Origin of the sequence: Pseudoalteromonas fenneropenaei (genome assembly GCF_042643375.1) — a bacterium.
GTDB lineage: Bacteria > Pseudomonadota > Gammaproteobacteria > Enterobacterales > Alteromonadaceae > Pseudoalteromonas > Pseudoalteromonas fenneropenaei.
The window spans coordinates 1-41,327 of sequence record NZ_JBHRSD010000038.1; the positions used below are offsets into that span (position 1 = coordinate 1).

Consider the following 41,327-nt stretch of genomic DNA (forward strand, 5'->3'; position numbering starts at 1 on the left):
GAAAAAACGACCTAACTATCGAAAAAATAAACCCCGCTTAAAAAAGCAGGGTTTATCATCAATCTGAAAGGCCACCGAAGTGGCCTTATCTCTTACATCAACATCAAGGAATCGTCTAGAAGTAGCCGCGTAGGCCTAATTTGATATTACGTCCCGGTAAAGGCGCTTTGTCTTTGATAAATGAGCTGTGAACAAAGCCCAATTCATCAGTTAGGTTATCGATGTTAAAGTAAGCAACAAAGTCTTTGTTTTGCCATGCAAAATCGTACTGAACGCTGGTATCAAGCAAGGTATAGCTGTCAGTTTTAGTTTCATAACTAGCAAAGCGTGATTGCGTTAAGTAATGGGTTGCAGTAACAGATGCGGTCCAGCCGTTATTTTGGAATTCATAATTAACGCCTAGCTTATTACTTGGAATGCGTGGCAAATATCCGTTGCTATCAAGTTTTGCAGTGGTGCTATCGCCAAACGCTTTTACTCGTGATTGTTCATTAATGCGGTAATGAGCGTCAAATTCAAAGCCATAAAGTTTGGCGTCAGCACTTTCAAACTTAAATACTGGCAAGCTGTCTTCGTGCTCATGTTCATCGCCTTCAGCCTCATGCTCTGCCAGTTCTAAGCCGTGTTCAGCGCTGTATACTAAGTCTGTTTTACGTTGATAGTAAAAATTCTGAATATCATTGTAAAATATGTTAAATGTGTAGCCAAAATCACCGATGTAGCGGCGAATGCTGAAGTCAATATTATTGGCAACTTCTTGTTTTATGTCTTCGGGTTCAAAATGAACTTGGTCGCCGTCTTCAATTTGATAGGCTAAACCGAGTTCGTATGTGCCTGTTGCGATATGAATACCGTTTGACAACAATTCTGCTGTTAAAGGGGCACGTTCAGAGCGAGAGAGGCTAAGCGCTATATTGTGGCCTTCAGCAAATTGATAAACACCGCCTACTGAAACACTCACATTAGTAAAGTCCAAAGAGTAATGCTCGCTCGCTTCGTCATGGTGATCATGCTCAGACTCATCAGCCTCGCTGTGATCGTGATCATGGTCATGTGCTGCGTAGATGTCGCTGCTTAAGTTGAAGTCTTCAATTCGAGCACCTAATTCCAGCGTAAAATGACCGAATTGACGCTCTTCTAGCGCATAGATAGCTTGAGTACGAGTTTTCGTTGCAGGAGTAAAGGCCTCATCACCTTCAGCAGCGTACTCGCTATTGGCGTAGTGGTAGCCAAAAGTACCATGCCACTCACCAATGCGGTGTTCAAAGTTGCTGCGGAATTCTTTACTGGTGTTAGTGAAAGTTGTGCCAATCAGTCCGTCTTCAATTTCGCTGTGTTTGTAGTCAGTGTAACCGGCGCGTACTTGAATCGCTTCTAACCAAGAATTATGGAACGCATAAGTAGCCAATGCTTGCCAACGGTCTTGCTTAAGGCGCGCAAAAACCGACTCTTGTTCCTCGCCATGGGCTTCGTCTTCCTGGTGTTCTTCTTCAGCATGTTCTTCATGCTCATGCTCATGCTCATGCTCATGCTCATGCTCGTGACCAAAGTGAGCGTGGGCCGGAATGCCATAATCAGTATCAATTCGACCAAATGATAAGCCTAGCGTTAAATGATCTGCGACGAAACTCGTACCGACGTTAAATTGTTCGCTGTCAATAAAGGTATTGCTGACAGTATCAAAAATCTCTTCTTCACCATCATGTTCATCGTGGACGGCAAATTTAGGAGTGTCGTAGTCTTTTCCGTTACGTTTAACACCATCAAAGTGGAAGTTAAAGCCATTGTTGCCCGCTTCCAATAACGCTGCAACGGTATTGGTATTTGAGTTTGTATCGTGGCTGTATTCAGCAGCGCCAGATAATTCAGCAAGCTTGTCTTGTGGAATGCGATTGTCAACGACATTCACCACACCGCCGATAGCACCTGAACCATATAATAACGTAGCAGGTCCGCGTAACACTTCAATTTGTGTTGCAGACAAAGAATCATTACTGTTAGCGTGATCAGGACCTACGCGCGAGGCATCGCCGCTATCCATACCATTTTGCGTGATTTTTACACGTGGACCGTCAAGGCCACGGATCACAGGGCTTGAAGAGACTGGGCCAAAGTAGGAAGCGTTGATCCCTGGTTGACCTTTCAGTGTTTCACCAAGCGTTGGTTTGGCTTTGGTTTTAAGCTCATCACCTGACAAAACAGAGACTGGCGAGGCCATTTCCATATTATTTTTATGTAGGGCTGAAGCGAACACCACTATGCTCTCAACCGCAGCAGGTTTGAGTGTCACGGTAACAAAATCAGAAGTTGGAGTGATATCTAAACGCGCATCAATATAGTTATTTTTGCTAATATGAACTTGACCTGCAACATCAACCTCAATTGTGAAGTTACCGTTACTATCCGTGTTTACAGCGTAGCTTTTACCGTGTAAATGAATTTTGGCATTGCTGATTGGGTGCTGATTATTATCGACCACCTTGCCTTTAACGGTGGCAGCAAAAGCTGCAGGAGACACTAAAAGGCTAGCTAGCGTAGTCGCAAGGAGTGTGCGCGTTGTATTCATTATTCCTACTACCAAAGAAGATTTTGCGATAATATAACACCACAGTTTTGCTTTGACAATAATGTTATACCATAACTATTGAGTTGCACTTATAAGCCTTGTTTCTATAGTTAAAGTCGGGAGCATCACTTATGACACAGCCATTTGTTTGTAAAGCTAGGATCAATGTCGCGGATTTATTTCACCAAGTGTACCACTTGGAATCATTTACCACCGCGGTAGGTCGTCATGAATCACTGCAACATTTTGTGTTGAAGTTGCTTGGCTTTTGCGCCTTATCCTATGCACCATTCACGCATTGGCAAAAAGACCCTGACCATGGGGTGATGGATGTTTGGACTGAAGATGAACATGGGGAAGTGCAAGTTGCGCTGTTTGCCGGTTCGATATCTCTGGTAGAGATAGCACGGCACGTACGTTTTTATCCTAAAGTAGCCGTCTTAGTCGTCGAAGATGAAAAGTGGTTTGCCGAATTAGCACCGCATTTGATCGCATTTAATAATGTCACTATTTTTGCAGTCCAAGCGGACTTTATTGAGCATATAGTTGAAAATTTAACGGCGAGTTTACATTGGGATATGGTAATAGATAACGGCCAAGTTGCCGTTACGGACAAAAACAGTTACTTTGAGTCAACCTTAACTAAGTTACTTTAGCTGGATGCCAAGCGGGAAGGGCGAGCGTAGTTGGTGTAATTTAGGGTAACTCAATGGTAATATCAGAGAGTGGTTTACAACAACAACTCAGTACTTCTCCCTCGCGCACAAATGCCAACGGCTCGACATTATAAGCGACTTGTCCGGCAACCAATTTTACCCGACACGCACCGCAAAACCCTTCACGGCATTGGTAGTTTACGTCCACTTTGGCCTGTTCTAACGCATCAAGTAACGAAGGGCACTGAGCCGCAAATGTTAGCGGCTCAGTCAGGTTTACTAAGTGAATTTTAGCGAGAGGCTTTTCAACCATTAGAGGTCGAAGTCACCAAAATCAGAGGCATCAACTTCTGAGTCAATTTGACCGACCAGATACGAGCTGATCTCCGCTTCCTGCGGCGCAACTTGTACGTTGTCTGACACCAACCAAGCATTGATCCAAGGAATAGGGTTGCTCTTATTGGCAAATTGAATTGGTAAACCTACCGCAGCCATACGCACGTTAGTAATATATTCAACGTACTGGCACAGAATGTCTTTATTCAAGCCAATCATAGAACCGTCTTTAAATAGATACTCTGCCCATTCCTTCTCTTGCTGCGCAGCTTCAACAAACATTTGAATTGCTTGCTCTTTACATTGCGCAGCAACAATTGCCATTTCTGGGTCGTCTTTGCCTTCTTGTAGAATATTGAGCATGTGCTGTGTGCCAGATAAATGTAGTGCTTCATCTCGGGCGATAAGCTTGATGATCTTCGCATTACCTTCCATTAGCTCACGCTCAGCAAACGCAAATGAGCAAGCGAAGCTAACATAAAAGCGGATCGCTTCTAGAATATTGACCGACATAATGCATAGATAAAGCAGCTTTTTCAGTTCAAACATGTTAATGACCACGGATTGACCGTTGATCTCATGTTTACCTTCGCCATAAAGGTTATATATTGCTACTTTCTCTATTAACTCATCGTAATACTTAGTGACGGCTTCAGCTCGTTGACTGATTTTGTCGTTGGTCACGATATCGTCAAAAATGATTTCAGGTGACTGAGTGACGTTACGAATAATATGGGTATAAGAGCGGCTGTGAATCGTTTCACTGAATGCCCAAGTTTCAATCCAAGTTTCTAACTCAGGTAGCGACACAATTGGCAATAACGCCACGTTAGGCGAACGACCTTGCACGCTATCCAGTAGCGTTTGGTACTTGAGATTACTCAAGAAGATATGCTTTTCATGGTCCGGTAACGCTTGAAAGTCGATGCGGTCTTTACTGACATCTACTTCTTCTGGTCGCCAGAAGAACGACAGTTGCTTTTCGATAAGTTTTTCGAAAATTGGATATTTTTGCTGGTCGTAGCGAGACACGTTTACCGATTGGCCAAAGAACATTGGCTCTTTCATTTGATCGTTATGGATCCGGCTAAAAGTAGTATATGACATATAAAAACACTCAATACCTGAAAAAGCGGGTTCAGGACCCGCTATTATTATTGTACTAATCTAAACGCTGCATGCAGGCTTTAGATCTTACACGCACCGCCTTCACAGCCTTCATCTTCAGGCTGAGCTTTCAGCTCGTCTTGTGCATCCGAAGCGCCATCACGGGTATTGTGATAGTACATAGTTTTAACGCCCAGCTTGTATGCGGTCAGTAAGTCTTTCAACAACAGTTTCATAGGCACTTTGCCGCCTTCAAACTTGCTTGGATCATAGTTAGTGTTAGCAGAGATAGTTTGGTCAACAAACTTCTGCATTATACCAACTAATTGCAGATAACCATCGTTAGACGGGATATCCCAAAGCAATTCATAGTTGTCTTTCAAGCGTTCGTACTCAGGCACGACTTGCTTAAGAATACCGTCTTTACTCGCTTTAACACTGATGTGGCCACGTGGCGGTTCAATGCCGTTCGTCGCATTCGAAATCTGCGAAGAGGTTTCAGATGGCATCAAGGCAGATAAAGTTGAGTTACGCATACCGTGTTTCACGATACTTTCACGTAGCGCATTCCAATCTAAATGCAGTGGCTCAGCACAGATTGCATCCAAATCTTTCTTATAGGTATCAATTGGCATTATGCCTTTTGAGTAAGTCGTTTCGTCAAACTTAGGACACGCGCCTTTCTCTTTAGCAAGCTCATTAGACGCTTTCATCAAGTAGTATTGAATTGCTTCAAATGTTCTATGTGTAAGACCATTTGCACTGCCGTCTGAGTACTTCACGCCATTTTTCGCTAGGTAGTAAGCGTAGTTGATAACACCAATACCAAGCGTACGGCGACCCATAGTCGCATTTAGCGCCGCAGGAACAGGGTAGTCTTGATAATCCAGCAGGTTATCAAGCGCACGTACCGCAAGTTCAGCTAGCTCTTCAAGCTCAGTCAGTGACTCAATGGCCCCTAAGTTGAACGCTGATAGGGTACATAGCGCAATTTCACCATCAGGATCGTTAACGTTATTCAACGGCTTAGTTGGTAATGCAATTTCCAAACACAGGTTCGATTGACGAATTGGTGCAACTTTCGGATCAAACGGGCTATGGGTATTACAGTGATCCACGTTTTGTAGATAAATACGGCCCGTATTCGCACGCTCTTGCGCAAACATTGAGAATAATTCAATCGCTTTAATACGCTTTTTACGAATGCTGTCGTTTTGCTCATATTGCGTATATAAACGCTCGAACTCGTCTTGGTCTTGGAAAAACGCATCGTATAAACCAGGCACATCTGACGGGCTAAACAAAGTGATATAATCATCTTTGATTAGGCGTGAATACATGGTTTTGTTAAATTGCACACCGTAGTCTAAGTGACGTACACGGTTTTCTTCGACACCACGGTTGTTCTTAAGCACTAGTAGGTTTTCTACTTCCAAGTGCCAAAGTGGGTAGAAGAGGGTCGCTGCGCCACCACGCACACCACCTTGCGAACAGCTTTTAACCGCAGTTTGGAAATGTTTGTAAAATGGAATACAGCCGGTGTGGTATGCTTCACCATTACGGATTGGGCTACCTAAAGCACGTAAGCGACCCGCATTGATACCAATCCCCGCACGTTGGCTGACGTATTTTACGATAGCCGATGAAGTCGCGTTGATAGAATCTAAGCTGTCGTCACACTCAATCAGTACGCATGAACTGAACTGGCGAGTTGGTGTACGCACCCCCGCCATAATTGGCGTAGGCAATGAAATTTTAAAGGTAGATACAGCATCATAAAAACGGCGGATATAATCTAGGCGCGTCGCTTTTGGATAGCTTGAGAATAAACTGGCAGCAACCAAAATATAAAGGAACTGTGCACTTTCGTAGATCTGACCGGTCACACGGTTTTGTACCAAGTATTTGCCTTCAAGCTGTTTAACCGCAGCATAGCTGAAGTTTAGATCACGAGTGTGGTCAATAAAGCTGTCCAACTGATGGATTTCATCTTCGCTGTAGTCAATCAGCAAATGTTGGTCGTAACGTTTGTCTTCCACCATTTTAACGACGTGATCGTATAAGCGTGGTGGTTCAAACTGGCCATAAGCCTTTTTACGTAAATGAAATACCGCTAGGCGAGCAGCTAGGTACTGGTAGTCCGGCGTGTCTTTGGAAATGAGATCTGCGGCCGCTTTGATGATAGTTTCATGAATATCTTCAGTGCGGATACCATCATAGAATTGGATGTGAGACTTTAACTCCACTTGAGACACTGAAACATTGTCCAGGCCTTCAGCTGCCCACTCTATGACGCGGTGGATCTTATCCAGATCCAACGGCTCTTTGCGGCCGTTTCTTTTAGTGACTGATAGCTTTTGATTCATCGTTATGCCTGTATCCCTTTAGGAATGACTGTACTTATGGATTTGCGCACGGCGAGCTAAATTGCTTAGCAATTCACCACTATATATGGTGCCCCACAAACCGAGGATCACAAGATAGTGTGGTTGATCTGAATTTGCAAGGGACAGATCCGCGCCAGATTGTGGATAACATTGGGATAATCCGTAAATGTTAGCACGCACTAACCTATGAACTAAAGTTCAAAGTCAAATTCTTAAAAATCAACTCGCGAATTGGTTTTTTTCGCTTTTTTTATCTCGCCAAACACTGTGATTTTTTTATCACCAGCTGAGTGCGCAAATTTCACTCCGAACACAATATATAGTACCTTTGCTATTCTTTGTCACTATATCTTGTGAATTAATGCTTCTGGGTTAGTAGCATAATGATCCGCTTGCCAAGTGTATGCTTGTGACGCACTTGGGATATAACCCCACATTGCAACAATTGACTGCATACCCGCTGCTTTGGCTGCAGCAACATCACGATCTGCATCACCAACATACCAACATTCTTGCGCTGCGATCTTTAATTGTGCAGCTGCATGCAACAATGGTTCTGGATGTGGTTTGGATACAGCCAAGGTATCTCCACACACCACGACTGGGATCTGACTGAGTTCGGGCAACTGTTTTAGCAACGGCAATGTTAAAAAGGTCGGCTTATTGGTGACAATGGCAACTTGAATATCTTGTTCTGCTAGTGCGCTTAGTAACAAGGAAATACCTGTAAAAAGCCGTGAATCACGACAGCCAATTTGCTCGTACAACGCGAGATAACGCTTTCGAAGTGCCGCCACATCATAATTAGCAAGGCGGTTGCCAAAACCAACAGTCAACATCGCAATTGCGCCGTCAGACACCGCTGGGCGAAATTCTTGTTCTTCAACCTCAGGTAAGGATTCGGCAGCAAGTATTTCATTAAGCGCGCTTTTTAGATCTGGCGCGGTATCCAATAGTGTACCATCAAGGTCAAATAATACCGCTTTGGGGCGTTGTAAGGTCATTAGGCCAATTTCTCAAAATGCAGAATATAGTTAACACTGACATCTTTAGTGAGTGTAAATTGTTTGCTGAGCGGGTTGTATTCAATTCCTGCACTGCCGCGTACTTTAAGTCCAGCGGCTTCAGCCCAACTAATTAGGGTCGCGGGGCGAATAAACTTATCATGATCATGTGTACCTTCCGGTACCATTCTTAACACTTTTTCTGCACCGATGATGGCCAGCAAATAGGATTTTAGCGTTTTATTTAAGGTCGAAAAGAATACGGTTGCGCCCGGTTTAGCCAAAGCCGCAACTGCATGTACTACAGATTCTGGATCGGGCACGTGCTCAAGTAACTCCATACAAGTGACCACATCAAAATGTTCAGGGTTTTCTGCTGCAAACGCTTCTACAGGGGTTTTTAAGTAGGTGACTTGTACTTGTGCTTCTAATGCATGTAGCTTGGCGACATTCAATGGCTCTTGGCCCATGTCAATACCTGTGGCATTCGCCCCCATACGGGCCATGCTCTCGGTTAAGATCCCGCCGCCGCAGCCTACGTCGAGTACTTTTTTACCGAACAAGCCGTTACTCTTATCAGCGATAAAGTCCAATCGTAACGGATTGATATCATGAAGCGGTTTAAATTCACCTTCTCGGTCCCACCAACGCTCGGCGATGGCTTCAAATTTGGCAATTTCTGCGTTGTCTACATTTTGGTGTTCGGTCATAAAAAGCTTCCTCGTTAATTTGAGCGCATTATAAAAGGGGTCAATTTAAATTCGCAAAATTTCCGGCCTGTCAATTTGCGAAAAATATGATACGATGGCCGCTCGAAAATTTTAATAATAACGCGCTCACAGGTCGCAAGTGTGACATAAAAGTGAGTGACACTGAAGGAAAGTGGAGTCAAATGTCTGATCTCGCCAATGAAATCCTGCCAGTCAATATTGAAGACGAACTAAAAAATTCCTATTTGGATTACGCGATGAGCGTTATCGTCGGCCGTGCCCTTCCAGACGTGCGTGACGGGCTTAAGCCTGTTCACCGCCGCGTGCTGTTTGCAATGCATGAGCTAAAAAATGACTGGAACAAACCGTATAAGAAGTCGGCGCGTGTGGTCGGTGATGTGATCGGTAAATACCACCCGCATGGTGACAGCGCAGTGTACGACACGATTGTTCGTATGGCTCAACCTTTCTCACTCCGTTATATGCTGGTGGACGGCCAAGGTAACTTCGGTTCTGTTGACGGCGACTCAGCGGCAGCAATGCGTTATACGGAAGTCCGTATGTCAAAGCTTTCGCATGAGCTACTGGCTGATCTTGAAAAAGAAACTGTTGATTACGTACCAAACTACGATGGCACAGAGCAGATCCCTGATGTGTTGCCAACTAAAGTACCAAACTTATTAGTTAATGGTTCTTCGGGTATCGCAGTTGGTATGGCGACGAATATTCCGCCGCACAACTTAACAGAAGTGATCAATGGTTGTTTGGCTTTGATCCAAAATCCGGATCTGACCATTGAAGACTTGATTGAATATATTCCGGGTCCAGATTTCCCAACTTCTGCCATTATTAACGGTAAGAAAGGCATTATTGATGCCTATAAAACCGGCCGTGGCAAAATTTACATCCGTGCTCGCGCAGAAATAGAAACTGACGAAAAGACCGGTCGTGAGACCATTATTGTTCACGAAATTCCATATCAAGTGAACAAAGCGCGTCTAATCGAAAAGATTGCGGAGCTGGTTAAAGAAAAGAAAATCGAAGGCATTAGTGCGCTACGTGATGAGTCTGATAAAGACGGCATGCGTATCGTTATTGAAGTGAAACGCGGTGAAGTCGGCGAAGTCCTACTGAACAACCTGTATGCGCAAACACAAATGCAAACTGTGTTTGGTATCAACATGGTTGCTTTGGATAACAACCAGCCGAAGTGTTTCAACCTTAAAGAAATGCTTGAGGCATTTATCATTCACCGTCGTGAAGTGGTAACACGCCGCACGGTTTATGATTTGCGTAAAGCCCGTGATCGCGCTCATACCCTAGAAGGTTTGGCGATTGCACTGGCGAATATCGACCCTATCATTGAACTTATCCGCCGCTCACCAAGCCCTTCAGAAGCGAAAATTGCGTTAACGTCACGCGCTTGGGAGTTGGGTACTGTTGGCCCAATGCTTGAAAAGGCAGGTGAAGAGAACGCTGCACGTCCAGATTGGTTGGCACCAGAGCTGGGCATTCGCGACGGCATGTATTATCTGTCTGAGCAACAAGCACAAGCTATCCTTGACCTACGTTTACACAAACTAACGGGTCTTGAGCACGAAAAGATCTTAGCTGAATATCAAGAGCTGTTAGATTTAATCGCTGAGTTACTTTATATCCTTGGCTCTCCTGAGCGTTTGATGGAAGTGATCCGTGACGAATTAGTCGATATCAAAGCTAACTATGGTGATGGCCGCCGTACTGAAATCAGTGCTGCAGCGCATGATATCAGCTTAGAAGATTTGATCACTGAAGAAGACGTAGTGGTAACGCTCTCACATGAAGGCTATGTGAAGTATCAACCGCTTTCAGATTACGAAGCGCAGCGTCGTGGTGGTAAAGGTAAATCAGCAACGCGTATGAAAGATGAAGATTTCATCGAACGTTTATTGATTGCTAACACGCACGATACGATTTTATGTTTCTCAACGTCAGGTCGTTTGTATTGGTTGAAAGTGTATCAGTTACCACTCGCGTCTCGTACTGCGCGTGGTAAGCCAATCGTCAACTTGCTACCACTTGAAGCTAACGAACGTATTACGGCGATTTTGCCAGTCCGTGAATATGCTGCCGACAAGTACATCATCATGGCTACGGCAGACGGAACAGTGAAGAAAACTTCACTGATTGAATACTCACGCCAACGTTCAAGCGGTATCATCGCGATTAACCTAAAAGAAGGCGATAGCCTGATTGGGGTAGATATCACAGATGGTAGTTCTGAGATCATGTTGTTCTCTGACGCAGGTAAAGTGGTGCGCTTCAAAGAGGCGGAAGAATCACAAGCGACGGATGAAGATGGCAACCCAATCTTTGATGAAAACGGCAACCCAGAAATCGTTTTCAAAGGCGTAAGACCTATGGGTCGTAACGCCACGGGTGTACGTGGTATCAAACTTGCCGACGGTCAGAAAGTAGTATCGTTAATTGTGCCGAAGAACGATGGTGCAGTATTAACTGTGACCGAAAATGGTTATGGTAAGCGTACGCCGCTAGAAGAATACCCAGTGAAGGGTCGTGCGACTCAAGGTGTGGTTTCAATTAAGGTTTCTGAGCGTAATGGTAACGTTGTTGGCGCGGTACAGGTACAAGACAATGACGAGATCATGCTAATTTCAAACAGAGGTACATTAGTACGTACCCGTGTAAATGAAGTTTCAGTAGTTGGACGTAATACCCAAGGGGTTATTTTGATCCGTACTATTGACGGCGAACAAGTAGTTGGTTTACAACGTATCGACGAGATAGAAGTTGATGAATTCGACGAAATCGACGGTCAGGAGCTGACCGCTGAAACCACGGTGAATGACGAACAGGCACCGGAATAAGAGAATTTGAAAAGCGGCTTCGGCCGCTTTTTTATTAACACTGCCACAGTTAACATGTTTACTGCACCTTGCGTAAACCAAGTGGCAAGTCATTATTGGAATGAGGAAAACAATGACAGTTTATAATTTTTGCGCAGGTCCTGCGATGTTACCCCCTGAGGTGATGAAAAAAGCGCAGCAGGAATTTCTTGATTGGCAGGGCCTAGGGGTATCTGTCATGGAAGTCAGCCACCGCTCCGAGCCATTTTTAGCTATGGTGAAAGAGTGCGAAGCTAGCCTACGCAGATTAATGAATATCTCTGACGAGTTTGAAGTGCTGTTTATGCACGGCGGTGGTCGTGGTCAATTTGCTGCAGTGCCGCTGAATTTATTCATTGATGGTTTACCCGGCGTATACGTAGAAAACGGCATTTGGTCAAAAGGTGCCACTGACGAAGGTAAAAAATATTTACCAACTCATGCTGTGGATATTCGCTGTGATGCTGAAGGTAAGTTCGATATTCTGCCCGTAAGTGCATGGCAATTGCCAGAAAACGCTGCGTTTGTGCATTACTGCCCAAATGAAACCATTGATGGCATTGAGATAGTTGATGTACCAAAACACTCGAGTGCGCCGATTGTCGCCGATATGTCGTCGAACATTTTATCGCGCGAAATCAATGTTGATGATTTTGACCTGATTTATGCTGGTGCACAGAAAAATATTGGTCCTTCAGGGCTTTGTATCGTCATTGTGCGCAAGTCGCTACTGACGCGCCCAGGTTTGGTTAAACCTGCTATTTTGGATTACGCGCTTGAAGCAAAACAAGGCAGTATGTATAACACGCCGCCTACTTTTGCTTGGTATTTAGCGGCAGAAGTATTTAAACACTTAGAAGCCAATGGTGGGGTAAAAGCCATGGCTGAGCGTAACGCTGCCAAAGCCCAGCTGCTGTACGATTATATTGATAGTTCAGACTTTTACAGCAACAAAGTCGCTTCACATTGTCGCTCGCAAATGAATGTGCCGTTTTGGTTAAAAGACGATGCACTTAACGCCACTTTCCTTGCTGAGGCGCAGCAAGCTGGTTTAGTGGCGCTTGAAGGCCACCGTATTGTCGGCGGTATGCGAGCGAGCATCTACAACGCCATGCCGCTTGAAGGGGTGCAAGCACTCGTCGCATTTATGGATAAATTTGCGAAGGAGCACAGCTGATGGAGCGCGCATTTGAACAGCTGCGCTTAGCGCCAATCAAGTCAGTCAATGGTGTCGTGACCTTACCCGGCTCAAAAAGTTTATCTAACCGGATTTTGCTGTTAGCCGCGTTGTGTGAAGGTGAAACTAAAGTCACCAATTTGCTGGATAGCGACGATATTCGCCACATGTTAGCCGCGTTGGCCGAAATGGGAGTGACAGTCAGCCTAAACGCCGACAAAACGGAAGCGCTAGTGAAAGGCCAAGGCGGACGTTTATTAACGCCTGTTGCGCCATTATTTTTAGGTAACGCGGGTACTGCTTTTCGACCTTTAACTGCAGTGCTTGCCAGCACAGTGGGTGAGTTTACTTTGACTGGTGAACCGCGTATGGAAGAGCGTCCAATTGGTCACTTAGTGGATGCGTTGATTGATTTAGGTGCTGAGATTGAATATCTAAAAAATCGAGATTATCCACCGCTTAAGATCACAGGCAAGCGTTTAGTTGGCGGCAAAGTCGCGATTGACGGTTCCATTTCGAGTCAATTTTTAACTGCATTATTAATGGCTGCGCCACTTTTTGCCGGCGATAGTGAAATTCATATAAAAGGTGATTTGGTTTCAAAACCTTATATTGATATTACACTCGGCGTAATGCACCAATTTGGTGTGCAGGTTGAAAATGACAATTACCAAGTGTTCCGCGTAAAGGGTAACCAGCAATATCAGTCCCCTGGTGAAATTCTCGTCGAAGGGGATGCGTCTTCTGCGTCGTATTTTGTTGCAGCTGCGGCCATTGCTGGTGGTGAAATAGAAATTCGTGGTGTCGGTAAAAATAGCGTACAAGGCGATATTGGCTTTGCCAAGGTTATGGAGCAAGTGGGCGCCAAAATTGACTGGTTTGATGACAAAATCGTGGTACGTAAAGGCGATCTCAACGGTGTTGATATTGACGCCAATGCCATTCCTGACGCGGCCATGACATTAGCCACAGTCGCTTTATTTGCCAAAGGCCCAACTGCGATTCGCAATATCTACAACTGGCGGGTAAAAGAAACTGACAGACTGGCGGCGATGGCTACAGAGTTGAAAAAGGTCGGTGCGACGGTCTTGGAAGGCCATGACTTTATTGAAATCGAGCCGCCGCAACAGTTTGTGGTCACCGACATTGACACCTACAACGACCATCGTATTGCGATGTGCTTTTCGATGTTGGCAGTAGGCGGAATAGAGGTCATTATTAACGATCCTAAATGTACTGCCAAGACTTTCCCGACCTATTTTGAGGTATTGGAAAGCATCAGCCAACGTTAAAAAATTAATCACCGCTTCTGCTCTGAAGTGGTGATTTCTCCTGCTTTGTAGCTTCAAATTAACTACAGCACACCGCTTTCTAACAAAAAGTTACACCTTGTGGCAGCATAATTTCATAAACTCACGTATAATGCGCCTCGACTAATTTTAGGTGTGCATTTTTGGAGGTTTGAATGCAGGCTTGTATGCCAGTGATCACCGTAGATGGCCCAAGTGGTTCAGGCAAGGGAACTGTTTGTCGCTTGTTAGCTGAGAAATTGAATTGGGATGTATTGGACAGTGGTGCCATATATCGCGTGTTAGCGCTAGCCGCTTTACACCATCAGATCGCGTTTGATAATGAAGCAGATCTGGTGCCCTTAGCAGCGAATTTGGATGTTCAGTTTTTAGTCGACTCGAACACGAAAAAGACCAGAATCATTTTAGAAGGCGAAGACGTCAGCAACACCATTCGTAACGAAGAAGTGGGTGCCGCAGCGTCTAAAATAGCTGCTTTACCACGCGTGCGTGAAGCTTTGCTACGTCGTCAGCGCGCATTCCGTAGCGAGCACGGCTTAATTGCCGATGGTCGTGATATGGGTACTGTGGTATTCCCGGATGCAGAAATCAAAATCTATTTAACCGCCAGTGCCGAAGAACGTGCGCGCCGCCGCTTTCTTGAGTTGAATGGCAAAGGCTTAGATGTTACACTAAATGGTCTGCTTGAGGACATAAAAGCACGTGATGACCGCGATATGAATCGCTCGGTTGCACCGCTAGTGCCAGCAGAAGATGCCATCGTACTAGACACGACCGAGCTTGATGCTGGGCAAGTCTTCACTCAAGTGATGGCATTGTTAGAAGACGCAGTATTTACCGGCAAGTTGCCTAAAGGCTGTGTTCGTAAATAAGCGAATAAATCGCTTACAGAATTTTTTATGTGCAGGCAGGAAGCTGGCGCTAATTTCACAACCCCATGCAGCATGGTTGCTAATTGGTAATTTACTTTATGAGACGTATTTAGTATGTCAGAAAATTTTGCGCAGTTATTTGAAGAGAGCCTAAAGGGTTTTGATGCAGAACAAGGCTCAATCGTTAAAGGTGTAGTTATCGCTATCGAGAACAACGTTGTTCTTGTTGACGCTGGCCTTAAGTCTGAAAGTGCAATCCCTGTTGAGCAATTCAAAAATGCTGCGGGTGAGATCGAAGTTGCTGTTGGCGACGAAGTTGATGTTGCATTAGACGCAATCGAAGACGGTTTCGGTGAAACTATCCTTTCTCGTGAGAAAGCGAAGCGTCACGAAGCTTGGATCCGTCTTGAGAAAGCATGTGAAGAGCAAGAAACTGTTATCGGTGTTATCAACGGTAAAGTTAAAGGCGGCTTCACTGTTGAAGTGGACACTATCCGTGCGTTCCTACCAGGTTCACTAGTAGACGTTCGTCCAGTTCGCGACACAGCTCACCTTGAAGGTAAAGAGCTTGAGTTCAAAGTTATCAAGCTTGACCAGAAGCGTAACAACGTAGTTGTTTCTCGCCGTGCAGTTATCGAATCTGAAAACTCACAAGAGCGTGATGAACTTCTTCAAAACCTTGTTGAAGGTCAAGAAGTTAAAGGTATCGTTAAGAACCTTACTGACTACGGTGCATTCGTAGATTTAGGTGGTGTTGACGGTCTTCTACACATCACTGATATGGCTTGGAAACGCGTTAAGCACCCAAGCGAAATCGTAAACGTTGGTGACGAAATCCTTGTTAAAGTTCTTAAGTTTGACAAAGACAAAACTCGCGTTTCTCTAGGTCTTAAGCAACTTGGCGAAGATCCATGGGCAGCTATCGCTGGCCGTTACCCAGAAGGTGCTAAACTTTCTGGTCGTGTAACTAACCTAACTGACTACGGCTGCTTCGTTGAAATCGAAGAAGGCGTTGAAGGTCTAGTTCACGTTTCTGAAATGGATTGGACTAACAAGAACATCCACCCATCTAAAGTTGTTTCTTTAGGTGATGTAGTTGAAGTTATGGTTCTTGAAATTGACGAAGAGCGTCGTCGTATTTCTCTTGGTCTTAAGCAATGTAAGCCAAACCCATGGCAAGAATTTGCTCGCCAATTCAACAAAGGCGACCAAGTTACTGGTAAGATCAAGTCAATCACTGACTTCGGTATCTTCATCGGTCTTGACGGCGGCATCGACGGTCTAGTTCACCTATCTGACATCTCTTGGAACACTCCAGGTGAAGAAGCAGTTCGTGAATACAAGAAAGGCGACGAAATCACTGCTATCGTTCTACAAGTAGACCCAGAGCGTGAGCGTATTTCTCTTGGCGTTAAGCAAATCGAAGCTGATCCTTTCAATAACTACCTAGACGCAAACAAAAAAGGTGCTATTGTTAAAGGTAAAGTGACTGACGTTGACGCGAAAGGCGCAACGATCGAGCTTGGCGACGGTGTTGAAGGTTACATCCGTGTAGCTGACATCGCTCAAGAGCGCACAGAAGATGCAACTACTGTTGTTTCTGTAGGCGACGAAATCGAAGCTAAATTCATGGGTGTTGATCGCAAGAACCGTGCAATCAGCCTATCTGTGAAAGCTATGTTCGAAGCTGAAGAGAAAGAAGTTCTTGAGAAGCTTAAGAAAGACGAGCCAGAGTTCGAAAACGCTATGGCAGCAGCTTTCAAAAACGCTCAAAAAGACTAATTTTTCAAGTCTAAATGGAAGGGCACTTTAGCCCTTCCTTTTTGTGTTTTAAGGAAATGATATGACAAAGTCAGAACTGATAGAACAACTAGCCGAACAGCACGCTCACATCCCAATGAAAGATGTAGAGAATGCAGTGAAAGAGATTCTTGAACTGATGGCAGGATCATTATCTGCTTCAGAACGTATCGAGATCCGTGGATTTGGTAGTTTTTCACTCCACTTCCGTGCACCTAGAGTGGGCCGTAACCCTAAAACAGGCGACACCGTAGATCTTGACGGCAAGCACGTACCTCATTTCAAACCTGGCAAAGAACTACGCGACCGCGTTAACGCCAGTATTGATGGTTAGAGGTAACCATTGCTTAGGATTTTCACGAAGGGAGTGGCATTGATTTTAATCCTGATTGCGTTTGTGCTCGGTGCGCAAAACCCGCAAATGGTGGATTTAAATTTTATTGTTGCGAGTAGTACGCTTCCTTTAGCGACTGTAATGAGTCTCTGTTTGGTGTTAGGTATTATCATTGGCTTAAGCGTCATGAGTGTATTTACCACTAAGCTAAAATGGCAGCATTATCGGTTGCAAAAGCAACATCAAAAAGCTGGTGATGTAGACAACTAAGATGCTTGAGCTGTTGTTTTTATTGTTACCTGTAGCCGCCGCTTATGGCTATATCATGGGCAAGAACAGCGCTAAAAACCAAGCTCATGAACAAAATCGCATCATCACTTCAGAATACAGCAAAGGCCTTAAATATCTTTTAGATAGAGAAGAAGATCAAGGCCTTGAACACCTTATAAAACTCCTTGAAGTTTCAGCTGATACCGTTGAGCATTACCTCACCTTGGCTTCGCTATTTCGTAAACGCGGCGAGTTAGACCGAGCGATCAAAATTCATGAGCTATTACTTAAACAGCCCAATCTTGACCCAAATGATTTAGCAGTTAATCGCTTGGAGTTGGCACACGACTATATTTTAGCGGGTATTTTTGACAGCGCTGAAGAGCATTTAGTGGTGTTGATCAAGTCCGGCCACAAAGATGCCATCGACCCTATCTTGTCGCTTTACTCGCAAATGCGAGAGTGGCAGAAGGGCATCAATATGTACGAAGCGCATCGTAATCTGGTGGATAAAAAGCAGCAGCTCGCCACGATAGCCAACTTCTATTGTGAAGCAGGTATTGAGCAACAAAACAGTGATTTGATTGAGCGTGCGTTTCGTATCAAACATAAAGCGCTACGGCCACTCTATGAACTAGGCAAGCTTGCCTCCCAGCAGCAAGATCATGTAAAGGCGATTTATTATTGGCGCGAGTTGGCAACACATCATCCAGCGACTTTACCCTTATTTATTACCGAGCTACAAAATGCGTATGTCTCCCTCAACATTGAAGAGCAGTTTGAAGCCCTTATTGCAGAGCTATTGTGCCGTGGTGGTGTGCTTATTCGCATTAAGCACTGTGAAGCGTTATTGAAAAAAGGTGAGGTAGACCAAGCTATTGAGTTTCTAACTGATAGTTTAAAGCGAGAACCTTCAATACGCGGCTTTAGTTTTCTGTTACAATTAATCAGTAAAAAGCAAGGCGATATGGCCGATGTGCTCTTGCAGGTAGACCGCTTAGTGCGTTCTTACATTGCGACTAAGCACGAATACCAGTGCCAACATTGTGGATTTAGCAGCCATACTTTGTATTGGTTGTGTCCTTCATGCAAACATTGGGAAACCATTTTGCCAAGTAAAGGGTTAGACGGTTACTAGCCTAGCAATTTCATACATCACATTAGGTATACCATGTCATCAGATCTGAATAAGCAAGTTGTGATCGCGTTGGATTACGACTCTCAAGAAGCTGCATTAAACTTTGTAAAACAGCTTTCTCCTGACACTTGCCGTTTGAAAGTAGGCAAAGAAATGTTCACCTATTTCGGCCCAGAATTTGTTAAGCAACTTGTTGCCATGGGTTTTGATGTATTTTTAGATTTAAAATTCCATGATATTCCCAACACAGTGGCTAAAGCGGTGACGGCAGCTGCCGAGCTTGGCGTGTGGATGGTTAACGTACATGCCTCGGGTGGTTTGGAAATGATGCAAAAAGCCAAAGCGGCACTAGCCCCTTATGGTGAAAAAGCGCCACTACTTATCGCGGTGACCGTCTTAACCAGTATGGATGAAGCACAATTAAAGCGTTTAGGTGTGGAAAAGTCACCAGAAGAACAAGTGCTGTATTTGGCTAAACTGACCAAAGAAGCGGGTTTAGACGGCGTAGTATGTTCTGCACAAGAAGCACAGCGTTTAAAAACAGAACTTGGTCAAGAGTTTAAGCTGGTCACGCCGGGTATTCGCCCTGCAGGTAGCGACGCAGGCGACCAAAAACGCATTATGACGCCAAAACAAGCGGTAGAAGCGGGTAGTGACTATTTAGTGGTAGGGCGACCAATTACGCAAGCTGCTGATCCGGTTGCGACCTTAGCGGAAATTAACGCAAGTCTGAGCTAAGCGCATTGTATCTTAATCTAGAGCAGTGTAGTTTTGCTGCTCTAGGTTTATTTACTTGAATAATCATTTACTTGAAAAATTTTATTTCTAGAGTCGAATCAAATCTGACCGTGAATAGCCGATTTGTGTCATAAGCGGACCATCAGCGTAACTCGTTTCTACCCCTTTCCGAGCTAACGTGATTGGTCTAATCACGGCTTTGAGCAAGAAGCGGAAGTTGTTAAAACTACCTCAGAAGCTAATTTAACTTGTGTTACTTGGCTAGTTGCTAGTCATAAGAGCAGAATTAATGTTTTACTTTAAGTGCAACCTTCAGGCTTTCATTCAACAACTGATTTAAACCTTTCTTGAGTTACTTGCGTCTCAAGGATCATAGTTAAAAAAAATTGTATTTTTTAATAGCAAAATCGATGTGCTATACAATACCACGTGCTAAATTTTGACATTAGGGACAATATTGATGCTTACTCGTTTTTCGTACTTTTGTACCATTCTATCCATAGTTACCACTTCGTTTTCGACATTAGCTTCAGATGTTTTAGATTGTGTTATTGAGAGATATAGTCAGCCAAATAGCCCGTTTACGGGTTTACCTAATCCTGCCGAACAGGGCGAACATAAATACACAGTAATGAACTATGGTGAACGACCATTTTTATTTGCTATATCAAAACCTGATGTAATTGCTCCAAATGTGAGCTTACCTAGCTTTCTTTCCGACTATTCTCGTAACCAAGGATATGAGGACAATGCTTACCACAAATTTAAAAGTAGTAATTTACCTTTGGAGGCTAAAGTTTGGCTTCCCTTGGGAGCCCAACCACTCCCGTTAGTATTATTAGTCCATGGAAATTCTGCTCCAGGGTTTGATTATCTAGGTGAATTACTCGCCAGCCGAGGGCACTTTGTTGTGCAAGTAGATCAAACTTATTTGAATGATTTATGGGGAGAAAATGGCGCCCGTGGTTGGATACTACTTGAACATATTAAGCTGCTGCAAAAATGGAATGCTGAGCAAGGTCACGCTTTTTATAACAAAATAGATTTAGAGAATATCGCTTTAATAGGGATGTCTAGAGGAGGGGAGGCTGTTGCTTTAGCTGCATCATTTAATCAATGGAAGACCTTACCAAATAGTAGTGAATCAACAGAGTTTGGTTTTAACATTAAATCCATTGTCGCATTAGCCCCAATGGACGGGCAATATCAGCATGCTGATGGTAGAAACATCCTGAAAAATGTTAACTATTTAGTGTTACAAGGAGGTCATGATGCGGATGTTTATCAGTTTCTTGGTAGCCAACAATGGCATCGAACTCACTTCGATGATGATAAAAACTACTTAAAGCAGTCCATTTATATTTATCGTGCTAACCACATAAACTTTAATCAAGATATGTCTGATGATTTCCATTGGGGAAGCAGCAAAGATTTTTATTCTAAGCTATTAACACCCAAACAACAGGAGAATTTAACTAAAGTGTATGTTTCTGCTTTTTTGGAAGCTACATTGGCGAACGCAAAAGAGTATCGAAAAATTTTTAGACAACCTGTGGCTGGTGAGTTTGGTCTTCCTGACGATATTTATATCAGTCGCCATATGGCATCTGATTTCAAAGTTATAGAAGATTTTGAAAATGTAGCTAAAAAGGAAAGTACCGTTAAAGTCCTATCCGATAAAATGTTAACAGAAGTGCCAATCAACATAGACTCAGAGCGCCTAAGAAACGGAACTAAAACTTCTAATAATGTATTAAAGGTTCAACTTAAGAAACAAGTTGAAACACGGTTGAGCATTAAGCTTTCAGAAGCTGAGTTGTTACAGCAAAATCGCAAAGGAAAATCCTACCTAAGTTTCTCACTGGCTCGAGCTGATTCAGGAGAAAGCGAAGGATGTGGATCATACAATTTGTTATCTGATACTAGGGTAGAGCTACTTGATAAGTCTGGTGTAGTTTTTAAAAAAAGTATGGGCGCATCTGGCAGTGTCTCCCCTTTATTAATTTCTGACTTCTCTGAATTGGAAAAAGGTGATATCAAATATGCGCCGACAGAGCCAGTATTGCAAACCTTTACGCTCCCTGTTGAATTGAATAAGCCAATCAGTGCCGAAAGCGAATTAGAGCTTGTCTTGATTTTTGCACCGAAGCGAGATGTATCTATCATCGTGGATGATATTGGGATAACTAGTTCTATATAGCTCATCAGCTTTCTTTTAAAGAAGCTAGTCTAACGCATTAGGAAAGTTAGTTTGCCTTAAGGAGAGGCATAAAATCGTTCTTGACGGCGGCTTCTGGCACAGAGCCATCTTTCGGCGCTAAATTGTTTGTGCCCCAAAGTGCGTTTGAGTTAAGGTCTCAATTGAGCGAATAGCGGACGTAGAATCACCATATTTTCTTTCGTTTTGATCGTCTGCTTTACTCCGAAAATCGACATTTAATTTTTTTTAAAAATCGATTCATTTCGTCTCAAACGCTTTCTTAAACAAAGCGAGTGCTGCTGAAAATTGCAGTGTTCAGTCTTGTTTACTCTATTCGAGTAAAAGACTGAAGGTACACCGGATTGATATGCAAATATATATCAAAATTAACAGACGATATGGCTTAGCATATAAAAAGATGTACCTATTATGTAAGCGAGTCTGTTCTGCGAGTATTTCGCTTCAATAACAGGTATTGCTTCATTGCGATACGCGTTATTGCTCAATTCAACTAGTCTCCTGGTGTTCAGCGCAGTGGTATGCCTTTTAGGTGTTTTTCAATTGCTGAAATCATAAATTGAGTGAGTGGCAAATTGGCTTTTTCTTTGTTCCAGATTTCATGAAACGCTGCAACCGTTTCTTTTGCCGTATCTAACACTAGCTTTTCCGGCAGCATGGCTTTTGCTGCAAGATGAGATAATTCGTCATAGGTGAATTCGCTGAACTTTTTACTACGGCTCACTTTTAACGCGGCGCTATCATCGGCAAGGTATGGGATAGTCGATATAAAATCATAAGCTGGGGCGATAGAGGCACTACGTTTATCTTTGTAAATCACCGACCAGTTTTTTAAATGCATGTCTGCATTGCCAATCAACGTGTTGAATACTAATCGACGAATAAATTCAGTGGTGTCAGCTTGCTGCGCTTCGATACCTAACACCTGGGCGACATTGCGCATACTGGCTTTTTGGTATTTATCCTGCGGGTATACACCAAAAATCTGTGCAAAGTCTTCAATGTGGACAGCATGATTTTCAGCTCTGTCAAAGCGCTTAATAACGAACGCACTACTGCCAAACCTGCCAATCCCATCAGGAATATTGGCTATTTGATTAATTGGCAATAGCTGGGTTTCTGGTACATCCATGCCGAGTTTTCGGGCAAGCTCCATCATGGAAAACTCGTTTTCTGGTACTGCTTCAAACCGTGATGAGGGTAATTTTACAATCCAAGCACCACCTTTACCCGTGGCAGGTATAGTCAATCCACCATTGGCTTGCTGCACTGCGGAAAACTTTAACTGCACGCCCGCCAAAGAAAAACGCATCGGAGCATCGTACTTAGTGTCGTTAGAAGTGTCATGATGTAAGTTTGGAGGTAAGGACTCCCCCTCAGCGGGTACAACCGTAATCGCCCCAGCTAAGTCTTGCCCTAATACCCACAACAGAAAAAACTCACGCACTGGGTTTACGCCAGCTCGCTGTGCCAAATAATTCCGCATGGTTTCTTCGGGTAAGAGATTCGAAAAAAACGGCGTGAGCTTTGTTTGCGTGACTTTGAAGTCCGTAATGAGGCCACCAAGTGTATCTTTGAAGCCAAGGCTCAATATAGGTCGCATGTCGTTATTGATATAGTCATCGGTAAACGCAAACAGTGTTCTGTCATTACCTATGTGAGTAATGGTCGCTATCAATTCGCCGTAGAGTAATACATTTAACGTGGATAGCGAATTACTCATCACCCTCTCCATCTAAGCGGTATGCAGGAGTGGGCGACTCATGTTCATCGTTATGTTTGTTCGCTGTGCGGACGATAGATTGAATGGCTGGCAACGATTTTTTGGGCACTATGACTAGCTCCAGGTCTAATATTCGTGCAAGCTCTATCAAACTTGAAAGCCGAAGGTCTACATGTCCCGACTCAATTTTGGAAATATGGCTTTGTGGCACACCCGCAAGCGTACTTAGCTCCCGTTGGCTTAGGCTTTTGCTACGGCGAGCATCACGTAAACTTTCGACTAGTGGATCAAGGATGTAGCTCATATTGATGCTCTTCTACATATATTCTTTTCTTTATATATATAAAAGCATATCAAATTTAGCTGCAAAAAGCAATGTTGATGCGCTTTTGTATATCATAAAAGTTGATTTATATATAAAGGTACATCAAAGCTTTTAGCGTATGATAAACGAACGATAAATTTTATATTAAACCGACAAAATTGAATTTTAACTCACAAAATGCTACGAAATTAAAGGATTAGCATGGTAAGCTTTCGACTGTAAAGGACTAAACCTATAGGGGGGCAATCTATGATCCGTTGTCATCTCGCCCGAATGATGGGCGAACATAAGATGCGAATTGCCGATGTGGTCAGAGCAACTGGTTTAAGTAGGGCCACTGTTACTTTAATGTATAAAGAAACGGCACAAAAGGTAGATTTGGAGGCACTAGAAAGACTTTGCGATTTATTTAATTGCAGCATAGGAGATATGCTGGAACATACAAAAGAGTCAAAGTCAGGTGCATTAGCGAGTTAACTCTAAGGATTGAGATGAACGCAAACCATCGAAAAGATAGTTTAGAACAATTAATTATCCAATTAAAAACTACACCAAAGAGTCCGTCACTGCTGTTTAGTGAAAATCAATCCTTATGGCATTCATTGAACTTGAATCAAACCCAAGTATCCCTGTGGCTTGCATCATTAACCCAAAATAATCAACAACTCGAGCCTTCTGCGGTTTATCAAGCCACGCCGGATATTACTGAACATTTAGTCTTATTACTTCAGCAAGCGGGTGGACGTATGCCTTTGGCGCAGGTGCTCAGAAAGCTCCCGTCTGGTATTACAACGAGTGAGCAACAAATACGCAAACTGGCGCAGCAACACCCACAGTTAGACATTAAAGGGCCCTTGCTGATTTTACTGAATTAGCACGTTGGTGAATTGGCAGGTTTAGTCACCCGCAACCAACCCAAAGGCATCGTTGAACGACTTAATAAAAGAATGAAATAAACATCATGGCTAAAGAAGCAAAAGCAAAAAAAACAGACCCAAAGCAGCAGCTTGAACAGCTCTTTAATCAGCTTGTAAAGCAGCACACCGAGTTCACCCAGCCTTTGGTTGAACTACCCGAGCATGAACTGGCCAAGGCAGGTCTTATTCAAGGTTTGGTTGAAGGGAATTTAACTCCTACCGTAATGCTAGTGGCTTTAAATTCAGACAATTGGGAGTATGCTTCTGACTTTGCAAAATTGGAGCTCTTAGTCATCGAATTGCTAGGAGATACTGACGTAGAGCTATGGCCAATATTCGCAGCACTTACCGATGGTCAAAAAACTCAATATGTACGCTTGTTTAGCTCACAAGGAACTATTGCTGTTGACAAACTCCCCACTTTAAATGAACTGAAAGAATACAAAACCCTTGAAAGGGATCAAACTTTCAGATGGTCAATGAAGACATATACCGACTTGATGAAAAAGCTAAATTTCTGGCATGAGTCTGTATTCAGATTTACCAGAGATAATGTGGATGACAAAAACGCTATCATTGAAGAAGTAGCCAAACTACTTTTCCTAGAAAGTTTCCGAGTTCATCATGATGAAAGTATGACTTTCAAGTCAAAGAGCGGAAATGAATACGTGCTCCGTGAAGTCTTTACTTGGCAATATGTTGAACAGCATGGCGCACAAGCGGTTGAATTAATACGTGACGCTTTCGAAACACTAAAAAGTCATGAAGACTATATTGTTGTCACAGATGATGGCACTAAAAATCCGATCTTTTCAGAACGAGTACACATAAACCTAAATCGGCCAGAAAACTTTATTTCGCTACTAAAAGCAATTCAAGACCTCGGTCCGGTAACCGATAATCGCGGTAATATTGTTCATGCGCAGGGGAATTTGGGTCATGTTTCCGGTGACTTGTTAGGCCGTGTGTTTGATGTTTTTTTACGCGCGAATTTCGACTCAAAGGGTGGGAATGGTGTTTACCTCACCCCCAATCCAGTTAAGCAGGCGATGGTTGAAATAGCGCTACATGATATCGCATCCGACAGCACAGAGTTAGCTCGTTTATCTAATGGCGATTTTCGTTTCTGTGATCCTACTTGCGGATCTTTTGGCTTTGGCTCTGTGGTATTAAGTCAATTGCAAAAACTCATTGATAATGAAATAGGCATGCCGGATGTTGATAAAGAAAAGTTAAAGGAAAAATTAAAAAATCATGGTTTTACTGGAGCAGATTCGACACCTCGAATGGTGATGCTGGCAAGAGTAAATATGGCTTTGCAAGGCGCGCCAAAAGCTCAGGTCTTCCAAACCCAAGATTCTTTAGTTACGCAAGCACTCCAGCCAAATAGCTTTGATTTAATCTGCACCAACCCCCCTTTTGGCTCCCCAAGTTTTGGTAAAAACGAGCAAGAATCCAAAAAAGACTATGAACGCCATATGGAGCAAGTGCTTGGTGGCTTTCGTCCTGCGCAAAAAATGGGCGATAGCTACAACGCATACTACGACCACATAAAAATGAAGTGGGTAGATACCGGTGATTTAGAGCTTGATGAGCATGGCAACCCAAAATGGGCGGGTTACCGCACAGATTTGCGCCGCACTGGTGGTACCGATAAAAAGCCCGTTTACAGTTTACATCCAACCACCTCTGGCTTAGCCCTTGGCAGCAAACCCGACAGCAAAGGTAACTGGCAACCCGTGGGTGCAACGATTGACCCCGCTGTGTTGTTTATCGACCGATGCCTACAACTGCTTAAACCGGGTGGCCGTTTAATGATTGTTTTACCCGATGGCATTTTGTGTAACTCCGGCGACCGTTATGTACGCGAGTACATTATGGGCAAAAAAGACGATCAAACTGGCGAGTTTGTTGGCGGTAAAGCCATCGTCAAAGCAGTAATTTCTCTACCCAGCGACTGCTTTAAGCTCTCTGGCACAGGCGCAAAAACCTCGATTTTGTATCTGCAAAAACGCCACGCTAACCCTGACCAACCGGAGCAATTCTTACCAGAACAGCAAACCGAGGTGTTTATGGCGGTAGCTGAAACCTTAGGTTATGTGGTGAAAAACAATATCGAAGACTATAACGCCGGCGTCGAGAATGATCTGGATAAGATTGTATCGGCATATAAGCGGGGTGAATGATGTCAGTAGATAAGCTTCGCGGCTCTAAACATATAAACCGTATTTCTCCATCTGAAATTGGGCTTTTGATGTCGGCTCAGTCTTATAGGCCCGAGATTACTCAAGCGATTAGGAAAATCAAATCTCTTAACTGGAGCTCACTTCAAGAGCTTGTGGTGAACACAATCAGTCCTGGCCCACATCCTAAGTATGGTGGTAGCTACCCTTGTTTAAAAACTAAGAACGTTGACGGGCTGCTCGCAACACATGAGCCTGCAGATTATGCTGATCCAAGTGTTTTTAAAGACCTTAACAAAGTAACAGTCAAAGAAGGCGACTTACTCATTAACTTGACAGGAGCTGGAAGCATAGGGCGTGTGTCTCTTTATTACGGAAAAGATAAGCCTATAACCAATCAGCACATCGCACGCATGTCAGTTAAGACTGGAACTGACGAAGGGTATTTAGCATGTTTCCTTCGTTCTTGGTGGGGAGAGAGAGCGCTAGAACAAGGGGTTGCAGGTAGTACTGGTCAAATCAACATGGTGAATGAGCATGTGCGTTCAATTCCCGTCTATTTACCAGATCCTCAAGCTCAAAAATACATCGGGGATAAAGTTCGCCAAGCAGAGCAACTGCGCGCTTGGGCTAAGCAAGTAGTGTCTAATTTACATAGGGAGTTTGAAGGTTTTTACAGACCTATAACTCATTATGACTCTTTCAGAAGAATGAGTTACCCAATTAGACCTGACCAGTTATTCGAAGTTTTGACTCCTGCGTCTTATCCTCCTCATATTGAAAAATATTTTGAAGAGAACCCTAATGTAACTCTTGGAGAAATCTGCAGCGACATATACATAGGTAAGACATTAGCGAGTATTGAGTCTAGCGATGGTGTAAAGCAGGCAACCTCAAGGAGCTGTTCGGGTTTATTTTTAAAGCAGCCGATGAACTTAGTTGAGCGCAAAGGCAATGTAGACCCGTTGGCCAAGAAAGATATCTTGCTTACCAATGCCGCGCATGACAAAAACTACATTGGCAAAGATGTTTCTTTCAATCACAGTGACGAGTTGATACTTCCATCCGCAAAAGTTCTGGTTATTCGCTTGAAAGAGTGTGGCATTCCAGCATCTTACGTTCATGCTTACTTAATGACAGAAGCAGGCTATACACAATGGCAAGCAATAGTTAGGGGGATCTCTGCTGGAATCCACCCATCTGACGTTGCACGAATTAGGATTCCAGTTCCCGAAGACAGATCGCCACTAGAAACAATGGCAGTTAAAGCAGATGATTTGTATATCCAGGCAGGGTTAGCTCAAGAGGTTAGTAGATTGCTAACTATTGCAGCAAAAAACTTGGTCGAAGCTCTTATCGAAGGCCAACTCACCGAACAACAGCTTATTCAAGCCCAACAAGCTTTGGATGATGGTGACAACAGCTTAGATCAAGCGATTTTAAGCAAGCTTAGCAACCAAGGTTATGCCATTGAAGGCGCGACACCGCTGTTTAGCGATATCGATGAGCTGTACTGTTTGCTGGAAAGCGCTGCTCAAACTGAGGCAGAGGAGTAAGCATGGTGGCCGTTGATAAGGACTGCAACATGGCGAGTCACGCGCAAGCCAGTAGCCTGTTAAGCCATGAGGCAGCGCAAGGCTGTTGCCAGTTGCTTAGCCAGCTTTGGTTTAGTGGCGGCTTAGCGGCCAGTAAAACCGCCGTGTTATTGGCCGCCATTCCTGCGCTAAAAAAACTATTACAGCCAATTGCGGCGGGTGCTATTGTCGATACAGCAGGCGATATCAATGAAACAAACAACGCTTTTTGCCTCAGCGCGCCTTTGCTGAATGCGTATAACGAACTGAGCCAACTAGGCGAATGGCAATTAGCACTGTTGGGGCTAAACCCTAAAGTGCGTGCCCATTGGCTGAACGTAGCTGCGGCCCGCTGCCGTGAAGCAGGCGCCATGAGCGACCTACAAGTATTGGTTAAGCTAATCCAGCAATTAGGCAATGCCAGTGCATGGGTATTGGCGCAGCTAGAAAGCGCTGATGCTCATCCACAACTTATCGCTGGGCCACTCTCGCAACTAGAGCGCGATTTACTCGGCCATAGCCTGAACGATAACGCCGCTATTCCGGCGTTATGCCGACTTTTGCGCGCTTGTTTTACCCTGCACACGTTAAGTGAACAAACCCAAGCGCTGACGCCAATCCAACCTATCGATAACACTGCAAAACAACTGTCCAGCAACTGGTGCCGAGGCCGTTTATTGGTGCTGCCTGAATCGTTATTGAGTGAATTCAACCTCAAGCAGCCCATTAAATCGCCCTTCAAACCAAGTACCGATTGGTTGTTGGTGTCGCAGCCCGTGAATGCTGAGGCGACATACATTCAGCACTTTGCCCAGCAGCCATGGTGGTTTTTATTAAGCCTACTTAGCTTTGTGCAAGATGCCTGGGCCGCCGAGCAACGGGGCGGTTTATTGCTGAGTTTACCTGCGGGGCAAAACGCTTTTGCCCCCAGCCAAGTGAATGTGGCGGTACAAGGCATTGACGGCGATGAAGTGAACTTGGGCAGTTTGGCCGAGTTTTTAGTGCAATTACTGAGCGAGCAGCATATTGCCCTTTACCCTGCACTAACCGATAGCGCAGAAGATATGCAGCGTTTAAACCGTGCGCTTAACCCGCTCATTGCTGAATTATTGTCGAAAAAAATCTGGCAGTTTTTAGAGGCTGGCCGCGGCGAACCCGGCCAGTACCGCATTCACCCCGAGTTTAGCGATGCCTGTTACAGCCTGCCGCTCGCACCGCTGTTTGGCTACAAAAGCCAATATTTACAACAGGCGATTAGGCAACTGGCACAAACCAGTTATGCCAACAAAAAAAATGTCAGTTCAGCTAACAGAATAAACAGATAAAGGATTTTCGTGATGAGTTTTGAATTAGATGATGTCGTCGTCGATAAGCTAGTCAAGCAACATCGCTGGGCAGCGACGGGTGTATCGGATTATCCACCGCGTGACCCATTGGTTGGTCAAAGTCGCTTTTTTAAGCGCTTTCAAACCTTTTTGCACACGGTTGACCATGACGATGATCGTTTTGCCCATGTATTTGCGGTAGAAGCCGAATGGGGCCGAGGTAAATCTCGTTTAGGCCATGAGCTGGTGGCGCAAATTAACGACTGCTCCAAAGGTTGGTTTGTACGTGACGAGCAAGGCCAATTGCACGATCAACAGTTGTTTAATAGCGAAGCACAAGACAAATATTTGGCTTTGTATATTCGTTATTCGCAAGTGGCATCAGACTATCAAAACTCCGATAACTGGTTTGCTTTTGGTTTGTACCAGGCGTTATTGCCACTGGCGACCCAATCCTTTGATGGCTCCATTCAAAGTGAGATCGCCAAACAAGCCTACGAACGCCTAATGCCGTTTGGCTTTACTGCTGCACTATTGGCAGAAGCACTGCAGCTGGACAAACAGCACAGTGAAGAAGATCTCTACACCGACCAAACCCTGGTGGTTGAATTAGTACAAGCGGCCTACGAGGTACTTAAACGCTTTGGTGTGCAGTATGTGCTCGTCGTACTCGATGAGCTAGAAACCGTGGCCGAAGCCGCCACCTTTGGTTTGGAAGATGAACAAGACAAACGCCTTGATGGCCAAGCCATTCGTTTAATTGGCAAAGCCATTAAAGAGGAAGATCCGCGCCGTAAACTGCCTTGGTTGCGTTATGTCGCGCTCTGCTCGCCACTACTCGGCCAGCAACTGCGTGAAATTCAATCCGTGGCGCGCCGTTTTGAATTGGTAGAGCTTGAGCACAACGCCTTTGCCGATGTGTCAGACTATGTGGCGAGCCTATTAACAGCAGGCAAACTGGGCTTTGATTACCCGGCGGGTTTAGTTGAAGCCGCCTACGCCATGAGTGGCGCTAACTTTGGTTGGTTTAACGTGGTGATGGCCAATGTGGATGCGGTGCTTAACCAATTTCAACAAGCAGGCCGCAGCATTAATGATCTGGGTGATTTGTTTGAAGCGGTGCTGGCAGGCTCTGGCCGTGTGGCGAAACACGTGCTCGATAAAGGGGCGATTGAAGGTATTCAAACCCGCGACCAAGCCCTATTAGCCGAGTGCAGAAGCTTGTTATATGGCCAATTACCGGTGCGCTTAGCGGAGGTGAGCCAAGCCTCTGAACTACTAACTCTGAAAAACGAAGACCAAGAGCCGATTGCCGCTTACTACCGCAAACTGAGCATCGACCGCTTACAGTGCCGCCAAGCGTTAGAGCAAGCTAAGTTTGTGCGTAAAAATGATGAATGGTTATACCCTGCCGTTGACCAAGCGCTGAGCCTAGATACCTTACTCGATAACCTGCGGACCTTTTCAATTAATGAGCTGGCCGCCAGTGGTGATAAAGGCGGGGTGCTGCTGCCGTTATCCAAGGGGGAGTTTAAATATTTACTGAGTTTATTGTACGACCACCCGGCGATTGAATTTGCTGCCGATGCGTTGTGGCATAAGTTAGTGGGCGATACCGCCGAGCTGGATACCAGCGAAGCGACCCATATTGGCCCGAGTGTGGCGATGTTATTGCGTTTAGATTTACGTTATCGCAGCGCGCAGCAAAACTCGTTGATTTTTAAAGACCCAAGCATGGGCGATGGCCACGAACAGGCGATGGCCGAACTGGCTAAACAAAGCAGCCAAAAACCAATCATAAAAGCCCTAACCCGCGTGACTGGTGTTGTCCGCTTACTGGACAACAACTGGCGCTATGACGAAAACTTGTTGAGCAATAAAGCCGGTAGCGACGATGCACCGCTGGCGATACTAACCGAGCCGAAAAGCCGTCAAGGTGGCCTGTTTACTTTAGAAGGCTTTAAGTTACACCCAGATGGTAAAGCCTTATTTGCTTGGGTAAGTAACCTGAATGAACTAAGCAATCTACATACCTTTGCTGCAGAACATAGCCGCCAAAGTGGCCGCACGCCTGTCTTGGCGCTCACCGCCTCTGCTCATTTAATGGAGCAATACAGCCGCTTGGATGACAGTAATGAATTACGCGATGCCATACTGCTGCACTATGTCAACCCCAGTGAGGCTGATCAATTAGAGCGTATTGGTTTAAGTTTGGCCGCCTGCCAGCAACATGGCGTAACCTTAAGTACCGAAAGCTTCACCGCTAAGTTTAAAAACAAGCTGCACGCCCTAAGCACCTTTGCCAATGATGCAATTCATAAGTGGCGCCAGCGTTTGCAACAACGCGGCTTAATTGCTTGGCCGCTAAAAGTAGACGGTAAATTATCGCCCATTGATCGCGACTTATTGTTTAAAGGCTGGTATCAGCTGGCTATTGCCCACCCAGAACTAAATGGTGTGCTGGATTTACAACAGCAGCATGGTGTGCCAGTGGATGAGCTCAGCAGCTTATTAGATAAGCTCAAAGTGCCGGGCAGCTATATGGCGAAGGGTTATACCGCTGATGAGCACGCTGGGTTGTTTACAGAGCTAAATAATGTACAGCGCAGCCAAGCACAAATCCCGCTGTTTTTAGCGCGTATTGCTCACCCAAACAAACAACATAAATGGCAGTTCGAACGCTTTAAACAGCAGTTCTATTTTGCCTATGTTGCTGAAACCAATATTACCGCCAAAGGTGTATTCAACGACTGGATGTGGTGGTGTGGCGAGCTGAATTTGCTCACTTTAACCAATCCAAACGAAAAACAAGCAACGTGGGAAAGCTACCCACGTTCCCGTTTAGAAAATGCGATTACCGAGGCGCAAAACTGGTTCAGTGGTAACGACCAAGACAGTTACAAAGCTAGCGTAGAAGTAATGAGCCGCGTGTATGGCTATGGCCGCATCAATGAAGTCTTTGCGCCGCTGGGTACAAACCAACTTGGTTATGCCACGGTGGAAGCCAAAGAACAGCTAGAAAAAGCACAAACACTCTTTGGTGCCCTTAAGCAACAAGAAGAGCAGCTAGGAGAGATTACCCAAGTGGGTGAGGCTCATATTTTAGCTGGGCTGGTGAATAAGCGCGCTGAGATATTGGCTTTGGTCGCTAAGGTTAAACCACTTAATAGCAGTAAGCCTACGCTTAAAGATGCGCACATTCTTGATTTAGAAGACAAAACGACGTCGCTTTATCAGCGGGTTGAACAAGCCTGTTTATTTGCTGATTTTGTCGAGCGTAGTGCCGAGCGTATTAATCTTCGACTCGCCGATTTAATCAAAGACGTTGAGACAGACTGTGCCGCGATCGCTCATTTCCCAAAAAGTTTATATACCAACACGTTGCGCACCATTGGCCATATTTTAGATGGCGCATTAAAAGAGGATGCCAGCAGTGCCACAGGCCAAAAAGAGCAGCAAGCTGGCAGTGATACGTTATTACACTACCTGCGCAAACTCGATTTAGGTAAAGCGCAGGATAAGCTTTCGGCTTTAGCGTTGGAGGTAGGCTTAAACCTGCACACTGAACAACAGCTGCCACTGCCAGAAATTCAAGGCAGTATTTTAGCTAGCTACCGTAATTGTAAAGAGCGCTTTGAGAAGTTAGTGAATAACCTAGCCGAGCAAAGCCAACGCGCCCAACAGCTACAACAATTACTCAGTAGTGCCACTGCCGAGTATGAGCACACAAGTGATATTGCCGAATTACCGAAACTGATCATGAAGTTACAACTGATTGACGATGCAATAGCGGATTTACCCGCTGATGCTGAAAGCAAACGCCAGAGCATGCAAACCACTTTACGCAATGGCCAGTTCTCGGGGTTACGTGACTTACCAGAAGAGCTACTCAAATCGGCTCGCGGGCAAATTGCTCCGATCCAAGGCCAGTTATTAAAAATAGAGGAGCGTTTAAACCACGTTAAACGCGCCGCCATCGAGCAGGTAAATAGCTTATTGCAAATATTAAAGCCGCTATTAGCTTCGCAGCAGCAACCGCTACCTGCTGAGTTAACACTAAACGACGTCGCCAAGTTAGGGGTAAGTGAGCTGGTGATGGTGTGTGATAAAACCTTAGCTGATTGGCAGCAACAAGGTGACGCTATTTTGCAAGGCACAGGGCTAACACTGGCACAGTGGCAGCCGGTTTATCAAGCGCTTAGCCAAAATCAAGAGCCAGCATTAACGCCTGAGCAGCAACAAGGTTTAGTCGCGAAAGGGATAGTTAAAATGCGCCTCACCTTTGCTACGAGCTTGTAGAGGTGATGCAATGAGTATTTATTTGTCCGCCGCATTGGCAAGCAATCGTAAAGGTCGCTTTTTACAAACTGTTGCGGGGGCTACGCCACTTGAAAGTGACTGGCTAAACTCGCCGCCTGCTTGCGGTTTGTTATTAGTGCAAGCTGAAGAGTTAACCAACTATGAGGCTTGCCAAAGCTTATATTTATGGGCCATGCAAGCGGGCTGCGCGGCGTTAGTTATTAACCCGCAACCTGAACAGCATGTTGAGTTTGCCGAACTGCAACCAGCGCTGGATTGGACATTTGCAGCCGCTAGCTTGATCTCTGAAGACTCAGGATTAACGGCAGTGCTGGCAAGTGAAACCAACCAAGCCGTTGTTGGTTTTGCTGGTAGTGCAGATCAGAGGCAGCATATGGCGGGTGATGTGGTACATACTCGCTATGTCCGAAAACACAGCAATAGTGGTTTGTTTGCAGTCACGACGTTGCCTTTGTGGTCGCTAAATCTGCTTGATCATACTGAGGCTTTAGTTGGCTGGTTAAACTGGTTCGTTGATCATGCGGGCGTCGCAACACCTGTTGCTGAGGAAAAAGCAGAACTGGCGGCGTATTTGCCCGACAAATACGATTTGGTTGTTCTGTTGCTGCTTTACGCTGGGCACGGTAAGAGCCTAGCGGCACTTGTTGACAATGACACAGTTAAGTTGATGTTCGATGTAAATAGTCTTGATGCCATCAATCGAAGCGAAACATTGCTGCTGCATGGTTTTATCAATGAAGCGGGGTTAACTGAATCAGGCAAAGCCAGCTTACAAGCCTCGCAATATTGGGCTTATGCACCGCTACTCAGCGAGCAGTTAGATACGGGAGCGCTATAGGTATGAATGAAAATAAAACAATGAATTTAGCGCAATCACTTGCCATAGACAGTCAGCTTCGCTTACCAGGCAGTGCGGGGCGTTTACTTAAGCAAATTCGTGATATTGAACAGGTAGCACCACTGTTTCGTGATGCTGGTTTAGTTAAGGCTGTGCCTAAGCCCACGGTAGTGAATTTAAGCGTGGCGGGTATAGCCACTAAATCGTGCCTAGATAAAGCTCTAGGGGGATTTATTTATGCCAGCGCAGCTGTACGAACAGATTTGTTGATAGAAGAAAACAAGGTCAGTACTTCGGGTAGTGATTCAGTATCTGAACTGGATGACATTGATTTCGAAGCGCAACGAAAGCGGCTTGACCTGATTGAAATTCGCCAGGCGTATCAGCTGGTTGAGAAACAACTGTTGAGCCAAGAGCGCTGTGACTTAATTTTACTTGATACCCCACTGTTTTTAGCGCGCGATATGGCGCCACTGGAGCGGAATGTTCGCCATAAGCAGGAATATGACAAAACCAAGCGAGCAATAGAATCCTTTTGGCAAAACCACCGTGCAAAGCTGTTCCCATGGAATAAGACGGGGGTGGTGTTAGCAAGCATTTTGGCCGAGCGTTTTAGTGCAATTGTGAGTATTGCCAAACAAGATTTACGTACTGAGCAAGGGCGAAAGCAGATTTTAGATTCGGACGGTTTCTCTAGTGAGTTAATGCAAAATTTGGCAGGACTGGACGAAAGCTTAGTGGGTGTTGGAGACTTACGTTTTATTAATGGCATTTTAGGCAATTACTCGCGGACCATTGCGTTTCGTTTATCTGAACAAGAGAACCGTATAGAACCAAGTGTCGAAGCGAAGCAAGGCCTAATTGGCTTCCATTTTCGCAGTGCGCGTGGTGGCCAAATTAAAATGGTGCAGCTAGCAGGTGATGAACCTGATTGGCAGAGCGCAGATCTTGATTTAGTGGCATCTCGATTGATGGTGCTTGATATGCAGAACAAAGGAAATGCCATGCCATTGCCGCAATTACTAGGCTATCAGCAGCTTGGCATTTTACCGAAGTTTGCCAAGTTTTACCGCCAAGGTTTGCACGGTGCACTTAAGAATAATGATATTGAAGCAGGCTGGTTGGCTGGCTTGGATGAGGGATTGAACAATGGCTTATAAAGTTTTAGGTAAATTAGTAGGCAATACCGGCGATGCCAGCCAGTTAACTATGGTGGTGCAAGATTCGTTTTCAGTGCGTCGTGGTGAATTTGTACGGATTATGCACCAAGAGCGTAAAGACGAGGGGCAAGTGGCCGTATTAGGCCGTGTAACGAAGATCAGCCGAACCAATATGCTTTACAACGCAGGCTTTGGTGATGGCGTGACTGAGCTTGAGTTGTTGCCAGGCGCGAATGTGACTGGTGAGAACATGTTTGCGCAGGTAGAGCTGGTGGGATACCGCGATCCTGTATCTCGTCAGATCAAGATCCCACGTCGCCCGCTTAATCCCGGTACTGCAGTTGAAACCGTTGATTTTCAGTTTTTGAGTGACTTTTACGAGTTCAATGAGCACTCCAGTTTGCACTTGGGTAATCTGGTTGGTTACGACAAAGGTGAAAATACGGTTCCGGTCTTCATTGATGTAAACAAGCTAGTGACTGAGCACATGGCTGTGTTAGCGATGACAGGCTCTGGTAAGTCTTACACAGTTGGCCGTATTATTGAGCGATTGGTTGCCGTTAACAATGGTACTGTCGTGGTGTTCGACCCTCACGGTGAATACGGCAAAGCTCTGGCAGGTGGTAATCTGCAATTCTCTAGCCTTCTGGATGCAACAGACGATAAGCGCGATCAAGAAGCATTGCCTCTGATTAAACATACTTTTGAAAAGTTACAAGCCGCAGGTGCGGGCATTAAGGTTTTCTCACCACAGCATGAATCTTTTAAACACAAATATGCCAGCAAAAACACACCACTTGCGCTTCAATTCGACCATTTTGAAATGGATGATATTGCCGAGATTTTACCTGGGCTAAGCGAGCCGCAACAGCGTGTGTTGGATGTGGCTATTCGCTATTGGCGCTCGGTGGATAAGACAGAACCTCGTGATATAAACCGCCTACGTTACTTTTTAGGTGATGGCATTGAAGAGCTAAAAGAGTGGGACGATCTCTCTGAAGCGGAAGCTAAAGCTTTGTCAGGTCGAAGCGCTGCTGTTGCCTCCATGAAGCTCTCTCGAGTGCTAAATGAAGCTCAGAGCTTTTACAGTGCAACGATGGCTGAGCCAACTGACATTTATAAAATGGTCGGTCGCCCAAGCAATCAACAAGGCCGGTTGGTCGTTGTCGATTTACAAGGCTTGAGTGATACCGCGAAGCAAGTCGTTTGTGCTCTGCTCTCCAGTGAGATTCTAAAAGCGGCTTCAAGCAAAACAGACCCACTTCGCCCTTGCTTTATTGTCTACGAGGAAGGACATAACTTTGCGCCAGCTGGTGGTAACGCAGTAAGTCACAGGATCATTAAGAAAATTGCAGGTGAAGGCCGTAAATTTGGTGTCGGTTTTGGCATTGTGAGTCAGCGCCCATCTAAACTGGACTCAGATGTGACCTCTCAGTGCAATACGTTAATTACTATGCGTTTGAAAAACCCTGACGATCAGCGTTTTATTGCTAAAGCTTCCGATATGGTCAGCAAGGCCGACCTGGATGAGTTACCGAGTTTATCAACCGGTGAAGCTTTGGTATGTGGTCGTTCTATTCCGGCCCCATTACTTGTTAAGGTCGGTAGCAAGGCGCTTATTCATGGCGGTGAGTCTCCAGAAGTATTGCGAGTTTGGGGTTCCTTTAATGGCTAATCTACCCATGCCTGGGCTTTCTTGGGTAAGAGAAGCGTTTCCTCTTATGACTAGCGGAGAATTGTTGGACCAAGATGTTCTTGTCCATAGTCTAGGCTGCAGTGTTTGGAATACGTACGGTCATGAGCAATCTTATATGGCAGTGGTGGAGTGCCCGGCTCCGGGCTCTTCCGGTGCTGATATCCGTTCAGATTCAGGCTGGTTTGATAAAAACGCGTCAACACCATTGTGTCTAATAGAGTTTGAACGCTTTGATGGCACTCCCCGAGGCCAGCAAAAACTTGAAGAAAAATTGAAGAACTTAATGGAAGCAGCTCAACGCTGGGACCATGCACCGAAAAGTTTGGTGCTGAGTGCTTGGAGTCAAGGGCTTGTGAATACCCCTGATACGCAAAAACTTAAAGAGATATGCCGTTCTGGGTTTACTTCATCTACTGGTACGCAGGTACATGCTATGCCAGATGTTCGAGTTATATTTTGCCGTTTCCTATTCATAAAAAACCTAAACTTTATCTCTTTAGATAGAATTCATTATGAGGTGTTGATATGAATATAAAGTCAGCACATTTTTTACCTGGTACTAATAAGCGCTTGGGTGATAAGTATTTGTTGCTTGAATGCTTAGGTGATGGCAGTCATGGCTGGGTATGGCGCGCCGAGCGCTTGCAAGATGGGCAAATTGTCGCGGTAAAAATCCCTAAGGATATTACACGAGAAGATCGCCATCTTGCCGAAGGGAAAGAGCTGTTAGATGTTGAACTGCACGACAATATTGTTCAAATTTTTGATATGGGCCGTATTGATAATGAATGGTTTTATATTGAAATGGAGTATTTTCCAAGCCAAACATTGGCGCAAAAGCTTGATGATAGGCAGCGGAATTTTGGTCAAACGTATGAGCGATTATTTAAAATTTATCGCCAAGTACTAAGCGCGGTGAAATATCTAGCAGAGCTCCCAATTCCTATTTCCCATGGCGACATTAAACCACACAATATTTTGGTTGGTGAACGCGACTTGGTAAAGTTAACTGATTTCGGTAGTTCAGCTTTACCAGAAGAAATTTACGTACGTACTCGGGAAAATGGTGGGACTGTCCTTTATTCAGCACCAGAATTTTCTAATGTAGATAGCCGAAAAGGTAGCTTAGAAGAGTTATTGCTTGGTGATGTATACAGCTTAGGTGTTTTGCTTTATCAACTTTTGACTGGGAAGTTACCGCATGATACGCCAGCTCAAGTGCAACGGCATATTCCCTTCAAGCGACCTACCGAAATCAATAGTTCCATCCATGCTGACTTGGAGCTAGTTGTTCTTACCTGTTTACAAAAGCAACCAAATCATCGCTATCAAACAGTTTCTGAACTAATACGAGCGTTTGATGCTGCTAGTGACAAACAGCTTAAAGTAGGTGCTGCGGTATCAGTATTTCAGTCAAGACCAAACCAAGACTGGTCGAGTGCAGTACTTGAAGCAATGTCTGAACAGGCGTATCAAAAAGCAGCTCAGTTAGCCTCTCAAGAATACCATCGTAGTAAAGACCATCAAGCGTTGCATCAACAGCTGATCGCTCTATATCGTGCAAATAGGCTGTTTGATTTTGAAAAAGTCGTTGAAGGCAATAAGTCGATCTTACTTGAAGGGAAATTTATTCAACCTGCAGAGTTATTGGAGCTGATTGTTAAGGCTTATTTACAACTTCGAAATATCAATCAAGCTAAGTTTTGGTTGCTTCAAAGAAAGCAAGCTGAGGATGAGAACACTACAACTGAATATTTAGAATCTTCCATATTTGGTCTTGAGGCTAAATATCCAGAAGCGAGAGCATTGTTAGAGAAAATAAACCAAGCTACGCCGATGAAGTTTCAAATATTAAGTCAGCTTGTTTTAGTCTGTGAGCAAATGCGCGATTACTCCGGCGCCGCTGCGTACCTCAAAGTAGCATTGCGTGTAGCGCCATCAGACATCAGAATGAAGGAAAAGAGAGAACTTTATACTAAGCTTGGGGTGATTTAATCGTTGTTAATTAACTTTTGGAACTGGAATTACGAAATAAAGAAAAATTAGTGGTAAAAATAGGTTGTGGTCAATTTAACGTGTTTAGCAGTAGTTCAAAAGTGTTTATTTGATGAAGAATGGTAATTTATAAAAAGCAAATGATAGGCATGTATCATATGATTTTTGATTTGGCGGAATAAAAAACTATAAGGATTTAATATGGCTGTTGTGAATAAAAAGCGAGCGCATAATGCAATCTTGATACTTGAATCTCCATGGGGTTTGGATGATACAGACAACAATCGGACCAGTGTATTACCGTTTATAGAAGGGGCTGCTAAAAGAGCAGGAGATACAGAGGTTTATCATGCAAATTTCTATGATAAGTCGAGTTTTAATAAAGCTTTAGAATGTATCACCCGAAGCAGTTTTGATAACTCTATTATCTACATCGCGGCACATGGATACAAAAAAAAGGTTGGAGAAGTCAATATCGACCATATTCTATTCGAAGTAGGAGAGCTATCTAAAACACATAATATTACCGGCATTATGTTCGGCTCTTGCTTTGTCGGGGAAAATATTACTAGCATTGAAGTATATCTTCAGGAGACTTCTATCCGGTGGTGTGCAGGCTATGCCTCTTCAACGTGGTGGTTCGAAGGGACACTTATTGACACCGCGCTAATTTCTTATTTATCTGCTTTAGGTCATGAAGGATATTCGTCTAAAGAATCAATGATAGAAGCATTCTCGGACGCAATTAAGCCATTTGCCGAGAACTTTGCAATTGGTCAGGACTATAAGGAAAGATTAGTCTCCCTCAAGGATTCACTTAAGATAGTAATTCAGCCAACTGGAAAGGGATATCGTGCAAGAGATGTGACTGATGTAGTCTTTGAACATGTCAAAGAAAGTCGACTTTAGATTATATATCAAATTGATCCAATCTGTTTTGTCATACTCGATAAAGAAAAGCTATTCAGGTTCAGATCACACTAATTACCTTGATATTACCTTTTGTTAGAGATTTCATATTTACTAAGCTGGTGGATATTACCAGCTTAGTTGCTAGTTAAGTTAAAAAATGAATTCACAACGTCATTTGACCATCCTAGAACTGATTCCATACCAACCAAGCTCCATATCTACTTCTGAATTGAAGAGCAAGTTATCGAATAGAGGGATGGCAGTTAGCACCCGGATGTTACAACGAGATCTGCAAGCAATGTTTGACAGTAGCAGTTTTGGTTTGGAAAAGGATACTCGTACAAAGCCTTATGGCTGGTCTATAAATGCTCAATGGCGAGGAGCGTCTACTAGGATGAGTATGGAAGTGGCTGAGCACTATTTGTTGCTAGAACAATTGCTCCCCCATTCATTGCCTTCTGACATTAAACAGTCGGTCCATGTAAAAGCTGAGCAGGCTCTTAATCGTCTTAACGGTCAAAAGCCAAGTTGGCTAGACGAGGACCATCATAAACATCTTAAAATTAACCTGGACTCAAAAGTAATTTCGCAAATAGAACATGCGATTAAGTTCAAACGCGCAGCCAGTGCTGATATTTGCAGAGTGCTATATAAAGAGGCCCGTTGGTTAGCGCTTAGCGAAGTTAGTTTTTTTGCACTTGTAGAGCAAACCGGCGTGTTAATGGCACAATTTATGGTGGGAACGTTGCACGATAAATGCTATCAATTACCAATATATCGTATTCGCAACGTGCTGATCCTTCAAAAGCCAAGCCGAACCCCATCTCAAACTCAACTATTGACTCTGCGAA

Annotated in this window: 32 protein-coding genes; 24 read left to right on the forward strand and 8 right to left on the reverse strand. The window is 44.4% G+C overall.

Annotated features, from left to right (window positions below; translation table 11 throughout):
- Positions 1–115: 115 nt before the first annotated feature.
- A complete protein-coding gene (locus ACFOEE_RS17475; RefSeq protein WP_377127332.1) occupies positions 116–2,566 on the reverse strand; it encodes a TonB-dependent receptor in 2,451 nt (816 codons plus the stop codon).
- 131 nt (positions 2,567–2,697) lie between these two features.
- Here ACFOEE_RS17475 and ACFOEE_RS17480 point away from each other — a divergent pair, with 131 nt between their 5' ends.
- Positions 2,698–3,222 carry a YaeQ family protein gene (locus tag ACFOEE_RS17480; protein WP_377127335.1) on the forward strand — a complete coding sequence of 175 codons (525 nt, stop codon included), beginning with the start codon at positions 2,698–2,700 and terminating at the stop codon, positions 3,220–3,222.
- A gap of 40 nt (positions 3,223–3,262) precedes the next feature.
- Here the strand turns inward: ACFOEE_RS17480 and yfaE are convergent, their stop codons facing one another.
- The 5 genes from yfaE to ubiG form a co-directional block, all read right to left on the reverse strand.
- Entirely contained in the window at positions 3,263–3,535 is a 273-nt protein-coding gene (gene yfaE, locus ACFOEE_RS17485; RefSeq protein ID WP_377127338.1) for a class I ribonucleotide reductase maintenance protein YfaE, read from the reverse strand.
- Positions 3,535–4,665: a class Ia ribonucleoside-diphosphate reductase subunit beta gene (nrdB, locus tag ACFOEE_RS17490; RefSeq protein ID WP_377127341.1), complete on the reverse strand. Its 1,131-nt coding sequence runs from the start codon at positions 4,663–4,665 to the stop codon at positions 3,535–3,537. Before nrdB ends, yfaE begins: the two co-directional genes overlap by 1 nt.
- A gap of 80 nt (positions 4,666–4,745) precedes the next feature.
- On the reverse strand, positions 4,746–7,031 hold the full coding sequence (nrdA, locus tag ACFOEE_RS17495; protein WP_377127344.1) for a class 1a ribonucleoside-diphosphate reductase subunit alpha: 2,286 nt from the start codon (positions 7,029–7,031) through the stop codon (positions 4,746–4,748).
- A 365-nt stretch (positions 7,032–7,396) separates the two neighbouring features.
- Complete coding sequence (locus tag ACFOEE_RS17500; RefSeq protein ID WP_377127347.1) at positions 7,397–8,056, reverse strand: HAD family hydrolase; 660 nt, start codon at positions 8,054–8,056, stop codon at positions 7,397–7,399.
- Positions 8,056–8,766, reverse strand: coding sequence for a bifunctional 2-polyprenyl-6-hydroxyphenol methylase/3-demethylubiquinol 3-O-methyltransferase UbiG (ubiG, locus tag ACFOEE_RS17505; RefSeq protein ID WP_377127350.1), 711 nt, complete (start codon positions 8,764–8,766; stop codon positions 8,056–8,058). The genes ACFOEE_RS17500 and ubiG overlap by 1 nt, the downstream gene beginning before the upstream one ends.
- Positions 8,767–8,948: 182 nt before the next feature.
- Between ubiG and gyrA the strand changes: the two genes are divergently transcribed.
- The 10 genes from gyrA to ACFOEE_RS17555 all read left to right on the forward strand — a co-directional run bounded on the left by gyrA (position 8,949) and on the right by ACFOEE_RS17555 (position 21,490).
- Entirely contained in the window at positions 8,949–11,633 is a 2,685-nt protein-coding gene (gene gyrA / locus ACFOEE_RS17510; protein WP_377127353.1) for a DNA topoisomerase (ATP-hydrolyzing) subunit A, read from the forward strand.
- 112 nt (positions 11,634–11,745) lie between these two features.
- Positions 11,746–12,828, forward strand: a complete 1,083-nt coding sequence (gene serC / locus ACFOEE_RS17515) for a 3-phosphoserine/phosphohydroxythreonine transaminase (RefSeq protein WP_377127356.1) — start codon at positions 11,746–11,748, stop codon at positions 12,826–12,828.
- Positions 12,828–14,120, forward strand: a complete 1,293-nt coding sequence (gene aroA / locus ACFOEE_RS17520) for a 3-phosphoshikimate 1-carboxyvinyltransferase (RefSeq protein ID WP_377127359.1) — start codon at positions 12,828–12,830, stop codon at positions 14,118–14,120. The genes serC and aroA overlap by 1 nt, the downstream gene beginning before the upstream one ends.
- Positions 14,121–14,293: 173 nt before the next feature.
- Positions 14,294–15,010 (forward strand): (d)CMP kinase, encoded by a 717-nt coding sequence (cmk, locus tag ACFOEE_RS17525; protein ID WP_377127362.1) that lies wholly within the window; start codon positions 14,294–14,296, stop codon positions 15,008–15,010.
- A 114-nt stretch (positions 15,011–15,124) separates the two neighbouring features.
- Positions 15,125–16,792, forward strand: a complete 1,668-nt coding sequence (rpsA, locus tag ACFOEE_RS17530) for a 30S ribosomal protein S1 (protein ID WP_377127364.1) — start codon at positions 15,125–15,127, stop codon at positions 16,790–16,792.
- A 61-nt stretch (positions 16,793–16,853) separates the two neighbouring features.
- A complete protein-coding gene (gene ihfB / locus ACFOEE_RS17535; RefSeq protein WP_377127367.1) occupies positions 16,854–17,144 on the forward strand; it encodes an integration host factor subunit beta in 291 nt (96 codons plus the stop codon).
- 87 nt (positions 17,145–17,231) lie between these two features.
- A complete protein-coding gene (locus ACFOEE_RS17540; protein ID WP_377127417.1) occupies positions 17,232–17,414 on the forward strand; it encodes a LapA family protein in 183 nt (60 codons plus the stop codon).
- A gap of 1 nt (position 17,415) precedes the next feature.
- Positions 17,416–18,552, forward strand: a complete 1,137-nt coding sequence (lapB, locus tag ACFOEE_RS17545) for a lipopolysaccharide assembly protein LapB (protein WP_377127370.1) — start codon at positions 17,416–17,418, stop codon at positions 18,550–18,552.
- A gap of 33 nt (positions 18,553–18,585) precedes the next feature.
- Complete coding sequence (pyrF, locus tag ACFOEE_RS17550; RefSeq protein ID WP_377127373.1) at positions 18,586–19,290, forward strand: orotidine-5'-phosphate decarboxylase; 705 nt, start codon at positions 18,586–18,588, stop codon at positions 19,288–19,290.
- A 460-nt stretch (positions 19,291–19,750) separates the two neighbouring features.
- On the forward strand, positions 19,751–21,490 hold the full coding sequence (locus tag ACFOEE_RS17555; RefSeq protein ID WP_377127376.1) for an alpha/beta hydrolase family protein: 1,740 nt from the start codon (positions 19,751–19,753) through the stop codon (positions 21,488–21,490).
- A 526-nt stretch (positions 21,491–22,016) separates the two neighbouring features.
- Here the strand turns inward: ACFOEE_RS17555 and ACFOEE_RS17560 are convergent.
- Entirely contained in the window at positions 22,017–23,231 is a 1,215-nt protein-coding gene (locus ACFOEE_RS17560) for a type II toxin-antitoxin system HipA family toxin (RefSeq protein WP_377127379.1), read from the reverse strand.
- Complete coding sequence (locus tag ACFOEE_RS17565) at positions 23,224–23,535, reverse strand: helix-turn-helix domain-containing protein (protein WP_377127382.1); 312 nt, start codon at positions 23,533–23,535, stop codon at positions 23,224–23,226. Before ACFOEE_RS17565 ends, ACFOEE_RS17560 begins: the two co-directional genes overlap by 8 nt.
- 270 nt (positions 23,536–23,805) lie before the next feature.
- Between ACFOEE_RS17565 and ACFOEE_RS17570 the strand changes: the two genes are divergently transcribed.
- From ACFOEE_RS17570 to ACFOEE_RS17630, 13 genes are all read left to right on the forward strand, one after another.
- Complete coding sequence (locus ACFOEE_RS17570; protein WP_377127385.1) at positions 23,806–24,033, forward strand: helix-turn-helix domain-containing protein; 228 nt, start codon at positions 23,806–23,808, stop codon at positions 24,031–24,033.
- A gap of 14 nt (positions 24,034–24,047) precedes the next feature.
- The gene (locus tag ACFOEE_RS17575; RefSeq protein WP_377127388.1) at positions 24,048–24,431 is read left to right on the forward strand and encodes a hypothetical protein; all 384 of its coding nucleotides are present in this window, start codon (positions 24,048–24,050) and stop codon (positions 24,429–24,431) included.
- Between the two features lie 86 nt (positions 24,432–24,517).
- Positions 24,518–26,659: an HsdM family class I SAM-dependent methyltransferase gene (locus ACFOEE_RS17580; protein ID WP_377127391.1), complete on the forward strand. Its 2,142-nt coding sequence runs from the start codon at positions 24,518–24,520 to the stop codon at positions 26,657–26,659.
- Positions 26,656–28,212 carry a restriction endonuclease subunit S gene (locus ACFOEE_RS17585; protein WP_377127394.1) on the forward strand — a complete coding sequence of 519 codons (1,557 nt, stop codon included), beginning with the start codon at positions 26,656–26,658 and terminating at the stop codon, positions 28,210–28,212. Before ACFOEE_RS17580 ends, ACFOEE_RS17585 begins: the two co-directional genes overlap by 4 nt.
- A gap of 29 nt (positions 28,213–28,241) precedes the next feature.
- The gene (locus ACFOEE_RS17590; protein WP_377127397.1) at positions 28,242–29,555 is read left to right on the forward strand and encodes a hypothetical protein; all 1,314 of its coding nucleotides are present in this window, start codon (positions 28,242–28,244) and stop codon (positions 29,553–29,555) included.
- A 12-nt stretch (positions 29,556–29,567) separates the two neighbouring features.
- Positions 29,568–33,854, forward strand: coding sequence for a hypothetical protein (locus tag ACFOEE_RS17595; RefSeq protein ID WP_377127399.1), 4,287 nt, complete (start codon positions 29,568–29,570; stop codon positions 33,852–33,854).
- 10 nt (positions 33,855–33,864) lie between these two features.
- A complete protein-coding gene (locus ACFOEE_RS17600) occupies positions 33,865–34,713 on the forward strand; it encodes a hypothetical protein (RefSeq protein WP_377127401.1) in 849 nt (282 codons plus the stop codon).
- A 2-nt stretch (positions 34,714–34,715) separates the two neighbouring features.
- The gene (locus tag ACFOEE_RS17605; protein ID WP_026000123.1) at positions 34,716–35,873 is read left to right on the forward strand and encodes a hypothetical protein; all 1,158 of its coding nucleotides are present in this window, start codon (positions 34,716–34,718) and stop codon (positions 35,871–35,873) included.
- Positions 35,863–37,548, forward strand: coding sequence for a helicase HerA domain-containing protein (locus tag ACFOEE_RS17610; RefSeq protein ID WP_207805466.1), 1,686 nt, complete (start codon positions 35,863–35,865; stop codon positions 37,546–37,548). The genes ACFOEE_RS17605 and ACFOEE_RS17610 overlap by 11 nt, the downstream gene beginning before the upstream one ends.
- Entirely contained in the window at positions 37,541–38,098 is a 558-nt protein-coding gene (locus tag ACFOEE_RS17615) for a hypothetical protein (RefSeq protein ID WP_377127406.1), read from the forward strand. The genes ACFOEE_RS17610 and ACFOEE_RS17615 overlap by 8 nt, the downstream gene beginning before the upstream one ends.
- Positions 38,099–38,139: 41 nt before the next feature.
- Positions 38,140–39,564, forward strand: coding sequence for a protein kinase domain-containing protein (locus ACFOEE_RS17620; RefSeq protein WP_377127408.1), 1,425 nt, complete (start codon positions 38,140–38,142; stop codon positions 39,562–39,564).
- Between the two features lie 201 nt (positions 39,565–39,765).
- Positions 39,766–40,473 carry a hypothetical protein gene (locus ACFOEE_RS17625; protein WP_377127411.1) on the forward strand — a complete coding sequence of 236 codons (708 nt, stop codon included), beginning with the start codon at positions 39,766–39,768 and terminating at the stop codon, positions 40,471–40,473.
- Positions 40,474–40,633: 160 nt separating this feature from the next.
- On the forward strand, positions 40,634–41,327 hold a 694-nt coding region (locus tag ACFOEE_RS17630; RefSeq protein WP_377127414.1), incomplete at its 3' end, for a transcriptional factor.

Excerpts from the sequence above, each read along its gene's own strand:
- ACFOEE_RS17475 (WP_377127332.1), bottom strand. The coding sequence starts at position 2,566 with ATGAATACAACGCGCACACTCCTTGCGACTACGCTAGCTAGCCTTTTA.
- ACFOEE_RS17480 (WP_377127335.1), top strand. The coding sequence starts at position 2,698 with ATGACACAGCCATTTGTTTGTAAAGCTAGGATCAATGTCGCGGATTTA.
- yfaE (WP_377127338.1), bottom strand. The coding sequence starts at position 3,535 with ATGGTTGAAAAGCCTCTCGCTAAAATTCACTTAGTAAACCTGACTGAG.
- nrdB (WP_377127341.1), bottom strand. The coding sequence starts at position 4,665 with ATGTCATATACTACTTTTAGCCGGATCCATAACGATCAAATGAAAGAG.
- nrdA (WP_377127344.1), bottom strand. The coding sequence starts at position 7,031 with ATGAATCAAAAGCTATCAGTCACTAAAAGAAACGGCCGCAAAGAGCCG.
- ACFOEE_RS17500 (WP_377127347.1), bottom strand. The coding sequence starts at position 8,056 with ATGACCTTACAACGCCCCAAAGCGGTATTATTTGACCTTGATGGTACA.
- ubiG (WP_377127350.1), bottom strand. The coding sequence starts at position 8,766 with ATGACCGAACACCAAAATGTAGACAACGCAGAAATTGCCAAATTTGAA.
- gyrA (WP_377127353.1), top strand. The coding sequence starts at position 8,949 with ATGTCTGATCTCGCCAATGAAATCCTGCCAGTCAATATTGAAGACGAA.
- serC (WP_377127356.1), top strand. The coding sequence starts at position 11,746 with ATGACAGTTTATAATTTTTGCGCAGGTCCTGCGATGTTACCCCCTGAG.
- aroA (WP_377127359.1), top strand. The coding sequence starts at position 12,828 with ATGGAGCGCGCATTTGAACAGCTGCGCTTAGCGCCAATCAAGTCAGTC.
- cmk (WP_377127362.1), top strand. The coding sequence starts at position 14,294 with ATGCAGGCTTGTATGCCAGTGATCACCGTAGATGGCCCAAGTGGTTCA.
- rpsA (WP_377127364.1), top strand. The coding sequence starts at position 15,125 with ATGTCAGAAAATTTTGCGCAGTTATTTGAAGAGAGCCTAAAGGGTTTT.
- ihfB (WP_377127367.1), top strand. The coding sequence starts at position 16,854 with ATGACAAAGTCAGAACTGATAGAACAACTAGCCGAACAGCACGCTCAC.
- ACFOEE_RS17540 (WP_377127417.1), top strand. The coding sequence starts at position 17,232 with ATGGTGGATTTAAATTTTATTGTTGCGAGTAGTACGCTTCCTTTAGCG.
- lapB (WP_377127370.1), top strand. The coding sequence starts at position 17,416 with ATGCTTGAGCTGTTGTTTTTATTGTTACCTGTAGCCGCCGCTTATGGC.
- pyrF (WP_377127373.1), top strand. The coding sequence starts at position 18,586 with ATGTCATCAGATCTGAATAAGCAAGTTGTGATCGCGTTGGATTACGAC.
- ACFOEE_RS17555 (WP_377127376.1), top strand. The coding sequence starts at position 19,751 with ATGCTTACTCGTTTTTCGTACTTTTGTACCATTCTATCCATAGTTACC.
- ACFOEE_RS17560 (WP_377127379.1), bottom strand. The coding sequence starts at position 23,231 with ATGAGTAATTCGCTATCCACGTTAAATGTATTACTCTACGGCGAATTG.
- ACFOEE_RS17565 (WP_377127382.1), bottom strand. The coding sequence starts at position 23,535 with ATGAGCTACATCCTTGATCCACTAGTCGAAAGTTTACGTGATGCTCGC.
- ACFOEE_RS17570 (WP_377127385.1), top strand. The coding sequence starts at position 23,806 with ATGATCCGTTGTCATCTCGCCCGAATGATGGGCGAACATAAGATGCGA.
- ACFOEE_RS17575 (WP_377127388.1), top strand. The coding sequence starts at position 24,048 with ATGAACGCAAACCATCGAAAAGATAGTTTAGAACAATTAATTATCCAA.
- ACFOEE_RS17580 (WP_377127391.1), top strand. The coding sequence starts at position 24,518 with ATGGCTAAAGAAGCAAAAGCAAAAAAAACAGACCCAAAGCAGCAGCTT.
- ACFOEE_RS17585 (WP_377127394.1), top strand. The coding sequence starts at position 26,656 with ATGATGTCAGTAGATAAGCTTCGCGGCTCTAAACATATAAACCGTATT.
- ACFOEE_RS17590 (WP_377127397.1), top strand. The coding sequence starts at position 28,242 with ATGGCGAGTCACGCGCAAGCCAGTAGCCTGTTAAGCCATGAGGCAGCG.
- ACFOEE_RS17595 (WP_377127399.1), top strand. The coding sequence starts at position 29,568 with ATGAGTTTTGAATTAGATGATGTCGTCGTCGATAAGCTAGTCAAGCAA.
- ACFOEE_RS17600 (WP_377127401.1), top strand. The coding sequence starts at position 33,865 with ATGAGTATTTATTTGTCCGCCGCATTGGCAAGCAATCGTAAAGGTCGC.
- ACFOEE_RS17605 (WP_026000123.1), top strand. The coding sequence starts at position 34,716 with ATGAATGAAAATAAAACAATGAATTTAGCGCAATCACTTGCCATAGAC.
- ACFOEE_RS17610 (WP_207805466.1), top strand. The coding sequence starts at position 35,863 with ATGGCTTATAAAGTTTTAGGTAAATTAGTAGGCAATACCGGCGATGCC.
- ACFOEE_RS17615 (WP_377127406.1), top strand. The coding sequence starts at position 37,541 with ATGGCTAATCTACCCATGCCTGGGCTTTCTTGGGTAAGAGAAGCGTTT.
- ACFOEE_RS17625 (WP_377127411.1), top strand. The coding sequence starts at position 39,766 with ATGGCTGTTGTGAATAAAAAGCGAGCGCATAATGCAATCTTGATACTT.